The organism is Campylobacter sp. US50a (assembly GCF_004379015.1).
GTDB classification, from domain to species: domain Bacteria; phylum Campylobacterota; class Campylobacteria; order Campylobacterales; family Campylobacteraceae; genus Campylobacter_D; species Campylobacter_D jejuni.
The window spans coordinates 1-57,047 of sequence record NZ_RYYJ01000008.1 but is presented as its reverse complement, the minus strand read 5'-3'; the positions used below and the strand labels follow the sequence as shown (position 1 = coordinate 57,047).

Below are 57,047 nucleotides of genomic sequence, written 5' to 3'. Positions count from 1 at the left end.
TTTCATATTCGTATGATGTTTTTAAAAGCTCTTTGTAGAGATTTTCTTTGTTGTTGTTTAGTGTATCTTTTGAAAATTTTGTTTGTATGGCTGGTGTTGAAACGCTGATGAAATTATTTTTAGCTATGATAGAATTGATGTCATTTAAAAGCTTGTTAAAATCTGCAAGTTGGTTTTCTTTAAATTCACATTCTAAATTCGCATCAAATCTTTGACCTTTTGGAGTTTGTATACCATCTTTATAGGAAAAATTAGGTTCTAAAGAAAAACTTCCTCCGCTACAAAAATTTTCTTTTTTTGAGCGTTCTAAAATTTGATTGAAAGTATTTGTGATTTCGGCTTTTTCACTATTGTCTAATGTGATTTTTGAACTTAAATTTTCATTTGCCCAAAAATTAATATTTGCATATAAAATATCGGGTTTTAGTGTATTGCTTACTTCTATATTTCTTGAAAAATATAAATCATGATTAGAGTCTTTTTTGCCTAAAAATTCTACATTAAAAACTACTCCCGCAACAAAAAGTAATAAACATAAAAAACCTACGCCTAAACCTTTAAAAAAAGCTAACATTTAATATCCTTATATAATTTAATTTTTAAAATTAATATCCTTTTTTAAAAAATTTTATAGGATTTTTGCATTTTTTACACTTAAATTTGGCATTATCGCTCTGAATTTTTTTATGAATTCCAAAAGGTACATCATGCATTTGTCCTATACAATCACAAGTATAAAAATAAATAACTGCTTCATCTTCATCTCCATCTTTTATTTCTTCAAAGCTTATATCAGCTCCATCTTCAGAGCTTAAAGCTCCTATTCTCCATTGTTCTACTTTCATATCTTCATAAAGTATATGTTCTAAAAGCCATTTTTTTACCATGGTATAAAGTTTTTCTTTTAAATCATTTGTAGTTTTTATGTTTTGAATGATTTCTACCATAGATTGAATAATTTCTTTGTGAATTCTACGATGTCTTTCAAAATCAGGATATCTAATAAATATCATGTATTTTTCTTCATCGTTAAAATGGTATTTCATGTAGTTAAAAAAATCTGTAAGTAAAATTTTAATTTCATTTCTATTTACAGGTTTATCAAAGATATGCTCAACTTTGGCTGCTAATTCAAATAGTTTTTTATGTTGATCATCAATTTTTCCATTTCGGACACTATAGCTTTTATCCCATTTTGGAAGCAAATTTTATCCTTTGTAAGTTTTCTCTTCGCTTTTGACAAAAATCAAAAGTTTGTGACATTTTTTACATTTCATAACTTTACCATCATTCATTACACTTACATGGTCTTTAAAAGTTAATCTATGGTTTATTTGACATGGGCAAGAATAAATAAATTCAAAATTTTCTTCATACATCATAATTTGTTCTTGAATCTGTTCTCGGTTAATTGGAGCTCGTGTTTTTTCTTGATCTTTTATTAAATTCTCATTAATCCAAGTAACTATCATTACATCATGGCTTAGTATATGTTTAGATAGCCAGTTGACATAATTGAATATAATTTTTCTTTAAGGTCGTTTGTAGTTTTTATATTCTGTATTAGTTGAGACATTTCATAGATAATATTTTTATGCATTTGTTTGTGTTCATAAAGACGCGGATACTGAATGCTTTGCATAAATTCTTCTTCGTCATGAAAATGTTCCTTCATATAAGTAAAGAGTTCAATTAAAATTTCTTTTAATTCATCTCGTTTAACAAATTTAAAAACAGCATTTTCAACTTGTGCTGCCAGCTCAAAAAGTCTTTTATGCTGAGTATCGATTTTTTGATTATTGATGTTATAGCGCTCATCCCAAATAGGGATTAGTCTTTGACCATCCATTTTTCCAATCCTTGGAATTCATTTAAATCATATGGTAAAATTATATCAAAAATTTTGATTTTATAAAACATTTTTAATGGTAAAAAATATAATAAATTATATGCTTACAAAAGTTTTAAAATTTTTTGTTATACTCTCATTTATGCAAAAAAAAGAGCTTGAAAAACTACAAGAAAATTTACTTCTTTGGTATGAAAAAAATGGACGCAAAACTCTACCTTGGCGTAATTTACAAAGTCAAAATTGTGATGAAAGTTTAAAGCATATTGATAGAGCCTATGGGGTTTATATCAGCGAAATTATGCTTCAGCAAACTCAAGTTAAATCAGTTTTAGAAAGGTTTTATTTCCCCTTTTTGCAAAAATTTCCTACTTTAGAAAGTTTGGCTAATGCTAATGAAGATGAGCTTTTAAAGGCTTGGCAAGGGCTTGGCTACTACACTCGTGCTAGAAATTTAAAAAAGGCAGCCTTAGAATGCATGGATAAGTTTGAAGCTAAATTACCCAAAGAAGTTGAGGATCTAAAAAAATTAAGCGGTATAGGAGCTTATACAGCAGGCGCTATAGCTTGTTTTGGCTATGATCAAAAAGTTTCTTTTGTTGATGGTAATATACGCCGTGTGTTTTCTCGTCTTTTTGCTTTGGAAAATTCTAGTATGAAAGAACTTGAAAAAAGAGCTAAAGAGCTTTTAAATTTAAATCATGCCTTTGATCATAACCAAGCTTTGCTTGATATAGGGGCTTTGGTTTGTGTGAGTAAAAATGCAAAGTGTGGAATTTGTCCTTTGTATGATTTTTGTCAAGGTAAATTTAATACAGAGCTTTATCCAAGAGTTAAAAAAATACTTTATGAGAGTTTAAATTTAAATCTTTTTTTGTTTGAATTTAATAAAAAATTTGCGATACAGAAAAGCCAAGATAAGCTTTATAAGGGTATGTATAATTTTCCTTTTTTTAAAGAAGGAGAGTATAAACTTTCTAAAGATATGAGTTTTATAGGGGAGTTTAAGCACGGCTATACTAAGTATAAACTTCATATCAAGGTTTATCATCAAATTTTAAACAATGAAAATAAAAATTATGAATTTAAAACCTTAAAAGAGTTAGAAAGTACCGCGCTTTCGGCACTTTCTTTAAAAGCGTTAAAATTAATTAAGCTCTGATTTTTTAGGCAAGCATAAAGTAGCTATAAGCATGATGATTGTAAAAATAGCTATATATATAAAAAAGCCATTTTCTATACCTGCATTTTTAAATTGTAAAGCAACCCAAGGAGCAGATCCTCCAAAAACAGCATTTGAAATAGCATAACCTAAACCTGTCCCTAAAGCTCTTACATGTTCAGGAAAAAGTTTTGCTTTAAAAATCCCAGCAACTGAAGTATAAAAACTTAAAATAACAAACAATAATACCACCAACATAAATGTCAAAGAAGGATTATTTTGTGCGTTATTGGCTATAAGTGAAAAAATAGGATAAATTCCTACCAATGCCAAAATACAAAATACAATTAAAGATCGTTTGTGACCTATTTTATCTCCTATATATCCAAAAAGAGGTTGAATGATCATTAGTATAAATAAAGCACCTAAGAAAAGATTATTAACAAGCATTTTATCCATACCCGTATTTTCCATAAAAGTTTTAGTATAAGTTGTAATGGTGTAAAAAGCTAAAGAACCTCCAGAGGTAACCCCAAGTACCATTAAAAAAGGTTTCCAAGATTTGCATAATGCCTTTAAAGTACCACGATCTTCATGCTGGTGAAGTTTTGTAGCACTTTCATTCATCATTTTTCTTACAAAAAGCGAGCCTAGTGCTAAAATTCCGCCTATTACAAAAAGTATTCTCCAAGCATAATCTTTCATATCATCAATGCTAAAAAATAAAAACATTATACTAATGCTTGCAACGGCCAAAAGTTGACCACCTATTAGGGTTACATACTGAAAAGATGAGTAAAAACCGCGTTTTCCTTCCGTAGCAAGTTCTGAAAGATAAGTAGCTGCTATGCCATACTCCCCGCCTACACTAAGACCTTGAATAAGTCTTGCTATTAAAAGCAAGATAATAGCAAGATCGCCCACTGTATCTTTGCTTGGTAAGGCTGCTATCATAAAAGAGCCTAAAGCCATTAAAACCACTGATATAACCATAGATTTTTTACGACCTACTTTATCAGCTAAAGAGCCAAAAAGCCAAGAGCCTATAGGACGCATAAAAAACCCTGCTGCAAAAACCCCAAAGGCATTGATTTGCTGGATAACAGGATTATCTGAAGTTGAAAAAGTATGAGCAAAATAAGTTGCTGTAAAAGCATAGATATAAAAATCAAACCACTCTACTAAATTTCCGCTACTTGCAGCAATAATAGAGCGAATTTTTTTCGTGCGAGTAAGCTCTTGCATAAACCCTTCCTTAATTTTAGATTTTTATTTAAGTATAGTGTGATTTTTGTTTAATATATTTAAAAATAAAGAAGAGAAATAAAAAAGATAAAAATATCGATAAAAATGTTACATATTTTAATAAATTTCATAAATTTTGGTAAAATGTTTACTCTAGGAAATATAATGAAATTTAAAAAAATATATATAGAATTAAGCGATATTTGTGGTTTAAAATGTGATTTTTGTCCTTCTCAAAAAGGAATTCGCGGGGTAATGAGTGAAGAAAAATTTCAAAACTTAGCTTATGAAATTTCTAATAAAGCTGAGCTTTTTACCTTTCATCTTTTGGGCGATCCTTTGCTTTTACCTAATTTGGAAAATTATCTAAAAATCGCAAAAGATGAAGCTATGAAACTTGAAATCACTACAAGCGGCTTTTATTTAAATTCTAAAAATCAAGCTTTATTGTTAGGGTATGAGAATATCCATCAAATCAATATTTCTTTAATGTCTTTTTTAAGTCAAAGCAAAATTTCTTTAGAACAGTATTTTAAGCCTATTTTAGAATTTTGCAAAAAGCATTTAGAGCAAAAAAGCCTTTCTTTTATCAATCTAAGACTTTGGAATTTAGATGCTAATTTTAAAGCACCTAAGTCAAATTTAAAAATTTATGAGTTTTTAGCTAAAGAATTTGAAGTTAAGATCGATACAAACTTAAGTAAAAATCGCTTGCAAAGACATATTTTGCTTCATCAAAATAAACTTTTTAAATGGCCAAATTTAAAAGACAAACCCCTTTATAAAAAAGGAAAATGTCATGCTTTAAAAGAGCAAATTGGGATTTTAAGTGATGGAAGTTTAGTGCCTTGCTGTTTGGATGCTAAAGCAGATATTAACTTGGGAAATGTTTTTGAAAATAACTTTGATAAGCTTTTTAAATCACCGCGTATAAAGATGATGAAAAAAGCTTTTGAAGAAGATAAACGCATAGAAAAACTTTGTCAAACTTGTGAATTTTTTAAAGCAAGATTGGGTGATTAAAAATTGTTATTTTCTAGCTTTGTTTTAAATTCTTGAATTCTATCTATTATCTTAGGGCTAAGACGTAATAATATATGTGTATCTTTGTTAAAATAAATACTTCCTGTTTTAACTGCTTTGGTATTTTTCAATAAAGCATTTGTATCTAAAAGGTTGTTTTTAGCATTAATTCCAAGAATGAGTATGTCTGGATTTTGTTTCAGTATATATTCTGCTGATATAACAGGTCTTGAAATTTGACTTTGCGGGCTTAAATTTTTAATCCCTATAAGTCTTAAAATATCAGCTATTAAAGAATTATCATTAAAGGCCATTAAAGGGTTACTAGAATAAAGATAAATCGCACTTTTATTTAGGGGTTTATCGCTTAATTTTTTTAAATTTTGGGTAAATTCTTGTTTTAAAAGCTCTGCTTCTTTTTCTTTTTTGGTGATTTGGCCTAAGGTTGTGATATTTTTTGTTATATCTTCTAAACGCTCGGCTTTTAAATTGATACTTTTGATACCAAAATTTTTAAGTCCTTCTTCTAAATTTAAAGAATAAGAGCTTAAAATCACCAAACTCGGTTTTAATGCTACTATTTTTTCAAGTGAAGGATTTGAAAAAGTGCCTACACTTGTAAGTTTTGAGGTTTGATCTTTAGGATAGATATTTGAGTGTTGTAAAGTGGCAATGCCTACGATTTGATTCTCAGCTTTAAGCATAAAAAGGGTTTCTATGCTTGCAGGATCAAGCACTACAAGGCGTTCTTTTGCATTTAGTGTGATTAAAAACAAACTCATAATAATTAAAATTTTTTTCATTTTTTCTCCTTTAAAGCTAAAATATAAGGTTTAGAATTTTTATAAATAATCTCACAGTTTAAATCATAAATTTCTTTTAAAATTTCTTGAGTAAAAAGCTCTTTGCTCGTTCCAAAATACTTTATCTCCCCTTCTTTTAAAAAAAGGATTTTATCGCAGAACATAGAAGCTAAATTTAAATCATGCAAGATAGAAACAACGGCTATATTTTTTTCTTTAACTAGTTTTTCGCAAAGAGTTAAAAGCTCTATAGCATAGTTTAAATCAAGGGCTGAAGTAGGTTCATCTAAAAAAAGAATTTTTGGCTTTTTAAGCAAAGCTCTTGCTAAAAGCATTCTTTGAAATTCACCCCCACTTAAAGAAAGTATGCTTCTTTCTAGAAAATTTTCAAGTCTTAAATCCTTAGCAAATTCTTTAATTTCTAAAATATCTTCTTTAGAATAAGAACTAAAAGCGTGTTTTAAATTCGCATATTTGCTCATTAAAAGCACATCGATGACTTTTAAAGGAGTGTTTAATTCTGATTTTTGAGGCACAAAGCCACAAATTTTGGCAAATTCTTTAAGAGAAAAATCCTTGATATTTGTGTTAAAAAGACTTATCTCTCCTTTATTTGGACTTAAATTTTTAAGTATAAGTTTTAAAAGAGTGCTTTTGCCCGAGCCATTTGGCCCTAAAATTCCTATAAAAGCTTGGTTTTTAAGTTCTAAATGAATGTTTTTTAGTAAATCTTTTTGGTGATAAGCAAAGCTTAAATCTTGTATTTTTAGCATTATAAAAATCTCCTAGCGCTTAAAGCCAAATATAAAAAAATAGGAGCTCCAAAAAATGCAGTTAGGATTCCAATCGGAATTTGCACAGGGGCTAAAAGAGTTCTTGCTAAAGTATCACAAATAAGTAAAAATAATCCTCCAAATGCTGTACATAAAGGGATAACTAAGGCATTATCATAATTTTTAAGCAAAAGTCTTATAGTATGAGGAATGATGAGTCCAACAAAGCCTATAAGTCCGCTAAAAGCAACCGCAAAAGATACAGCCAAAGATGAGACGATGAGTAAATTTATCTTTAATTTTTGAGCATTTACCCCTAGATTTCTAGCTTCATCATCTCCGCTTAAAAGTATGTTTAATTCGTTTTTATGAGCGTAAAAATAAAACAAACAAAAAATTAAAGGCAAGATTAAAATTCCCACACGAAACCAAGAAGCATTGCCTATATTTCCCATAAGCCAAGCGACTATTTTAAAAGAATCCTCGCCTATAAGATAAGTGAAAAAAGAAGTAAAAGCTCCTAAAAAAGATGAAGCTGCTATGCCGATAATGAGTAAAGTTGCTATAGAAGCTTTAGAAGAAATTTTAAAAACTCCTAGGGCAAAAAAGGCAGAGCAAACAAAACCTAAAATTCCATAATAATAATCATTCAATTTTAACAAATACGCCAAAACCGCTCCAAAGGTTGCCGCAGAAGCTATACCTATGATATAAGGATCGGCTATAGGATTTGAAAATACATTTTGAGTGATAGCCCCACTACTAGCTAAAAGCATACCGATTAAAATCGCCATTATAATGCGTGGCAAGCGTCCATCTACGATGATTTGTCTTAAAATTTCATCTTGGCTAAAGATATATGAAAAAAGTTCTTTTGGGTTTAAATTCTCATCTCCTAAGCAAAGTGCTGTAAAAGAAGCGATTATATAAGCTACAAAAAGCCCTATAATCACTAAAATTTTAGAATGCGTATTTAAATTCAACATAGTAGTTTCTGCCATTCCCAACTAGGTATTGATCATTTATACTATCTTGATAGGTGTAGTATCTTTTATCGAAAAGATTGCGAATTCCTGCTAAAATTTGTAATTTTTTATAATTATATTTCATACCAATATCTGTTAAAAAATAATCCCTTATCCAAGAATTTTTAGACATTTTTCCTGTATTTTCATCTATAGTTCCACCATCTTTTGCTCTAGAAAAATAGGTTAAATCAATAAAATTTGAGAAATTTTTATTCCAAGCGTATTCGAGTCCAGCTGTGGCTTTGATTTTTGAAACATAAGGAATTCTCATGCCGTCATTAACACCTTTAGAAATTTTAGCATCAAGATAAGTTAGACTTTCTCTAAAGATTAAATCATCATCTAAGAAATTTTGACTCAGGCTTAATTCTACTCCTAAACGGCGAGTTTGATCTATATTATAATATTTCCACCAAGATCCACTAGTAGAATGAGGGTTTCCAAGATAAGAAATTTCATCTTTGCTTAGGGTGTAAAATAAAGTTAGATTAAAGCCGTAAAAATCCCACCAAAAATCATCAATTCCTAGTTCAAAGGTGTCAAAGATCTCAGCTTTTAGGTTCGACGAATAATAGGGTGGTATTCCACTACTAGTGTTGTTGTTGCGATTGACAAACTGAGCAGGTGTAGGAGAAACAAAACCTCTTTCGTATTTAAGATAAAGATTGCCTGTGTCAGAGTATTTAAAGTTAGGAGTGATTTCAAAAGCAAAATTATTGGTGTTTTTATTGGTATTAAAAAGAAACAATTCATCCTTTGGATATCCAGGTATAGGGAACGCAAAGCCCATTTCATTTCTATAAGATCTATCGGTATTATAAGTGCTAAATTCATATCTAGCTCCACCGGATAAAGTAAAAAATTCATTAAAATTATGAGAATCAAGAGCGAAAATAGAATGGCTTTGTTTAGTCATATCCATTAAAGTTGTCATCCTGTGATAATTTATGACACCTGGAACGCTATAATACACCAAACTCTTTCTTTTTGCATCATGGTTTGCAAATTCATAACCAAAAATAAAATAAGAATTATTTGCATAATTTAGTTTGTTTTTTAAACTTATCCCTGTAAGCGTGTCTTCAAAACCACTTCCATTTTGATAAGCCGTAGTTCCCATCATAGAAATTTCATCTTTTAGATAATTGATCTTTTGATTTTGCCAAAAAGCTTCTAGGTTAAATTCCCATATATCATCAAAATAGTAATGATAATCCAAAGAAATTTCAGGGCGATTGATTTGTGTGATATTGTCACTATTGCCTTTTTGGGTTGGATCGCTTTGAGCTTGTGCTTTTGTTAGATAGCCACTGCTGGTATTTTTGCTTTTAAAATAATTATAACCCAAAGTTAAATCGCTATTATCATTGATATCAATATAGGTTTTTGTGTTGATAAAATAACCTTTTTCATTATAACCTTCTTGATATCCATCAAGGTTAAAACTTTGTATATCAAAGCTAAAAGCTAAATTTTCATTTATTTGTTTGGCGCCATTGATACCTAAATTTCCACCTAGTCCACCATGATCATAAGCACTGCTTTTTAAATTTATAGCAAAAGCATCTGATTTTTGTTTTTTTGTAATGATATTAATCACGCCCCCTCTAGTACCACTTCCATAAAGCACAGAACCACCCCCAGGTATGATTTCTATGCGTTCTACATTATCTAAATTGATACTATCTAGTGGGGTCACACCATGGGAATTATCAAGAACATTAATAGCACGCCCATCGATCATAACTTTTACAGCTATATTGGATTTATCTCCTTGTCCACGCATATCTATATTGCGTCCAAGTCCAAAATTTACAAAACTAATGCCTGAAATTCTTTCTAAGGCTTGTTCTAAGGAAACATAACCTTTATTTTGCAGATCTTTACCTTCTATGCTGATTACATTGCGTAAATTTGAGTCCGCATCTTGCTCAAAACCTGTTGCACTAACAACAACTTTTTGTAGATTGATGGCTTCATTTGATTCTTGTGCATTTAAATTAGTTATTAGTAATAATGCAAATAAAGATAATTTAAAAGCTTTTTTATTTGGGTGCAAATTTTACTCCTTAAATAAAATAAATAATGATAATTTATATCATAATAATTTAGAACGAAATTTATCCTTTATTAACTTAATTTAGTATAAATTTTTGTTAAAATAGATAATTTTTATATTTTAAGTTATTTTTAATTTGATAATTGATACCATTTTTTTTAATATTTTATTTTAAAATCAAGAAAGGATAAAAATGAATTTTGAAAGCATTATTTCTCATATGAATGATCATCATAAATCAAATTTAGTTGATCTTTGTAAAAAATTTGGTGGTATTGAGCAAGTGCAAGATGTTTTTCTAAAAAGTGTTGATTTTAATGGCTTAGATCTTGTTTACAATGATAAAGAAAATTTACGAGTGGAATTTCCTAAAAAAGCCGATGAAAACACGATTAAAGATACTATAATATCCCTTTGCATGAGTGCAAAGAGCGAGCAAAATTTTAGTAGCGTAGAAAAAGAATTAAATGAATTTATGCTAAGTTTTAATTCTGTAGCTTTGGCAACTTTAAATGCAAATGGAGAAGTTGTTTGCTCGTATGCACCTTTTGTAAGCACACAATGGGGAAATTATATTTATATAAGTGAAGTAAGTGAACATTTTAACAACATCAAAGTAAATCCAAACAATATAGAAATAATGTTTTTAGAGGATGAGAGTAAAGCTGCTTCTGTTATACTTCGCAAAAGATTGCGCTATAGAGTAAATGCAAGCTTTTTAGAGAGAGGTGAAAGATTTGATCAAATTTATGATGAGTTTGAAAAACAAACCGGAGGAGAAGGAGGCATTAAAACTATACGCAAGATGCTTGATTTTCATCTAGTAAAGCTTGAATTTAAAAAAGGACGCTTTGTAAAAGGTTTTGGTCAAGCTTATGATATAGAAAATGGAAATGTTTCACATGTAGGTGCTAGTGGAAATCCACATAAATTCCCACATAAGCATTAATTTATATAAAATCTTATAAATTTTGTTCTTGTAAAGCTTGGGCTTGATGATGAGTGATTAAAGGTTCTATGATTTCATCAAAAAGCCCATCTTGCATAATGGCATCTAAGCGATATAAAGTAAGATTTATTCTATGATCGCTGATACGATTTTGTGGAAAATTGTAAGTGCGAATGCGTTCGCTTCTATCTCCGCTTCCTACTTGTGATTTTCTTGCTTCACTTTCTTTTGCTAGTCTTTCACTCTCTTGCATTTCATAAAGCCTTGCTTTTAGGACTTTCATCGCACTTTCTTTATTTTTGTGTTGGCTTTTTCCATCTTGATTGACTACAACTATACCTGTAGGGACATGAGTGATACGAACAGCCGAATCAGTAGTATTTACACTTTGTCCACCATGTCCTGAAGATCGCATAACATCAACTTTAAGATCGTTTGGATTGATTTCGATTTCTATATCATCAACTTCTGGCATTACTGCCACGGTGATAGCAGAAGTATGCACGCGTCCTTGGGATTCTGTTTGAGGAACTCTTTGAACACGGTGCGTTCCACCTTCATATTTAAGTCTTGAATAAGCTCCTGTTCCTTTAACAAGCATGATGATTTCTTTAAATCCACCTACACTTCCTTCGCTAGAGCTTACAATCTCAAGTTTATAGCCGCGATTTTCAGCATATCTTGCATAAGCTTTTACAAGATCTCCTACAAATAAAGATGCCTCATCTCCACCTGTGCCTGCACGAATTTCAAGAAAAATATTTCTTTCATCATTGGGATCCTTAGGAAGAAGTAAAATTTTAATCTCTTCTTCAAGTTTCGGTTTTAATTCTTCTAAAGTTTTTAGTTCTTCTTTTGCAAGTTCCCCAAGTTCTGGATCGTTTAGCAAAGCTTTATTTTCTTCTATATTGTCTAAAGTTTTTAAATACTCTTTAGCTTTTAAAACGATAGGTTCTAAATTTTTTTGTTCTTTAGAGAGTGTAGTCATTTTACTGATATCGTTGAGTATATCAGAACTGCTAAGAAGAGAATTTAACTCTTCAAAGCGTTTTAAAAAAGGATCTAGTTTACTAGCTAACATTAAAAACTATATAGAAAATTATGCGATTTTATTTACTAAAAGGGCTAAGCGGCTTACACGGCGAGAAGCAGTTTGTTTTTTAATGAAACCGCGACTTACCATAGCATGAATGCTTTTATTAGCTACTTTTAAAGCTTCATTAGCAGCATTTTTATCTCCATTTGCTGCAGCTTCTCTTACGGCTTTAGTTATATTTTTAAGTCTTGTTCTATAGAATCTATTTCTTTCTGTTTTTTTAATAGTTTGTCTTGCTCTTTTTTCAGCAGATTTATGGTTTGCCATTTATATTTTCCTTTTTTGAAATTAAAGACTAAATTATATAAGAATAAAATTTAAAATTTAATTAATTTAAGCAAAATTTCAAAATAAATCTTTTAAATTTATATCCCAAAAAACTAAATTAAATTTAAGTAAAAATCCATAAATTACCGCACTTAAAAGTCCAGCAAACAATCCTGCTAGCATATCATCAAGCATTACACCTAGTCCGCCTTTGACTTTTTTATCTATCTTGCCAATAATAGAAGGTTTTGTAATGTCAAAGAGTCTAAATAAAACAAAAGCCAAAACAAAATTGACTATCGAGTTTTCAACACTTGCTGCAATAGCACAAGCAAGAAAAACCCCAGCAACTTCATCGATAACTATGTGTTTGTCATCGTGAATTCCTGTTTTTTTTTCATAATCATCTATAACACGAATACTTGCAACAAAAATTAAAATGCTTAGTAAAAACAAAGTATTAATCCCAAGATATTTAAGTATAAAAAAAGCAGGTATTAAAGCAGCGATAGTACCAAAAGTCCCACTTGCCTTTTTTATAGAACCTGAATAAAAAAAAGTTAAAAATAATTTTTGCATTTTGTTACACCATATAAGACATTTGATGAATTTCTAAAAGTTTTTGATAAAATTCTTCATCATTTTTGTATTCTAAAATTCCATCAGTTGGAAAAAGCTCATTATAAATTTTTTGCATATTTTTTAATCTATTTGGAAAAAGAGAAGTTAAGATAACACTAGATACTTCCTTGCGCATGAAAATTGCTGGAGGAATGATACCCGCTCTTAACAAATCTTTTAAAGACTGAGAATTATAGTGCAAATGGTGATGACAACCATGAGGGCAAGATCTTGTGCTAACAATCATGCGACATTGATCGCAAAATACAAATTCAGGTAAAACAATCACTTCTATGCCATAATCCTTGGAAAAATCATCAAGTATGGTTTTTGGTTGATTATCATCATAAAACATTCCAAGTCCTGTATGATTTTGTCCTACTACTAGTTTGGTACAACCTAGACTTTTTGCGATAATGCTTTCTAAGCCAGGATTTAAATGGGCGTGAAAAATATTAATATTTTTTAATGGAAAAATGAAAATTCTATCCGGTGGAAGATAGTTTTGAATAAATTTTTTCAAATAAGCTTCTTTAAGTTCGAATTCAAACCCATTTGCATCAAAAGATTCTACAAGAAAAACTACAACTAAATCTGCTTTATCAATAGTCCAACGAAACATTCTTTCATGGGCACGATGCAAAGGATCAAAACTTGAAACTATAGCGGTAATTTTTTGTGCATTAAGATTGTTTTTGATTTGTTGAAAATTTTCTTTTATTTTTTTAATTTGAGAATTATAAATTTCTATTTTTCCACTTATGCAAGTTGTTCCCATGTCTTCTAAAGAGCAAGTGTTAGGACTGAAAATATCAGAAAAATTTTTATTATTTTTAAATTGACTTTTAAAATCTATATGTCCTACTACTTTTTCATCTAGTATTAGATCGATTCTATCGCCAGATTTTATATCATTTAGTGCTTCTTCGGCATTTTTTGGTGCAAAGCTTAAGGGATAGGGAAAGCTTTCTCCTTTAAATTTTCTTGATTTAATGATTTCATTGACTTCTTTTTCATTCATTAAATGAGTGCAAGTGCCTAGCAAACCTTCTTTAATAAGTGATAAGATGCCAAATTCATTTTGATCTATGATAATGTTTTTATTTTTTCTTGCTGATTTCATATTTCTTCCTTTTTTCCCATAAAGATTTACGTGAAATGCCTAATTTTTTTGAAAGATCAGTATCAGGAAATATATTTTGGTAATTTATAATAACATATTTTACATACTCATCTATGGTTAAAATTTCATTGCTATCGATATTTTTTTCATTATCATTTAAATTAATGCAGTTTATTTTTAAATCATCTGTATTTGAATTGGTATGCAAAATAACATTTTTGTTTTGTATAAAATCTAGGAGTTTTTCCTTTTCTGTTGCTTTTAATGCTTGAAAATTACTCAAAAATAAGAGATTGTTTTCTGTGGGAAGTTTCATAACTTTTTCAACTGAATTTGTAGATGTTAAATCAATAAAAGAAAGAGTAATGTCACATTCATTTGCATAATTAAAAACAAAAGCATCAGCACTGCTTTGCTTGTTGGATTTTAATATCAATGGAAGTTTTAATTTTTTATAATTATACTCTGGAATTTTGATTGTTTCTAATCTTGATTTGATGTAGCTTTGATAAGCTTTATTAAGGATTGAAAGTTTTCTAAAATCTTGATAATGCTTTATTTTTCTAATCAGCTCTTCTATCATAAAGGGTTTTTGAATGTAATCACTAGCACCTAATTTCAAAGGATTTGAAACTGTATCTGTACTTATATAAGAAATAAGCAAAATAATAATACTATGTTTAAACTGACCTACGGCTTTTAGAAAATTATTAGTATTTGTAGAAAGCAGTACAATATCATAGTATTTTTCACCATTGTATTCATCAAACGAGTTGATAATTTCACAGCTATATCCAGCATCACTTAGTTTAATGCTAATGCTTTGCGCTAGATAAATTTCATTTTCAATAATTAAAACTTTCATAATCTTGTCCAATCAAAATATTTTAAATTTACACTACTAAGCACTGCCATACCTTCTTTTCTTCCAATAAAACCCAATTTTTCCGTTGTTGTGGCTTTAACATTGATTCTAAATTCATCCAAGTCTAAAGTATGAGCTATATTGCTTTGCATAGCTTGTTTAAAGTCTTTAAGTTTAGGGCTTTGTGCCATGATGCAAATGTCTATATTAATGAGTTCAAAACCTATTTCTCTGACTTTATCATAAGCCTGTTTTAAAAGCTCCATGGAGTTGGCATTTTTAAATTTCATATCAGTATCAGGATAAAGCTCTCCTATATCTCCAAGTCCTGCAGCACCTAAAATCGCATCGGTTAAAGAGTGAGCTAAAACATCTCCATCGCTGTGTGCTTTAAGCCCCATAGTAGGATGAATTTGCACTCCTGCTAAAAGCAAAGGGCGATTCTCTCCAAATTCATGCACATCAAAACCATTGCCAGTAAAAATTTCAAAGCTAGGTGTAGGCAAATCAAGCTTTTTAAGATCTTCTTTAAAGGTTAGTTTTCTTGCATTTTCTTCACCTTCAACAAACCAAATTTTTCCACCCATTGCAGCTATAGCTGTGCTATCATCTGTAAATTCTAGGTTTTGATCCAAGGCTTTTTTAAGCAATTTGGTTTTAGAAATTTGCGGGGTTTGAATGAGTTTGATTTTTTCTCTTTGCAAGGCTTCATTGTCAAAAAGTGTTGTATCTGCAACTTTTAAAGCAGGGGTAATACAATCTGCTTTATCTAAATTTTCAATCAAACGATCAAACAAATTTTTACTCACCAATACCCTTGCTACATCACTTACCATAACAAATTCGCTATCTATGAGCTCTAAGGCTTTTTTTAAGGATTCTGCTCTGGTATCACCACCTTCTATGAATTCATAGTTTTTAGTAAATTTTTTCATATAAGCGATATTACTAGAAGTAACAACTATTTTTTTAAAAGGATAAAAAGAGCTTAAATTTTTTGTTGCATAAAGCCAAAGAGGGTCATTTCCAAGTCGTAAAAATTGTTTTTTTACCTTTGTGTCAAAACGAGTAGAATTTCCAGCTGCTAACATAATGAGGCTCATTTCACTCATTTTTTCATTCCTCTTTTTAATATTGTTGGTTTTTATAATGTTACCATATTATACACTTATAAAAAGCTAAATTTTATCATTTTATTAGTAAAATTGATTTTTTTAAAAGACAAGGAAAAAATATGAAAGAACAAATTTTAGAGAAATTAAAAACTGTAAAATATCCTGGCTTTGAAAAGGATATAGTGAGTTTTAATTTTGTAAAAGATATTAAAATTCAAGATGATGGTGTATTTATTGATATAGAAATCGTTTCAGCAAATCCTGAAGTAGCTAATGAAATTCGTAAAAATGTTACTGAAGCTTTATCGAGTTTGGCTTTAAAAAATATCGAACTTAATATCATCACTCCAAAAATTCCTGAAGAAAAAAGTAATTCAAGAAGTGGAAAAAATATCGCTCCACAAGTAAAAAATTTCATCATGGTTTCAAGTGGAAAAGGTGGTGTGGGTAAATCTACAACTACAGTAAATTTAGCAATTTCCATGGCTAAAATGGGAAAAAGAGTGGGGATTTTAGATGCAGATATTTATGGGCCAAATATTCCAAGAATGCTAGGTGAAACCAAAACTCAGCCTGAAGTAGTAGGGCAGAGATTAAAGCCTATTTTAACTCATGGTGTTTATATGATGAGTATGGGGGTTTTGATCGAAGAGGGTCAAGGGCTTATGTGGCGTGGAGCTATGATTATGAAAGCAATTGAGCAACTTTTAGCTGATGTAATTTGGCCTGAGCTTGATGTATTGTTTTTGGATATGCCTCCAGGAACAGGCGATGCGCAAATTACTTCTGCACAAAGTATTCCTATTACTGCAGGAGTTTGTGTAAGTACGCCTCAAACCGTATCTTTAGACGATAGTAAAAGAGCTTTAGATATGTTTAATAAACTTCACATTCCTATAGCGGGTGTGATTGAAAATATGAGTGGATTTTTATGTCCTGATAATGGTAAAGAGTATGATATTTTTGGCAAAGGAACAGCTGAGGATATGGCAAAAGCTTATAAAAGTGAAGTTTTAGCACAAATTCCTATAGAAATGATAGTAAGAGAAGGTGGAGATGAAGGCAAGCCTGTGAGTTTTTATCACCCTGAAAGTGTGAGTTCAAAGCGTTATTTAATGGCGGCTGAAAAAATTTGGAGCTTTATAGAAAAGATTAACAATGAAGGTGGTGCGGATAATTCTGCTATACAACCTGTGATGAATGGAAAAAGTGCGTGTTCGCATTAAAAATTAAGTGGATAAGGAAAAGAAAATGATTAATACTAAAGAAGATTTTTTACTTTTAATCAAACAAATCGAGCAAAAAAGTGGCTATAAAAAACCTAAAGCTTTTGGTATAGCAAGGCTTGATAGAGGACAGCTAAATAAAAATAAAATCTTGCAAGCAAGTTTTGCTTTGATTAATTACGAGCAAAATTTTGGCTCAGCGGCAATCATGCTTGAAGCTTTTATGCAAAGGGGTGTGGAGATTGATTTTAATGCGAGTGAGTTTGTACAAACTTTGAAATTAGAAGATATTGATTTTGCACTTTCTTGTTTTAAACCTTTTTTAGAAGAAGAGGGGCATCAAAATATCGATTTATTAAAGATTATCAAAGATAAATTTAAAGACGATGAATTTGCTTTTGTTTGTCTTTTTGAGGATAAAGAACCTTTAAGTGTAGAAAGTGTTTATCTAAAACTTTATTTGCTTTCTACTAAAAAAGTGCCTTTAAGAAGTATTAATCTAAATGGAGCTTTTGGACTTTTAAGCAATGTAGCTTGGAGCGATGATAAACCTATCGAGCTTGAGTATTTAAGAGCAAATGAAATGCGTTTAAAAATGAGCAATCAATATCCAAAAATCGATTTTGTTGATAAATTTCCAAGATTTTTAGCGCATATTATCCCTGAAGATAATACAAGAATTTTAGAAAGTTCCAAAGTAAGAATGGGTGCATCTTTAGCAGCAGGAACAACCATCATGCCAGGGGCAAGTTATGTGAATTTTAATGCAGGTACAACAGGAGCTTGTATGGTTGAAGGGCGTATTAGCTCAAGTGCTATAGTAGGAGAAGGTTCTGATGTGGGTGGTGGAGCTTCGATTTTAGGTGTTTTAAGTGGAACAAGTGGCAATGCTATAAGCGTAGGTAAGGCTTGTCTTTTAGGGGCTAATTCAGTGACAGGAATTCCTTTAGGGGATAATTGTATAGTTGATGCAGGTATTGCGGTGCTAGAAGGAACGAAATTTTTACTCAAAGATGCTGAGGAACTTGCTAAACTTAATCCTTATTTTAATTTTGATAAAGAAATTTACAAAGGCTTAGAGCTTAAAGGTTTAAATGGGCTACATTTCCGTCAAGATTCTATAAGTGGTGCTATGATAGTAGCTTTAAATAAAAAAGCAGTCAAACTTAATGAAGCCTTGCATTGATACAAATTTATTTACATAAAGCTTTAAGCTTTATGTCTTTCTTTCAACTTTGAAATCACATCTGAGAAACTAAGATTTGCATCTGCAAGTAAAACACTTAAATGATACATTAAATCCGCTGCTTCACAAATAAGCTCTTCTTTATCTTTTACTGTCGCTGCTAAAGCTGTTTCTACGCCTTCTTCACCAACTTTTTGTGCGATGCGTTTTGTACCACTTTTGAAAAGTTTTGCTGTATAAGAAGTATTTTCATCGGCATTTTTTCGTGCATTAATAAGCTTTTGAAGTCTGGCTAGAAAAACAAAATCTGCATTTTTAGAAATTTTTTCAAAACAAGAAATATTGCCCGTATGACAAGTAGGCCCTACAGGATTTGCTAAAATTAAAAGCGTGTCATTATCACAATCTAAGCTTAAATCTATGATATTTAAGAAATTTCCACTTTCTTCACCCTTCATCCAAAGACGCTGTTTTTTGCGTGAAAAAAAGACTACTTTGCCACTTTCTAAGCTTTTTTCTAAGGCTTCATTATTCATAAAGCCTAGCATTAAAACTTCGCAAGTTTTTGCATCTTGGACGATGACAGGTAAAAGATGATCCACTTTTTGCCAAGCGATTTTTTCATTAAGTTCTTTGAAATTTTGCATATTATATCCTTATACTTAAGCCTTGATTTTTAAGATAAATTTTTAATTCTTTAATGTCTATAAGTTTTTGATGAAAAACAGAAGCAGCTAAAGCCCCATCTATACCTAGTTTAAAAGCTTCTAAAAAATGCTCCATTTTTCCCGCTCCCCCGCTTGCGATCAAAGGTACTTTACAAATTTTATATACAGCTTCTAATTGTTCTAAATCATAGCCATTTTTAACACCATCTTGATTCATCATATTTAAAACAATTTCGCCTGCACCTAGATCTTGCACTTCTTTAACCCATTCTAAAGTGCTTTTTCCACTATGCTTGCTTATTTTTTCATCGCCTGTGTATTGAAATACTTTTAAATTTCCATTTTTATCTTTGAAGCTATCAATCCCTACTACTACGCATTGCACGCCAAAGCTTTTAGCAAGGCGTGTGATTAGGCTTGGATCATTTAAAGCAGGAGAATTGATAGAAATTTTATCTGCCCCATTAGCTAAAAGTTCAGCTGCATCTTCTTCGCTTTTAATACCCCCTGCAACACAAAAAGGAATGTTGATATTTTTTGCTACTTCACTTACCCATTCTCTTGATATGCGTTCTTTTCTAGCACTTGCAGCAATATCATAAAAAACAAGCTCATCAATACCATTTTGAGAATAATACCTAGCAAGCTCTATGATATCTCCCATATCTTTATGGTTTTTAAATTGTGTTCCTTTTACTACTCTGCCATCTTTGACATCTAAACATGCAATTATGCGTTTTGTAAGCATCTTATCCCTTCTTCTACGCTAAAAACTCCGTCTAATAAAGCTTTTCCTACGATAACCCCACTACAAATTCCTTTTAAGTTTTCAAGGTCTTTTAAGCTCGCTACTCCACCACTTGCCTGAATGCAAATATGAGGAAAAATTTCATGGATAAGTTTGTAAAGTCTTACATTTACTCCTTGCATGGTGCCATCTTTTGAAATATCTGTGCAAAGTATGTGTTTTAAGCCTTTATTGCTATAAAAATCTAAAACTTCCATAAGCTTTTTATCGCTTGCTTCTTGCCAAGCATTTACAGCCACAACATAATCCTCTTTCAAAATCGTATCTAAGGCTAAAACTATAGCTTCGCTACCAAATTCTTTTAAAATTTCAAGACATAAAGTCGCATCTTTAATCGCCATAGATCCTATAACTACTCTTTTTACTCCACAATCAAGCAAAGCTTTAACTTCTTCTTTAGAGCGTATGCCTCCGCCTACTTGTAAATTGACACTGACTTCTTTAGCTAATTTTTCTATCAAAGCAAGTTGTCTTTTGCTAGGATCTTTTGCACCTGTAAGATCTACAAGATGAAGTTCTTTCGCTCCTGCTTTTTCGTATTCTTTGAATTTCTTTAAGGGATTGTATTTATATACTTTTTTTTGTTCGTAATCCCCTTTTACAAGACGCACCACTTCGCCATCTATAAGATCGAGTGCGGGTATGATTTGAGTCATCCTATATCCTTAATAAAATTTGAAATTAAAATTTCTCCCGCTTCACTGCTTCTTTCAGGGTGAAATTGCACCCCGTAAAAATTATCTTTCATTACGCTTGCGCTAAATTTTTGCGAATACTCGCAATCTGCTATAGTGTATTCCCCAAGTCCTACACAATAACTATGCACAAAATAAAAATAAGCCCCTTCTAAACCTTTAAACAAAGCATGAGAGCTACGAACTTGATTCCATCCCATATGTGGAAAAGTCAAGCCTTCTTTAGCTTTAAATTTTTGAGTTGTAAAATCTATAAGTTTTAAGGTTTCTTGATTTAATTCTTCAGAAAAATTTCCTAAAATTTGCATACCTAAACAAATACCAAGCAAAGGTTTTTTGGTATTTTTAAGAAAATCAATAAGATTAAATTGTTCTAAATTTTTCATCGCTTCTTTTGCGGTACCCACTCCAGGTAAAAAAAGCTTATCCGCACTTTCAAGCTCTTTTAAATCCCTACTGATAGTTGCATTAAAACCTAATCTATCCAGACAAAATTTCAAAGATGCTAAATTCGCACAGGCTGTATCAATGATGATGATTTTCATATCACTCCTTCAGGATTTATAAAATTTTTATACTCATATCTTAAAGAATCGATACTTATAAAATTTTCATTCTTAAAAATATAAAAATAACTCCAGCCATTATGATTTTCTTTGTTTAAATATTTTGCTGCCATTTTATGTATGCTTAAAATTTCGTTCTCATCGCTTACTTTATTACCATTGACTAAATAACAAATATAATTTTTATTTTTATCATAGAATTTTTCATTTTCACTTAAAAATCCAGCATTCAAAAGCTCTTCTAAACTTACTTTTGGGGGTTTTGTTTCGAGTTCGTTTCTAGTAATTTCATTGTCAATTATATTTATTTGTTTAATTCGAGATTCTGCTATTTTAACATAAAATTTCTCTTGCTCTATACCTATATAATATCTCCCTAATTTTTTAGCAATAGCTCCTGTAGTTCCAGTGCCAAAAAAAGGATCTAAAATTAAATCCCCTTTTTTTGTACTCGATAAGATTATTTTTTCAAGCAAAATTTCAGGTTTTTGAGTAGAGTGAATTTTTTTACCATCTATTCCTTTTAATCTTTCATTCCCTATACAGATTCCTATATTCCAAACTGACTTTTCTTGTTTATTGTTATTTAAAAATTTCATAGTTTTATAATTAAAAGTATATTTTGAATTTTTATGTTTAGAACACCAAATAAGAGTTTCATGGGAATTGCAAAATCTTGTCCCTTTAAAATTTGGAACAGGATTTGGTTTGTTCCAAATAATATCATTTAGAATCCAAAAGCCCAAATCTTGCATTATATATCCTAGTCTAAAAATATTTTGAAAAGATCCTATAACCCAAATACTTGCATCGTCTTTTAAAATTCGTCTACATTCGCTAAGCCAAATTTTACAAAAATCATCATAGGCTTTTAAAGATTCAAATTTATCCCAATCATCATTTACACCACTAAAAACTTTACCATTGGTTCTTAAAAGTTCACCTTGTGTTTGCATAAAATAAGGTGGATCTGCAAAAATCAAATCAATGCTTTTATCCGGAATGGTTTTTAAAATTTCTAAACAATTACCTTGAAAAATAATATCCTTTTGCATTATTATAAACCTTTTAAGTTTTTACCTGTTGGAAAAAGTTCTTTTCTAAGTTCTACAAATTCTTCTTTGTTGGAAAGTAGCTTTTGTATTAATTTTGGATAATTTTTCTTAGTTTTTAAAAGTGCATTTTTTATTTCTTCACTTATATCAAAATCTGGAACATTTAAAATATCCTTACTTCTTTCTTGTTTGTTTTTCTTAAGATGTGAAATAAGTTCATTGTAAATATCTATTCTTTGAAAAAGATTTTCAAACAATTCTTTTCCATAGAAAATAAAAATGTCAACTTTTTCATCTGTATTGTTGTTAATTTGTTCTTCATAAAATTTTTTATTTTTCTTCAAACTATCATCACTAAACCACATACAAGCAATAATGCGATAATTTGAGAATTTTTGTTTTAAAGCTTTGATTTTTTTAATTAAATTTGCATATTGTCCTCGTTTTTTTGTACTATCATGATCATCTCTAATTTTTTGTTCAATAAGGTAAATATTATATTCATCATTGAAAACTTGATCGGCATTAAGTTTATTATTTTCTTCATCAAATCCTATATTTTTATCTAATGCTTTATATCCCATTTCAATAATATATTCACTTAAAATCTCTTCAATAAAATCACCAAATTTAATTTCACAACTTTGAGTTATATTTTGTATCAGTTTTGTTTTAGCATTTGTAATCCTAAATAATCCTATATAGCGTTTAGGGTTATTTAGTACTGTAAGTAGAATTTCATAATTTAAATCTTCACCAAAAATTTTTGCATCAAGTTTATTTTTAAAATTTTGATAAGTCATATCACTCCTTTAGAGCTGGCTAAATTTTCACTTTCTATTTTTACTGCCATTTTCAAAGCTTTTGCAAAGGCTTTAAAAAGCCCTTCGGCTTTATGGTGATCGTTTTTACCTTTAACTTTTAAATGCAAACTCACACCCATAGCATAGCTTAAAGAATAAAAAAAGTGTTCGATCATTTCTGTGCTTAAAGCTCCTAAATGAGATTTTTTAAATTTGGCTTTATAGACTAAATGAGGACGATTGCAAAAATCCATCGCACAACTTGCCAAACACTCATCCATAGGTAAAGCAAAACCATATCTTGCAATGCCGATTTTATCCCCTAAAGCTTTTTTGATACAAGCTCCAAGTGCTAAGGCTACATCTTCAACGCTATGATGCTCATCGATTTCTAAATCCCCTTTGCAAGAAATTTCAAGCCCTATACCTCCATGTACAGCGATTTGCTCTAACATGTGATCAAAAAAATCAATACCTGTTTTAATGCTAACCTTGCCCCCATTTAAGCACACTTTTACTTTTATATCTGTTTCTTTAGTAGTTCTTTGATAACTCGCACTTCTAAAAGAACTTAAAATTTCATTTTCTATTTCTTTCCAAGAAAGTTCGCCGTATCTTAAACCACGCACACTTAAATTTGAAGCTAAGATCATATCACTCTCACGATCTCCTATAACAAAACTTTGCTCCTTGTTATAAAGTTCGTGTTTGATATATTCTTCTAACATAGCGGTTTTAGGTTTTCTACAAGCACAATTTTCATTTTCAAAATGCGGACAAATAAAAATATCTTGAAATTCTATACCACAACTTTTTAAAATATCAAGCATTTTTTCATGAGCGATTTCAAAATTTTCCTTTGGAAAACTTGGCGTTCCAAGACCATCTTGATTGCTTACCATGACAAATTTAAATCCAAAATTTTTTAGTTTTAAAAGAGTAGGAATAGCATCTTTTTCAAAACGCAATTTTTCAAGAGTATCGATTTGAAAATCGCTTTTTGGCTCCTCTATTAAAGTGCCATCTCTATCTATAAAAAGGATTTTTTGACTCATTTTAAGCTCTCTAAACGAAAAGTTACTGCATTTTTGTGTGCATCTAAATGCTCATTTTGTGCTAAAATTTCAACACTTTTACCTAAAGCTAGAAAGCCTTCTTTGCTTAGCTCTTGAACGGTCATTCTTTTACTAAAATCTGCCAAACCTAAACTAGAATGCGTTTTAGTAAGTCCATAAGTAGGTAAAACATGATTAGTCCCACTTGCATAATCACCCATAGACTCTGGAGAATAAGCTCCTAAAAATACCGATCCTGCGTGTTTCACACCTTTTAAAAGTTCTCGTGGATTTTGAGTTTGTATGATCAAATGTTCAGGAGCGTAAAGATTTGAAATTTCTAAGGCTTGATTTAAATCTTTAGCTATGATAATGCGTGAATTAGCAATGCTTTTGCTTGCAAGCTCTTTGCGAGGCAAAAGTTCTAATTGACTTTGGACTTCATCGCTTGTTTTTTTAGCAAAATTTTGACTTAAACACACCAAAATCACTTGAGAATCTGCACCATGTTCAGCTTGTGAAAGCAAATCACTAGCTACAAATTTTTCATTAGCCAAATCATCAGCTATTACTAAAACTTCACTAGGTCCTGCTTGCATATCAATAGTCGCTCCGTTTATATCGCTACTTACTTGGCGTTTTGCTTCGGTTACAAAGGCATTTCCTGGGCCAAAAATTTTATCCACCTTTAAAACACTTTGCGTACCGTAGGCCAAAGCTGCTATAGCTCCTGCACCGCCCATTTGATAAATTTCATCCACGCCACAAAGCTTGGCACAAAAAAGCACGGCATCATTGATTTTTGCAGGACTTGCTAAAACGATTTTTTCACAACTTGCAATTTTTGCAGGGATAGCTAACATTAAAACCGTTGAAAACAAAGGTGCTAAACCCCCTGGTATGTAAAGTCCTACTTTTTCTATAGGGCGTGTTAAAACCTCACATTTAACGCCTTTTGTAGTTTCAAGAGCGATTTCATGTGGGATTTGGGCTTCGTGGAATTTTTTGATATTTTCATAAGCTACTAAAATAGCGTCTTGTAAATCTTTATCCAAACGATTACTTGCTTGAGTAATTTCTTCTTGAGTGATTTTAATATTAGAAATTTCAGCCTTATCAAATTTTAAAGCTTGTTCTATCAAAGCTTCATCGCCTTTTTCTTGCACTTCTTTAATGATAGAACTTACTATTTTTGAAATTTCATCTTTCGCACTTATAGCAGGGCGTTTTAATGCTTCTTCTTTTTGTTTTTCATCTAAATTATCATATACTAAAATTTGCATTTTTTACTCACTTTAACATTTTTTCTATAGGCAGAACCAAAATCGAACTCGCACCTTCTTCTTTTAAAGCCTCCATGGTTTCCCAAAAAAGATTTTCTTTACTTACCATATGTAAAGCTACATTTTTTTCATCGTGTGCTAAAGGTAAGATGGTTGGTCTTTCAACTCCTGGAAGTAGGGCTTGAATTTTATCAAGCTTTTGTTTTGGAGCATGAAGCATAATGTATTTAGATTCTCTTGCTTGCATTACTCCTGCTACACGCAACATAATTTTATCCACTAAGGCTTGTTTTTCTTTACTTAAAGCATTTTCTTTTTGAATCAAACAAGCACGAGATTCATAAATGACTTTAACTTCTTTAAGATTGTTTGCTTGTAAAGTTGCCCCGCTTGAAACAAGATCGCAAATCGCATCGGCTAAATTTGCCCTAGGGGCTACTTCAACAGAACCTGTAAGCATACAATTTTTATAATTAATTCCATTTTCTTTCATAAAACGCTTTAAAAGTTGTGGATAAGAAGTAGCTATCCTTAAGCCTTCAAAATCTTTCAAATTTTGAAATTTATTTTCTTGAGGCAAGGCAAGAGAAAGACGGCAATATCCAAAATCCAGCTTTTTTAAAAGCTTATAGCTTGGATTTTCTCCTAAAGACTGGCGTTCAAGTTCATTTTCTTCTAAAACATTTTCCCCTATAATGCCTAAATCTACAACACCATCAAAAATAAGCCCAGGGATATCATCATCTCTAACGCGTAAAATATCTATGGGTAAATTTGTAGAAAAAGCGATCAAACTTTGTTCATGGATATGTATTTTAACACCACATTCTGAAAGAAGTTCTATAGATTCTTTTGAAAGTCTGCCTGATTTTTGTATCGCAATGCGTAAACGAGTGTTTTCTTGCATAACATATCCTTGAAATTAAAAATTAAAAACTTATATTAGCATAAGTAGTTGAATTTTTAGCAAGGGTTTTAGAAAATAAATAAATTTAATTTTATTTAAAATAATTATTTAAAACTTTTTATTTTTAGGATATTTAATTGAAGTATTAATCCTAGCAAAAGCTAGGATTTGATTAAGCTACAAATTCGATGAAAGCCATTTCAGCAGCATCACCACGGCGAATTCTTGTTTTGATGATTCTTGTATATCCACCATTGCGATCTTTGAATTTTGGAGCAATTTCAGTTACTAATTTATTAGTAGCGTTTTTATCTTGTAATGAAGCAAAAACTGCTCTATGAGCGTTAAAATCTCCAAGTCTTGCTCTAGTAATCAATCTTTCTACATAGCCTCTTAATTCTTTAGCTTTTGGTAGAGTAGTTTCGATTTTTCCGCTATTTACTAAAGCTATAGTTAAATTTTTTAATAAGGCAGCACGATGAGATGAAGTTCTGCCAAGTTTTCTATATCCATGTTTATGTCTCATTCTTTATCCTTCGTTTTGTGCTTTTAATTCTGCGATTTTATTTTTAAGTATTTCTTTATTATCGCTAAGCTTAGAAGTTCCCACAGGAAAACCTATGCTTTCCATGATGTTTTTAATTTCATCAAGAGATTTTTTACCTAAATTCTTAAGCCCTGCAAGTTCACTTACACTCATCAAAGCAAGCTCGCCTATGTAAACTACTCCTGCTTTTTCAAGACAATTATAACTTCTAGCACTTAAATTTAAATCTGTAATGTTTTGCAATAATTTAGTATTTTCTAGTTCATTGCTTGTTGCTTGATTTTTAATTACACTTCTAACATTGGTAATTTTATCAAATACTGATAATTGTTTATACATAGCTTCTAGAGCATTTTGAAAAGCTTCATTTGGAGTGATTTGTCCATCAGTTGTTACGGTTAAAACCACTTTTTCATAATCAGGATTATCTTCAAATAAAACTTTTTCAATATCATAGGTTGCTTCTCTTACAGGTGTAAAGAAAGCATCTAAAGCTATAAATTTAGGATCATTTATAAGCTCTTTAATTTCTTCGCTTGGTACATAGCCAATACCTTTTTCAACGATCAATGTGAATTTGAGTTCAGCATCTTCGTTGATTGTTGCTAGATAGGCGTCTTTATTTACTACTTCTACTTGATCATTATTTAGATCTTTGCCGTAAATTTCTTTTGAGCCTTTAAAGCTAAATTCTACTATTTCTTTATTTGATTCGCCTTTAATTTTAAAGCGTAGTTTTTTTAGATTAATGATAAAAAGTGCTACATCTTCAAGCATACCACGCATGCTATCAAATTCATGAGCTACGCCATCAATATGGATCGCAGTTGGAGCATATCCTATGGTGCTAGTGTAAAGCAAACGGCGTAAAGGATGGGCTAGGGTGATTCCATAGCCGATCTCAAAAGGCCAAGCACTGATTTTAGCCACAGTATCACTAATGTTTTCTATTGTAAATTCTGTTGGCGTATAAGCAGATGTTGTAATATTTCTCATATTTAGCCCCTATTACTTAGAGTAAAGCTCAACGATAAATCTTTCCTCAACCGGAATGACAACTTCTTCTCTTTCAGGTTTTCTTGTGAAAATTCCAAATCTCTTATCTTTTTCAACATCAACCCAAGCAACGATTCCAGTTTGTGCTGTAAGTTCGATAGCTCTTGTTATTTGAGGATTGTTTTTGCTTTTTTCGATGATTTCGATTTTAGCACCTGCTTCTACTCTAAAGCTAGGAATATCCACTCTTTTACCATTTACTAAAACATGTCCATGTGTTACAAGTTGTCTTGCAAAACGACGTGTTGTAGCAAAACCCATTCTATATACCACATTATCTAATCTTTGTTCTAAAAGCTGGATAAGTAATACCCCTGTATTTCCTTCTCTTCTTGCTGCTTCAGCAAATAAACGACGGAATTGCTTTTCGCTTACTCCATACATAAATTTAGCTTTTTGTTTTTCTCTTAATTGAAGTCCATACTCACTAATTTTACCTTTTCTTGCTCCGTGTTGTCCTGGTGCATAAGGGCGTTTATCTAGTGCACTTTTGCCAGCTAGTCTTCTTTCTCCTTTTAATGCTAAGCTAACACCAAAGCGTCTTTCTAATTTTTCTACTGGTCCTCTATATCTTGCCATAATATTCTCCTAAATTTTTCTTATATCTTAGACACGACGACGCTTAGGCGGTCTGCAACCATTGTGAGCTAATGGAGTGATATCTTTTAAGAAAGTTACTTTGATTCCTTCCATAGCACCTACACTCTTAACAGCAGTTTCTCTACCGCTTCCTGGTCCTTGTACTTTAATGCCTACTTCTTTAATTCCGTGTTCTTTTGCTTTATTTAAAGCGTCTTCTACTGCTTGTTGTGCTGCATAAGGAGTTGATTTTTTAGAACCTTTAAATCCTAAACCACCTGCACTACTCCAAGCGATAGCATTTCCCATTTCATCAGTTACTGTAACCATAGTATTGTTAAAAGTCGCACTGATATAAACAATACCTTTTGCTATATTTTTTTTAACTACTTTTTTCTTTACGATTTTTCTTTTTGCCATGATTTATCCTTATGATTTTGCACCAACAGTTTTTCTCTTACCTTTTCTAGTTCTTGCGTTTGTTTTTGTTTTTTGTCCGCGAACTGGTAAGCCTTTTCTGTGTCTTAAGCCCCTAAAGCTTCCTAGATCCATAAGTGCTTTAATATCCATAGCAACTTGTTTTCTCAAATCCCCTTCAACCATATAGTTTTCTTGAATTTCTTTACGGATAGCTGCTGCTTCATCTTCACTTAACTCATGAACTCTTTTATCATAAGAAATTCCTACTTTATCTAGAATTTTTCTTGAAGTGAAAAGTCCTATACCATAAATATAGGTTAGTCCATACTCAATTCTTTTTTTCTTTGGTAAATCCACACCTGCAATACGAGCCATGTTTATCCTTGTCTTTGTTTATGTTTTGGATTTTCGCAAATAATGCGAACCACGCCTTTACGGCGAACTACTTTGCACTTGTCGCACATCTTTTTAACCGATGGTCTCACTTTCATGAGCGTCTCCTTGAATGAATTCCACTTGATTTACGACTACATCAGGTTTTATGAATAACCAACTATTTTCAAAATAAGTGGTGGATTTTAAAAATACTTCTTCATATAGTTCGATGTAATTTGTCGCAAAAACTCTAATTTTATCTAAAATTAGCTTTTAAATAACTTAGATTATTTATATCTAAAAGTTATACGCCCTTTATCAAGGCTATAAGGTGTAAGTTCTACTTTTACTTTATCACCTGGCATTATTCTTATATAATGCATACGCATTTTTCCTGCAATATGACATAAAATTACATGTTTGTTGTCAAGTTCAACCTTGAAATTTGCATTAGGCAATGCTTCAAGTACGGTGCCATCAATTTCGATTACATCATCTTTTGCCAAAATTTTCTCCTTTCATGAAATAAAAAGGCTATAATTTTAGCAAAAATTATTAAAATTTTTACTTAATTTTTAGTAATTTTTAAGTAATTAATCTAAAAATTTAGGTTCGATAAAAGGCACATGAGTCCCTATAACTTTGAGTTTTCTTTCTTTAAATTCCTTAAGTAGTTTTTCCCTTGTTTGTATAGCCTCATTTTGATCTATATCAAATTTTATAGCGATTTTAGGTTTTGGGATTTGTATATCATAAAGATGAAGTAAATCTCCCCAAAAGACTATTTTATCATCAATTATTATAGCATTTTGTCCTGGGGTATGTCCATAAGCAGGTATGGCTTTAATGCCTGAATTTTGAAAAATCAAATCTTTAGAGTGGTTAATAAATTCTATATTTTTAAGTTTAAGCAAGGTGTTTTTAATTTCTTGTCTATCGCTTTTGATCCAAAAATCATATTCTTTTTTATCGATTAAAATTTGAGCTTTTGGAAAAAGATTTTCTTCGCTCATTAAAGCTCCTATATGATCAGGATGCGCATGTGTTAAGATAATATGAGTGATATCTTTAAAATCGGTTTTGTGGATATGCAATTTTTCTTTTAATGTGTCAATAGTATCTAAAAACCCTGTGTCTATTAAAGCATTAAAATTTGGATTTTTTATCAGAGCAATATTATGCTCATTTCTTTTGATTTTTGTGCGAGTTTTTTCTATAAAATTTTTATCTTCATCGTTTTGCGGCACTAAAAAAGAAAATAATAAATTTAAAAATTCATCATCAGATTGTTTAAGTGAGATTATATGGATTTGATTTGAATTTTTACTTGTGGTTTTTTCTTCTAAAAAATAAAGATTGGTTTTTAAAAGGGTGGTTATAAAATTAAACATATTTATCCTTAAATTTTTTAGATAATATTTTGGAAATGATTATAGTATAATAAAAACAATGTTTTTAAAATTTAAGGTAATTAATCAATGAGAAAATCAAAATTTGGAATAAAGGAAATTAAGATCTTAGGACTTTCTTCACTAGGAGGAACTTTAGAATTTTATGATTTTATTATTTTTGTCTTTTTTGTTGAATATATAGCCAATGTATTTTTTCCTAAAGATATGAGTGAATTTTGGGCTTTATTAAATACTTATGGAGCATTTGCAGCTGGATATTTAGCACGTCCTTTAGCGGTATAGTTATGGCACATTTTGGAGATAAATTTGGGCGTAAAAATATGTTTATGCTAAGTATTTTATTAATGGTTCTTCCTACCTTTGTCTTAGCTTTTATTCCAGGTTATGAAACTCTTGGGTTTTTAGCTCCTGTTTTATTGATACTTGTAAGAATTTTTCAAGGTATAGCTATAGGTGGAGAATTGCCTGGAGCTTGGGTTTTTGTAAGAGAACATTGTCAAGAAAAACAAAAAGCTTTCTTTTTAAGCTGTTTAAATTCAGCTATGGCTTTAGGAATTTTGTTAGGAAGTATAGTATTTTTAATCATTAATGCTTTTTTAGTATAGAAGAAATTGCTGCTTATGCATGGCGTATTGCTTTTTTTGTAGGTGGAATTTTTTGGGATTATTTCTATTTATTTGCGTAGATTTTTGCAAGAAACTCCTGTTTTTAAACAAATGAAAAAAGAATCATCGCTTAGTTCTTTTCCACTTAAAGATTTATTTAAAGAAAAGGATATTGTAAAAAATTTATTTTCATCAATGATGATGACTTGGGTTTTAACAGGTTGTGTTATTGTGCTTGTTTTATTGATGCCTAAATTTATGCCTAGTATTTTAAATTTAAGTGGGGTTGAAGGAAGTTATTTACAGATATTAGGAATTTTGGGAATAGCTTTAGGCGGGGCTTTTATGGGTTATCTTGTAGATAAATTTGGTTTATTTAAAATTTGCATTTTCTTTTCTTTAACTTTTGTATTTTTTTCTTTTTTATATTTTTATGCTTTATACGAGCTTAAAAATTTGGTTTTGGTGTGTATTTTGTATTCGATTGTTTGTTTTTTAGGTGGGATTAATGTGTTTGCGCCTATTTTAATGAGTGAAGTTTTTAGAGCTAAAATAAGATTTTCAGGAATTTCTTTTTCTTATAATATTGCTTATGCAATTTCAGGCGGTATTACTCCGCAACTCGTTTTTTGGCTTAATACACTCGCGAGTAAAAATGAAAATCCATTTTTATACGGTATGAGTATATATATGATTTTTTAGCGTTATTGGCTATTTGTGCTGTTTTTATAGTAAAAGATAAAATAAAATTTTGATAATCACTCTTAAAATGTTATAATTAAAATTATATTTTGGAGTTTATAAATGCCTTTTATTATCGAATTACTTAAGCAAAATAAATTAAAGTTGATTTCTTTTTTGCTTTTTTCTTTTATTACAAGTGCTGTTGGAGTTTTAACTCTTGTTTTTATCAATGATTATTTGCTTAAAAATGCACAAAACATTCCTATTTTTTATTTTATTGTTTTGCTTTTGATATTTTTTATAAGTTCTACCATAGTTGAACTTGGACTTAGTATTTTTGGACAAAATTTTATTTTTAAAATGCAAAGGCGCGTAGTAAAGCAGATCTTAGACACCCCTTTGTTAAGAGTGGCTAAAGTAGGTAAGGCTAGAATTTTAGCTTCTTTGGGAAGTGATGTGAGAAATATATCTTTTGGGCTTTTAAGATTGCCTGATTTTTTACAATCAAGTATATTGATTTTATGCACTAGTGTTTATTTATGTTATCTTTCACCACAAATTTTTGCTTTGTGTGTGGTATGGATTATGGTTATTTTTATTACTAATAATTTTTTGATGATGAAAGTATATCAGTATTTTCGAAAGGCAAGGGAAAATGACGATGCTTTGCAAAATAATTACCAAAATATACTAGATGGACATAAAGAACTTTTGATCAATCGTGATAGAGCCAAGCTTTACTATGAAGATGAATTTGAAAATAATGCAAGATTGAAAAAGAAAAATAGTACTTTAGGTAATCTTTTTAACAATCTCTCAAACAACTGGACAAATGTAACTCTTTTGGCTTTAGTGGGTGTAGAGTTTTACTTAGCTTTAAAATTTGAATGGGCAAGTGTTGCAGATGCTACAACTATAGCTCTTTCTATTTTGTTTTTACGAACCCCTTTAGTATCTATAATAGGATCTTTTCCTACTTTACTTTTGGCAAAAATCGCTTTGGATAAGATCACAAAATTGGAATTAGATGATTATATAGAAGGTTTTAAAAAAACACATTATATTAGTGAATGGAAAAAAATTTCTTTTAGAAATGCTCAATTTGCTTATGAAGAAAATTTTCACTTAAATCCTGTAAATATAGAACTTAAAAAAGGTGAATTGGTATTTTTAATAGGTAAAAATGGAAGTGGTAAATCTACCTTTTGTATGCTTTTGACAGGACTTTTTAAGCCAAGCAAAGGCGGAATTTATGTTGATGATACGCTTATAGATGATAAAAATTTAGATGAGTATAGATCTCTTATTTCTGCTGTTTTTAGCGATTTTCATCTTTTTACTAAAACCCTAAATAAAGAAAATTTTGCAAGCGAAGAAAAAATTGCTTTTTGGTTGGAGTTTTTAGAACTTAAAGATAAAACAAGTGTCAAAGATAATGAACTGACCTTAACCAAACTTTCTACAGGGCAAAAAAAGCGTTTAGCTATGCTTATAGCCTTGCTTGAAGAAAGGGATATTTTAGTGCTTGATGAATGGGCGGCTGATCAAGATCCTGTTTTTAGAAGATTTTTTTATAAAAAACTTTTACCTTTGTTAAAAGAGCAAGGTAAAACAATCTTTGCTATCACACATGATGATGCATATTTTGATAGTGCTGATAGAATTTTCTTGGCTCAAAATGGTGAAATCAGCGAATTAAAGGGTGAGAATATAAAGGAATTAGCTAAAAATTTAGTAGAAAAATTTGATTAAAGCCCAAAATGGGCTTATATTATTTATCATAGAGCTTTTTTTCTATATCGATATAAAATTCAGCAATTTTTCCATAAGCAACTTCCCAAGCTTTAAGAGTGGCTTCATCAGGATTTAAAAGATTTTTAATAGCCTTTAAAAGGCAAGCTCCAACTATAGGATAATGCTCTTCTTTAACCCCTAAATTAACGTGAGTTATGGCAACTTTATCAACAAAGCTTCTCATATTTTCTAAATTTTCTATATTTTTAGCTGCCATTAAAATCGCCATCGCTAAAGCTTTTGGCTGTTCTCCTGAAATTTGTTTTTCCATATTAAACATAGGCTTTACCTCAGGATAATCATTAAACATTATTTTATAAAACTCCTTGGTTAAATCCTCTCCATTTTTTTGCAAAATAGGTACACAATCTTTGATGATTTGAATTTGTTCTTTTGTCATAATTTCTCCTTTTTAATGTAAAAGAGATATTTTATATTTTAAAAAGGAGAAAAAAATTAATTTAAGTTAATTTCACACTAAAAGTATGAAATTAGAATTGTTTTTTATATACATCTTCAAGTATGTTTGAAGAAATACCACTTATTTTTTTAGCTATACTATCAGTATTATTGGCTATTTTAAGATTATCATCCGTAACATCTCCTATTTTTTCTACTGCTATATTGATTTGAGAAATATTTTCTGATTGTTCTTTTATATTTGTAGCTACATCAGTTATGGTTTGAACGAGTAAATTAATATTAGTTTCTATTTCAGATAAAGATATTTTAGTCCTTTCAGCTAGTTTTCTAACTTCATCAGCCACAACCGCAAAACCTCTACCATGTTCTCCAGCACGTGCTGCTTCAATAGCAGCATTTAAAGCTAGAAGATTAGTTTGTTCTGCTATATCTGATATAATACCTATAATATTTTTTATATCTTGAGTTTGAGAAATCATTGTTTCAGTTTTATTTGTGACATTACCCATAGATTTAGTGATTTGTTCTATAGCACTAGAAGATTTTTGTAAGGAACAAGCTTGTTCGTTTACTCCTTTTTGAAGTTTGCTAATCGTATCTTCTAATAAAATGCTTTGATTTGAAAGTTCATTAGCAAATTCTTTTGAAGTTGTAAGCATAGATTTAATTTCAGCTCCTAAAGCATTAGTAACAATTTCAATTTTCCCATAAGCGTGTTTAATTTTGCTTCTAAAATCAAGATTGGTATAATCATCAAAAACTTTTATAATTTCATTAATATCTCCGCCTATATTTTTCTTTAAAGTATTAAGCATTTGATTTAAAACTATTTTTAATTCCTTAAGTTGTGGACTAGCAGGATCTATATCAAGTTTAACATTTAAATTTCCATTTTCGATTTGTTTGGCAATTTTAGTGGAACTATCTATAGCTTGAAAATCCAAACTTAAACTTTTTTGAGCTTTAATTATAGCTTGATTGATGGCTGTTGATAATTTTCCTATTTCATCGTTATTTTTTTCTTTTTTAAGCAAAGGAATATAATCTATCTCGTGGCTAATATAAGCTAAAAAATTAAAAATAGTTTGGGATACATTATGTAATCTTTCTAGTACAAGTTTTTTTAATATAATAAGAGTAGATATCATAATAACTATAAATAAAATGATTATACTTGCAATAATAATTTTAGTTAAGATTGAATCATTTTTGGTGAAATCTTTGGTAAAAGCTTCGCTAATGATATATAAATCTAAAGCATTATTATAGCTAGAATAAGATTCAAAATTTTCACTATTTTTTTCAAATTTTATAACACTGTTGTTTTTCTGAAGTTGTTTATAATATTCAACTTGACTTGGTTTTCGATCTTTATAACCTGTTATAAAAATATCTGTTTTAGGATCTATAATTACATTGCTTCCATTTTTTCCTATTTTAATATCCTTTAAACTATTTTGTATAAGTTTATAAACTTGATCCATTGCACTAGCTACGAAAATTACACCTATAATTTCATTTTTGGAATTTTTTATAGGTTTATAAATTGAGTTGTAGTCTTTTCCAAATAAAGAAGTTCTACCATAAAAATCATTTCCTTTTGAAACAGACACATAAGCAGGAGAATTATGATCCAAAGCTGTACCTATAACACTTTTTTCATCTTTGTTTTTTAATGATGAGGCAATTCTTATAAAATCGTTATTATATTTTACAAATAATGTCGCTTCAGCATTAGTTGAATGTTTAAAGGTCAAAATATAATCAAGTTCGTTGGTTAATTTACCTCCATTATAGGTTAAATTAGGAATATTTATGATTTTATTATTCGTAAAAAGTTGAGTTGTGCCATTTATAGCGAAAGTTTCTTCTGAAAATCCAAAATGTCTTGTTAGGGTATTGTTGAATAATTGTAATAAATTTTCTCCATCTTTTTGAACAATTTGATTTAAGAAATTATTTATAATTTCATTTTCTTGTTTTAATCTATCGTGTAAAGTTTTTTCTGTAAAATTTGACATAATAATTGTAAAACCTAATAAAAATATAATAGTTAATATAAAAATTAGAATAATATTCAAGATAAAAAATTTTTTACCTAATGAAGCATTTTTTAAATTAAACATGAATTATCCTTTCAATTATAAATTCTATTAAATTATTAATAATTAAGATATATTTAATCCTATTAAAGCTTAATTTTTTATTAATTATTATATTTTTTAATTATAAATCCCCCACAGGGGCTTGTTATTAAAACATTTTTTAACATATAATTCTCTAATTATTTTAAAAAGGTTTTTTATGTTGAGATTTTTAATTTTTGTATTGTTACTTTTTGTAAATTTAGAAGCAAAAATCCCAAAAGATACACTTATTGTAGCGGTTGAAAATGAAATCACAAGGATAAATCCTGCTTATAGTGAGGATCATGATGCAGTGATTAATCTTGTATTTTCAGGGCTTACGCGTTTTGATGAATATATGAGTTTAAAACCTGATTTGGCTAAGTCTTGGGATGTTAGTAAAGATGGGCTTGTTTATGATATTTTTTTAAGAGATGATGTTTTATGGCATGATGGAGTCAAATTTAGTGCTGATGATGTGAAATTTAGTATAGAAGCCTTTAAAAATCCTAAAAACAATTCTTCTGTTTATGTCAATTTTGAAGACATTAAAAGTGTAGAAATTTTAAATCCTTCTCATGTAAAAATCACACTTTTTAAACCTTATCCTGCATTTTTAGATGCTTTAAGCATAGGAATGCTTCCTAAGCATTTGCTTGAAAATGAGAATTTAAACATAAGCTCTTTTAATCAAAATCCTATAGGTACAGGTCCTTATAAATTTGTAAAATGGAAAAAAGGTGAATATGTTGAATTTAAAGCTAATGAACATTTTTATCTTGATAAGGTAAAAACTCCAAGACTTATTATAAAACACATTTTTGATCCTTCTATAGCTAGTGCTGAGCTTAAAAATGGCAAGATAGACGCAGCTTTAATCGATGTTTCTTTGCTAAATATTTTTAAAAATGATGAAAATTTTGGAATTTTACGTGAAAAATCGGCTGATTATCGGGCTTTAATGTTTAATTTTGATAATGAATTTTTAAAAGATTTAAAAGTAAGACAAGCTTTAAATTACGCAGTTGATAAAGAAAGTATAGTAAAAAATCTTTTGCATGATTATGCTTTTGTAGCCAATCACCCTTTAGAGCGTTCTTGGGCAAATCCTAAGAATTTTAAAATTTACAAATATGATCCTAAAAAAGCCGAGAATTTACTTGTAAGTGCAGGTTTTAAGAAAAATAAAGATGGAAATTTTGAAAAAGATGGGAAAATTTTAGAATTTGAAATTTGGGCGATGAGTAATGATCCTTTAAGGGTAAGTTTAGCTGGAATTTTGCAAAGCGAATTTAGAAAAATAGGAGTTGTAAGCAAGGTGGTGGCTAAACCTGCTGGAAGTTTTGATTATTCTAAAGTAGATAGTTTTTTAATAGGCTGGGGAAGTCCTTTAGATCCTGATTTTCACACTTTTAGGGTATTTGAAAGTTCGCAAGATAGTGCTTTAAATGATGAGGGTTGGAATTTTGGACATTATCATGATAAAAAAGTGGATATAGCCTTGCAAAAAGCAAGAAATACTTCAAATTTAGAAGAGAGAAAAAAATATTATAAAGATTTTATAGATGCTTTGTATGAAAATCCTCCTTTTATTTTTTTAGCCTATCTTGATTTTGCTTTAGTTTATAATAAAGATTTAAAAGGTATCAAAGCAAGGACTTTAGGTCATCACGGAGTGGGTTTTACTTGGAATGTTTATGAGTGGAGTAAATAGTGCTAAAGCGCTTAGTTTTTAGTATTGTCGTAGCATTTTTTAGCACTTTTTTATGTTTTGTTTTGCTTTATTTTAGTAAAGGCAGTATAGCTTATGCTAATGGAGTTAATTCACAAAGTAAAGAATTTGTTCAAAGAATAGAACAAAATTTAGGGCTTGATAAGCCTTTGCTAGAGCAGTATAAAATTTGGCTTTTTAAGGCTTTAAAAGGAGATTTAGGGGTTTCTTTTTTAAGTGGAGAAAGTGTTTTAAAGCTTATAAAAGAAAGAATTTTTAATACTTTTATTTTGGGTTTTAGTGCCTTAATGCTTTTATTTTTACTCAGTGTTTTTTTGGCACTTTTAGGATATTATTATAAAGAAAGTTTTATAGATAAAATCATCACTTTTTTAGCTTTTAATTTTTTTGCTTTACCTCCTTTTGTTTTAGCTTTATTGTTTGTTTTAATTTTTGGAATTTTTTGGAAAATTTTGCCTGTTATGGGAAGTAGTGATATAGGCTTTGAAGATGATTTTTTAAATCGTTTAGAGCATTTGATTTTACCTGTTTTGGTACTTGTTTTATCACATTTGGCGTTATTTTTAAGGATTGCTAGAAATTTTATCAATGAAAGTTTTTCTCAAATTTTTATTCAAAATTTATACGCTAGGGCTTTAAGGGAGAAAGATATTTATTTTTTAGTTTTGAAATATTCTTTAAGCCCTATTGTGGCTTATTTTGGAGGAAGTGCTTTAAGTTTTATGATGGGAACTTATGTGGTAGAAAGTGTCTTTGCTTACGAGGGACTTGGGTCTTTACTTTTTAAAAGTATTATTTTTAAAGATTATCCTGTTGTGCTTGCGCTTATATTTTTTAGTGTTTTGCTTGCAGCATTTTTTACATTTTTAAGTGATATTGTAGCTAGGATTTTAAATCCTAGATTAAGAAGGCTTGATTTTGTTTAAATTTCTTATCATACTTGCGCCTTTAATTTTTTTGTTTTTATGCGCCTTGTTCGCACCTTTTTTGACTCCTTTTGATATTTTAAGCACTCATTTAGAAAATTTGCATCAAGCTCCTAATTTTACTTATATTTTAGGGACTGATTTTTTAGGCAGGGATTTGTTTTCTCGTTTGCTTTTTGCTTTGAGAAATTCTTTGATTATAGGTGTTGGTGGATCTTTATTGTCTATTATTTTTGCTTTGTGTTATTTGTTTTTAGCACGATGTTTTTTTTATATTTTTTGGATGCGTATTTTAGAGTTTTTTTTAGCCTTGCCTGCTTTTTTACTTATGATGTTTTTTCAAAGCATGATAACTTCTGATGTGTTTTTGATGATTTTTTTAATCGCTTTAATTCATTGGTGTTTCATAGCAAGAATTATAGAAAGTGAATTAAAAAGACTTGAAAATTTAGATTTTTACAAAGCAAATATAGTGCTTGGAAGAACTAAATTTAGAGCTTTTTTTAAAGATTTAATACCCGCTTTAAAAACACTGATTTTTACACTTTTTATATTTAATATTGTTCATGCTATAGCCACAGAAGCTACTTTGAGTTTTTTTGGACTGGGCTTAGGATTTGAAATTCCAACTTTAGGTACTCTTTTGAGTGAGTCTTCAAAAGCAGTTTTTATAGGTGCTTGGTGGATGATACTTTTTCCACTTTTAAGCTTGCTTTTGTTGTTTTTACCTCTTTTATGGTTGGGTAATTTTTTACAAAAAATTTGGGGTATAAGATCTTGAAGGTAAGAAATTTAAATATCAGTTTGAAGAATAATTTATTGCTTAAGGATATTAATTTAGATATAAAAACAGGCAAAACTTTAATGATACTAGGACAAAGTGGAGTGGGTAAAAGCTTGTTAGGAAAAGCTTTGGTAAGACTTTTAGATTCTAACTTCACAATAAGTTTTGATGAATTAAGTTTTCATAATTCTTGTATTTTTAATTTTAACAAAGAAGAACTTAGAGATTTTCGTTCTAAGGTGGCACTTGTTTTGCAAGATGCAGAGCTTAGTCTTTATCCTTATTTGGATATTGGAAATTTATGTCATCTTGTTTTAAAAACTCATACAAAATTAAAACAAAAAGAAAGAAAAGATTATGCTTTTTCTTATTTTAAAAAATTAGGATTTGAAAATCTTGATCGTTTGTGGCATTCTTATGCTAATGAATTAAGTTTGGGTATGGCAAGAAGGGTGAGCCTAGCTTTAGCATTATTAAATCAACCCCAAATTTTAATTTGTGATGAAATCACAGCTTCTTTGGATAAAGAAAACGCTTCTAAGATTATATCGATTTTAGAAGAATTAAAAAATAACACAGCCTTAGTTTGCATCACTCATGATTTAAATTTGGTAAATTCTTTAGCAGATGAAATTCTTATGCTAGAAAAAAATAGTTCAAATTTATATAGTTTAGATGAGTTTTTAAGGTATTATAATGCTTAAAGTTTGTAATTTAAGTAAGTTTTATGAGCTTAAAAAGCATTGGTATTTAAAAAAAGAAAGACATATTATTTTTGATAATATCAATTTTTCTTTAAATGAAAATGACAATTTAATAATTTTAGGTAAAAGTGGTGCAGGTAAAAGTACATTAGCTAGAATTCTTTGTTTTTTAGAAGATCCAAGCGAGGGTGAGATATGGTATGAAAATCTTAACTTACACAAGCTTGATAAAAACAAACAAAGACTTTTAAGAAAGCAAATTCAGTATTGCTTTCAAGATCAAAAAATGGCTTTAAACCCTTATAAAAAAATCAAAAATCTTATACAAGATGCTTTGGAAAATTTTAATTTACAAAAGAATGATGACTTGATTTTAGAATTTTTTGATTTTTTTAGTCTAAAAAAACAAATTTTAGAACAAAAATCCTATGAGTTAAGCGGGGGAGAAGCCACGCGTGTAGGTCTTATCCGTGCTTTGGTTTTAAATCCTAAATTGTTGATTTTAGATGAAATTACTTCAGCACTCGATATTAAAACTTCTAAAGAAATTTTAACTTTTTTATATGACTATCAGCAAAAAAATAATATTTCTTATATATTTATAACCCATCAAAGTGATCTTTTTTATAAATTTAATCATAAAAAATTAAAACTTTAAAAAAATATTTTTTAATATAAGTTTCAATATAGAAAGTTTAGAGTAAAATAAAGAAAAGTGTAAATTTAATTTTTGTTGTGGAGTGATTAAAGTGCTTTAAAAAAGGAGAATAAATGTCTCATATAGATGCTTCGCATCCTTATTTTGGTATTTTTTTAATGCTAGTACTTGCTAGTGTTATTTTTTTTGGACTGGTTTTTTTAGCTTCAAAAATTGGTAATAATTTTGCCGCAAAAAATCGCAAAAAATTAGGACTTGGAATTTATGAATGTGGTCCTATTCCTGTTAAACAAGCTAACAAGATTAACTCTCAATTTTTCATCATCGCCTTAATCTTCATACTTTTGGATATAGAAGTTGTGTTTTTATTTCCTTGGGCTTTGATTTTTAAAGATTTAGGTTGGTTTGGGCTTTTAGAAGTTTTTGTTTTTATCGTACTTTTAGGAGTTGGATTTTTATATGCTTATAAAAAAGGAGCGTTTGCATGGCAGAGCATCAAGTAAATTATGCAAGTGGTTTGCCCGTCGTTTTAACTAGCGTTGATAAACTAGTTCAATGGGGTAGGAGTAATTCTTTATGGGCTTTATCTTATGGACTTGCCTGTTGTGCGATTGAGATGATGGCGGCTGGGGGTTCAAGATATGATTTTGATAGATTTGGAACGATTTTTAGAGCTTCGCCACGTCATAGTGAGGTGATGATTATCGCAGGAACTTTATGTAAAAAGCATGCTGAATTTACAAGAAGACTTTATGATCAAATGCCTGATCCTAAATGGGTGATTTCTATGGGAAGTTGTGCCAATACAGGCGGTATGTTTAATACTTATTCTACGGTTCAAGGAGTGGATAGAATTATACCTGTAGATATTTATGTACCAGGCTGTGCTCCACGCCCCGAAAGTTTTCAGTTTGCTTTGATGATTTTGCAAAAAAAGATTCGCAAAGAAAAAGCAAGTCGCAAGATCGCACCTAAAAGGTTGGTATGATGAGAAAGTATAGCGATAAAAAAAATGCTCAAACTCAAAATTATTATAAAGATAGATTTTATCACGCACCACACACTGTAAAATCTGATGTTAATGAAAGTGTTTTTAAAGATGATTTTGAAGTTTTAAAAACTCAAGTAGAAATTTTAAATTCCTTTGTAGAGCTTGATTTTTGGGTAATAGAAATTAAAAAAGAAGACAATGTTAAAACCTTGCAAATGCTTAAAACTTTAGGGTATTTAAGTTTTACAGAGGCAAGTGCTATTGATTTTATAGCAGATAGAAATGGTTTTGAAGTGTTTTATCAGCTTTTAAATTTAGAAAAAAAATTAAGAGTGAGAATAAAAACTTTTGTAGGTGTAAAAGAGCGTTTGCAAAGCGTGACTCATGTTTTTAAAGGGGCAAATTGGAGTGAGAGAGAAATTTATGACATGTTTGGAATTTTCATCATAAATCATCCCAATTTAAAACGCATTTTAATGCCTGATGATTGGTTTGGACATCCGCTTTTAAAAACTTATCCTTTAAAGGGTGATGAGTTTGCAAGATGGTATGAGATTGATAAAATTTTTGGTAAAGAATATCGTGAAGTAGTGGGTGAAGAACAAAGAGATTCTGGTTTTGTTGATGATAAAGATACGCTAAATTTTGCAAGACTTTATCATGAAGTGCCAAAAGGTGGTCAAAAGAAGGAAATTTCCTTTAAACAAGAATATCAAGAAGATGAAGGCGTAGCTTTTGTAAAAAAAGTAAAACGTGATGAAGCAAAAATTTTAGAGAAAAGGCGTTAAAATGCAAATTCCTAGCAAGTTAAAACCTTATTATGAAAATATAGCTTTTGAGCAAGAAGACTCAAAAATGATTATCAATTTAGGCCCTCAACACCCTTCAGCACATGGAAATTTACGTCTTATTTTAGAACTTGATGGAGAGCAAGTTGTAAAAGCACGTCCTTGTATAGGTTATATGCATCGTGGTATGGAAAAAATGGCTGAAAATATGATTTATCAAGAATTTATTCCTACTACTGATAGAATGGATTATATCGCCGCTTCAGCGAATAATTATGCTTATTGTGCAGCGGTTGAAAAGCTTTGTGGTTTAGAGATTCCACGCCGTGCAGCAGTCATACGCATGATACTTTTAGAATTAAACCGTATTGCATCACATTTGCTTTGGCTTGCCACTCATGCGCTTGATATTGGTGCGATGAGTGTGTTTTTATACTGCTTTAGAGAACGTGAATATGTTTTGGATTTGATAGAAAAGTATTGCGGTGCAAGGCTTACGCATTCTTCTATGAGAATAGGTGGGGTTATGCTTGATTTACCTGAGAATTATTTAGAAGAAATGCTTGCATTTTGCGATAAATTTCCAAATGATTTAAAAGATTATGAAGATCTTTTAGATGATAATAGAATTTGGCGTTTAAGAACTGAAAATGTAGGTGTGGTTACCAAAGAACAAGCCTTAAATTGGGGTTGTACGGGTGTGATGTTAAGAGGAAGCGGTATAAAATACGATATACGCAAAGAAGAGCCTTATTTGCTTTATAATGAAGTTGAATTTGGTGTGCCTTATGCTACACAAGGGGATTCTTATGCAAGATATAAAGTTTATATGCAAGAATTTCGTGAAAGTTTGAAAATCCTTAGACAATGTGCCACGCTTTATAAAGATACTCCGCCTGAAATTTTAGCTACACATCCTGAGTATGTAAGTGCTTCAAAGGAACAAATTTTAACGCAGAATTATTCTTTAATGCAGCATTTTGTTTTAATCACTCAAGGTTTAAAACCCCCTAAAGGCGAAGTTTATGTGCCTACTGAAAGTCCAAAAGGTGAGCTTGGCTTTTTTATCCATAGTGATGGTACAGGAAGACCTTATCGTTTAAAGGCTAGAACGCCTAGTTATTGGCATTGTGCGTTTTTTGAAGAAATGCTTGTAGGTACTTATTTAGCTGATGTTGTAGCCATTATGGGTAATGTAAATATAGTTTTAGGTGAGATAGATCGATGAGAAGAGTAGATTTAAGAAAAAGCAAAGAGCTTTTTGAAGATTTAGCACAAATCATAAAAGAAGCAAAACAAGGCGAGGTTTTAGTGGTGCTTTTTGAAATCGGCGATTTTTCTCCTGTTGAAAAAAGTTTTTCTTTTGTAAAAGAACAAGGCTGTGAGCTTTTAAATTCTTTGAAATTTAATCAAGTGGATTGGACTATTGTTATAAAAAAGGAGAGGGTATGATTTATGGTAATGCTCTTTGTTTTTTAGATATGCCAAGCCTTAAAAACAAAAATTTATGTGAAAAAATAGGCATAAATAGCATTAATATTTCTTGTTTGGAAGATAAAAATTTAAAAGCTAAATTTTACAAATGCGAAATTGCAAGTTTGAGTTTTGTTTTGGCCTTGCTTTGTAAATTAAGCGATGAAGGGCATTTTTGCGATTTAGATGAGGGATATTTAAGTGCTGAATCTTGTTTTGGAGAGGAAGAAGCAGGTGAAGTGCTTGCTTTTTTAAAAGAGGCTAAGTATTTAATTATAGATAAAAATATCCATTTTTATAAAGATAGCGAAAATATCAAATATTTTTTGAATTTCTTAAGCGTAAAATATGAATTAAAGATTTTAGATAGCGATGAAGAAGAATGCGATTTTAAAAAGGCAAAATTAAACACCTTAAAAGAACTAGATAATTATGATGGTTTAGTGCTTTTTAGAGCAAATTTGCAAGATAAAAATTTACATTGTTCAAGGCAATTTTTACAAATTGCAAAATGTAAAGATCAAAGTGAAGTTGAAATTTTGGCTAAAGATTTTAGTCTTAAAGCCAAGCTTTGTTTAGATGAAAATTTACAAGGCACCATAGCTTTTTTAAATTATGAAAACAATGGTTTTGATTTTACTCCAATTCGCATAAAGGAAGCAAAATGACAGTTAAGATTAATGGTATCGATTGCGCCTTTGAAGAAGGCGAATATATTTTAAATATAGCAAGAAGAAATGATATTTTTATCCCAGCGATTTGCTATCTTTCGGGCTGTAGTCCTACTTTGGCTTGTCGTATGTGTATGGTTGAAGCTGATGGTAAAAAGGTATATTCTTGCAATACTAAAGCAAAAGAGGGTATGGTTGTAGAAAGTGATTTGCAAAATCTTTGGGATGAAAGAAATGAGATCATGCAAGCTTATTGTATCAATCATCCTTTAGAATGTGGGGTTTGCGATAAATCAGGCGAGTGTGAATTGCAAAATTTCACTCATAAAAGTCGTGTAAATGTTCAAAAACATTGGATTAAAGACACGCATAAACCACATAAACATTGGGGAATGATTAATTACGATCCCGCGCTTTGCATAGTATGTGAGCGTTGTATTACAGTTTGTAAGGATAAAATCGGCGAAAGTGCTTTAAAGACTGTTCCTCGTGGCGGAGATAGTGTGGATAATAGCTTTAAAGAGAGCATGGGAAAAGATGCTTATGCGATTTGGACTAAATTTCAAAAAAGTTTGATAGGCCCTGCAAATGGCGATACGCTTGATTGTTCATTTTGTGGAGAATGTACAAGCGTGTGTCCAACAGGAGCTTTGATAGGTTCGAAATTTCAATATACTTCAAATATTTGGGAACTTAAGAGAATTCCTGCTTCAAATCCGCATTCAAGCGATTGTGAGTTGATGTATTATGATATTAAGCAAAGTGGTATTAGCAATCAAAAAGAAAAAATTTATCGTGTGAGTAATGATTTTGCCTTTGCGAGTTTAAATAAGGCTGCAAGATTTGCTTTTGATACGCAAAATGAGGCGGATAAAGATGAAAAAGCCTTTAAAGAACTTGTGGAGCTTTTTGAGAAAAATGAAATTAAAAACATTAAATTTAATAGTTTTATTACCAATGAAGAAGCTTTGATTTTACAAAATTTAAAAAAGAAATTTAATCTTTCTTTGATCAATGAAGAAGCTTTGAAATTTAAAGAATTTTTACAAGAATTTATCGCTAATTCTGGCGAGTTTTATAGTGCTAATACTCAAGATATAACAAAAAGTGATTTTTTGGTTGTAGCTGGAATGCTTTTAAGATATGATGCTCCAACACTTAGCTATAAAATCAACAATGCTTTAGTGATGAATAAAGGCTCAGGGCTTTATTTTCATCCTATGGAAGATATGGGTATAGCAAAATATTCTAAAAATTTTATCCCGCACATTCATAAAAGTGGCGATGAAGAGCAAATTTTATATTTTTTACTTCAAAAATTTAGCCAAGATGAAGGTATTAAAACTCATTTAGCAGAGTTTTTTGTTAGCGAAAATAAAGAAATAGAAGAAAGTATCAACGAAGAAGTTGTAGAACAAGTCATAGAAAAAGATGAAGAAGGTAATGAAATCCAAAAAGAAGTAAAAAAAGTCGTACCTAAAAAAGTAAAAAAAATCATAGAAGTACAACGCTCTGTTTTTGCTAAAAATTTAGGCATAGATGAAGATAAATTAGAAGATTTATTGCTCAAAAAAGTAAATTTTACTCTTGTTATAGGGAGTGATTTTTATTTTCATAAAAATGCCAAAAAACTTGCTAAATTACTTGCTTTGATCCAAAATACCACTCCTTTTAAAGTCTTTTTAAATCCTACGCATACTAATACCTTAGGTGTGGCTATGATTTGTGATTTGGATAAAAACACACAAGAAGGCAAGACTTTAGGCTACAATGAAAAAGGTGATTTTAGTTTTTCTTATGAAGAGCATGCAAATTTAGCTAGTGCGAGTTTAAATCAGCAAGAAGGAACTTTTTTAAATTATGATAAAAGAGTGGTGCCAACTAACGCTGCTTTAGAATTTAAGGGATATTTTTTAAATGATTTAGCTAATGCTTTAGGTTTTGATGAGGAATATACTATAAATTATACTAAGAGACTCCCTATAAATAAAGGTTTTTCTCCGATTGATTTTGATCATTTAGACAATTTTTATACCAATGCAGGCGATTGTAAAAGGGGATATGAGCTTAATTTAGAATGTTTTAAACAAGTTGCTAAAAAAGAATTCGTCTCTCCAAATTTTGAAAATTTAAACCTAAAAGAAGATGAAATTTTGCTTTATAGCGCTAATCCTAGCTATCAATTTGGTAGATTTTCAAATCGTGCTAGTGCGATTAATGAGGTGATTTTTTTAGGCGTAAGTGAAAATTTAGCTAAAGAGAAAAATTTAAAAGATAAAGATCTTGTAAAACTTAAAATAAAAGATAAAGAATTAAGCCTTAGTGTGCGTGTGGATAAGGATATAAAAAATGGAGCTTTCTTGCCGTATTTTGATGAAAAACTTGACACGCTAAGCTTTTTTGATGAAAGATTTGTTGTGGCGAATTTAGAAAAATTAGGAGCAAACCATGAGTGATTTTGCTTTTTTTGCTTTAGAGGCTTTGATTAAATGTATTATTGTCATTGCAATATTTGCGAGTTTGGCAGGTCTTGCAACTTATGCTGAAAGAAAAGTTTTAGCTTATTTTCAAAGACGCATAGGGCCTGATATGGTAGGGCCTTTTGGGCTTATTCAACTTGTAGCTGATATGATAAAACTTTTTACTAAAGAAGATATAATCCCTTCAAATTCGCAAAAATTTATTTTTGCTATAGCACCTTTGATTTCTGCTATTTGTGCTTTTGTTTCTTTAGCAGCTATTCCTATGCTACCTGAATTTACTTTATTTGGAAGGGTGATTCAGCCTATAGTGGCAGATATCAATGTAGCTTTGCTTTTTGTCATCGGTACTTCAGGGCTTTGCTTTTATGCGGTGTTTTTGGGTGGACTTGCAAGTAATAATAAATGGTCGATTTTAGGGGCTGCAAGAGGGCTTGTAGCGATTATTTCCTATGAAAGCGTAGGGGCTTTAGCTTTGATTGCTATTGTAATGCTTGTAGGTTCTTTTTCTTTGGTGGATATTAACAATTATCAAAGTGATGGATTTTTTTCTTGGCTTATTTTTAAACAGCCCTTGGCTTTTGTGCTTTTTATAATTGCTTTATTTATAGAGACCAATAGAACTCCGCTTTGTTTGACGGAAAATGATGCTGAAATTGTAGCGGGTTATGGAACGGAGTATTCGGGTTTAAGATGGGGTATGTTTTTCATAGGTGAATATGCTTCTATGATAGCTGGAGCTATTTTGGTAACTCTTTTGTTTTTAGGGGGTTTTAATAGCTTTTGGATTATTCCTGGTTGGATTATGATGATAGTAAAATCAAGTTTTATTTTCTTTTGGTATTTTTGGGCAAGATCTGCTTTTCCGCAATTGCGCCCAGATCAAGTGATGAAAATGTGCTATTTGATCTTAATCCCTTTAGCGGTTTTAAACCTTTTAATCACTGCTTTGGCAGTTCTTTTATAGGAGTTTAATATGAAAAATTATTATTTAGTGGATGAGAAAAGAAAAACTCCTGTTAGCGCTTGGGAGAAAATTTCACAAGCTTTGCGTAGAAGCGTTAAACTAGAGCTTTTTATAGGGCTTTTTGTGATGATGAGAGAATTGCTTAAGAGAAATAATAGCGCTACGATTAAATATCCTTTTGAAAAGGTAAAACTTGACAATCGTTACCGTGCTGTCCATCGTTTGATGCGTTTTATAGAAAGCGAAAACGAAAGATGTATAGGTTGTGGGCTTTGCGAAAAAATTTGCATTAGCAATTGTATTAGAATGGAAACTTCTTTAGATGAAAATGGGCGTAAAAAAGTAGGAAATTATAGTATTAATTTAGGACGTTGTATTTATTGTGGTTTTTGTGCTGAAGTTTGCCCTGAGCTTGCTATAGTACATGGAACAGAGTATGAAAATGCAGCCGAGCAAAGGTCTTATTTTGGCTATAAGCAAGATTTTTTAACTCCTATTGATAAGCTTAAAAATCAAGTTGAATTTGAAGGAGCAGGAAGTCTTAGAAAGGATGCAAATTTGTGGGTTAAAAAAACGCCAAATTATTATGATGTAATGCAAGAAAGAGAGAAAAATTTATGCACAGATGAACAATGCGTTTTGCCAAATTTAGCTTCACAAGGAGAAAATAAATGATAGAAAATTTGGCTTTTGTATTTTTTAGTATAGTGGTTTTAGGCTTTTTTACTATTGCGGTTTTAAGTAAAAATATGCTTTATTCTCTTTCGGCTTTAGCAGGTGGAATGGTGTTTTTATCGGGATTTTATTTTTTACTTGATGCAGAGTTTTTAGGCGTGATACAAATTATTGTTTATAGTGGAGCTGTGCTTGGACTTTATAGTTTCGCGATGATGTTTTTTGATGCTTCTAAAGAATTTAAAGAACAACTTAAAGCTAAAAAAAGTTTTTTTACTTTGGTAGTTTTAAGTGCAATTTTACTTTTGGCCATGCTTATAGGTTTTAAATACCAAAATATCAGCACGGATTTGCCTTTAAATGATCCTGCTTTGTTTGATTTTAATAAACAACTGGCTTTAGCGATTTTTTCAAAATATCTTTTAGCTTTTGAATTTATAGCTATTTTGCTTTTGATTGCTTTAGTTTGTGCTATCACTCTTACTCATAAAGAGCTTACAAAGGAAAAACAATGATAGAAAAGTATTTTTTTGTCGCTATTTTAATGTTTGTTATAGGGCTTGTAGGGATTTTAAAAAGACAAAATCTCATTATGCTTTTTATTTCGAGTGAAATTTTATTAAATAGTGCTAATTTAGCCTTGGTAGCAGCTTCTAAAATGCACAATGATTTAAATGGACAGGTTTTTGCACTTTTTATCATGGGTGTAGCGGCTTGTGAAGTAGCTGTTGGTGTAGCTTTGTGTGTGCTTTGGTATAGAAGAAAAGGCACTTTAGAGTTAAAAAGTTTAAAAGAAGTGGAGGCTTAGTATGCAAAATTTGGCTTTGATTTCTCTTTTTAGTCCTTTTATAGCTTTTTTGTTTGCAAGTTGTTTTGCTTTGAGTGAGAAAAAACAATTTGTAGGGATAATTTGCTCACTTCTAATAGCTTTGAGTGCTTTTTGTTCTTTGTATTTGCTTTTTTGCAATGAAGCTTTTAATGTGAGTTTGTTTGAATGGTTTGCTGGAGTAAATTTTGGATTTGATATAGATGCTATTTCGCTTACTATGATGAGTGTTGTAGGTATTGTAGCTACTTGTGTGCATTTTTATAGTATTTTTTATATGGCTCATGATGAAGGTTTTAATAAATTTTTTGCTTATTTGGGGCTTTTTGTCTTTTCTATGTTTTTTTTAGTTATGAGTGATAATTTCTTAGGACTTTTTGTAGGTTGGGAAGGTGTTGGGCTTTGTTCTTGGTTGCTTATAGGTTTTTGGTATAAAAATAATACTTATTCTTTTGCGGCTAATGAAGCTTTTATTATGAATCGTATTGCGGATTTGGGTATGCTTTTAGGAATTTTTTGGCTTTATTTACAAGCAGGAACTTTAAAATATGATGAAGTTTTTTCCATGGCACAAAGCCTAGATCACAACGCTTTGATCTTAATCGCAACTTGTTTATTTATAGGGGCTATGGGAAAATCTGCACAATTTCCTTTTCACACTTGGCTTGCTGATGCTATGGCAGGGCCAACTCCTGTTTCTGCATTAATCCATGCAGCAACCATGGTAACAGCGGGGGTTTATTTGGTAATTCGTGCGAGTACGCTTTATGATTTAGTTCCTGAGGTTTCTTATATTATTGCCTTACTTGGAGCTTTTGTAGCGATTTTTGCAGCCTCTATGGCTTTGGTGGCTAGGGATTTAAAACGCATTATTGCTTACTCTACCTTATCGCAACTTGGATATATGTTTGTAGCTGCAGGACTTGGGGCTTATGGTATAGCTTTATTTCACTTAGCTACACATGCTTTTTTTAAATCTTTACTTTTTTTAGGTGCTGGAAATGTAATGCATGCTATGAATGATAAATTAGACATTAAAAAAATGGGTGGACTTTTTAAACCTTTAAAATTTACGGCTATTTTGATGTGTATAGGATCTTTAGCTTTAGCAGGAATTTATCCTTTTGCAGGATTTTTCTCTAAAGATTTGATTTTAGGATATTCTTTCATTTCTTTTCACCATGGTATTTTTTTAGTGCTTTTAATCGCAGCTTTTTTAACAGCATTTTATAGCTTTAGACTTTTAATGTTGGTATTTTTTACCCCTGCAAGGCATGATGAACATCCACATGAAGCAAGTAAAATCGCACTTTTGGCTATGAGTCCTTTGATGGTTTTAGCTATTGTTGCAGGATTTTTTGAACATAGTTTTTTTGAATATTTAAGCACAAAATTAGTTTTTATTGATGCACAAAATCAAATTGTAATGATTTGTGCGAGTGTAGCAGCTATTTTGGGTGTAATTTTGGCTATTTTTGCTTATAAAAATTCTTGGTTTAAAGAAAGTATTGAAGAAAATAAAATTCACAAACTTTTAAGTAATGATTATTTTATTCCTAAATTCTATCATCAATTTATTGTTTCAAAATATGAAAGTTTATGTGCGATTTTAAAGCATTGTGATCTTTATATTTTTGATAGAATAGTTGAAAAAATTGCTTTGTATTCTCAAATTATTTCACAAAAAATGATTATGCCAAACAGCTTAAACTTAATGCTTAGATTTTTGGTGGCAGCTTTTGTGATTTTGTTGATTTTGGTATGGATGGTGTAAAATGCTAAATTATTTGATATTTTTTCCTTTAATTTCTGCTTTTGTGGTTTTGCTTTTAAATCGTGGAGGCGTTAAGGTTTTTAGCGTTGTTGTAAGTTTTATGATTTTGGCTTTAAATTTGGATATTTTTGCGGATTTTTTACAAGGGGTAAGCTTTGATTATAATCTCTCTTTTAAAATTTTGAAATTTTTTAGCTTTCATGTAGGAGTAGACAGTATCGCACTTATATTGATGCTTTTAAGTTCTTTGATGATATTTTTAAGCTTTTTATTTTTGAAACTAGAACAAAAAGCACTTGTATCTTGTATATTCTTTTTAGAATTTGCTATTATGGGACTTTTTAGTGCAAAAGATGGTTTGTTATTTTATGTTTTTTGGGAATTTTCTCTTTTGCCTTTGCTTTATATTATGGGAGTTTATGGTAAAGATTTTAGAGCAGGGGTGAAATTTTTTATCTATGCTTTTGCGGGTTCAATTTTAATGCTTGTAGCATTGATTTATCAAGCTTATTTAAATTATCAACTTTTAAATATCTTCACTTTTGACTTGGAAATTTGGAAAAATAATGCCTCAGCAGTAAATTTCACAGAGCAACTTTTACTTTTTGGAGCATTTTTTATCGCTTTTGCTATCAAAGCTCCTTTATTTCCACTTCATACTTGGGCACCTAAGGTTTATGCAAATTCGCCCGTGCTTGTTTCTGTAATGCTTGTAGTTTTTAAAATGGCTCCTTTTGGATTTTTACTTTTTTGTTTACCACTTTTTCCAGATGCGAGTGTGTATTTTATGCCTTTAATTGTAGCTTTATGTATAGTGAGTATCGTTTATAATGCTTTAATTGCTTATAGAGCAGAAAATATTAAAGAATTGATCGCTTATAGTTCTATTTCACATCTTGGTGTGATGATTTTGGGAATTTTTTCTTTAAATGCTTTGGGTATTAGTGGTGCGGTTTTTTATATGTTTGCACACGGTATTGTAACGGGAGCTTTATTTTTAATGGTTGAACTTTTACACCAAAGATATCGTACTTATGATATTTCTTTTTACCATTCTTTGGCCAAAAAAGCACCTTTATTTTCAATTTTCTTTATGCTAATTTTACTTGCGAGTGTTTCTTTGCCTTTAACTGTTTCTTTTGTGGGAGAGTTTTTAATTCTTTTAGGTATAGCAAAGATTAATTTATTTTACGCTTTGTTGGCAGGTTTGGTGATTATTTTAGGAGCGATTTATATGTTTGCAGTATTTAGAAAAATATTTTTCATGCAAAAACAAAGCTTTATAGAGAGTTTTTCTTTACGCTTTAGAGAAATAGTAGTGCTTGTGTGTATTGTAGTAATGATTTTTGGACTAGGGCTTATGCCAAATATACTTTTAAAGCCGATACAAAAAGATGTGGATAATCTTATAAAAACAATGAATATTAGAGCTGTGGAGCAAAATACTTTAGATTTTTTATCTAAAATAGGAGAGGCAAATGTTAAATAATTTTTTAAATTTAGAACTTTTAAATATAAGCTTATCTTATCCATTTTTATTTTTAATTACAACTGCAATAGTTCTTTTGCTTTGCTCTGGTTTTTGGAAATTTCATCGATCGTTTTATATTGGCATAAGTTCTTTATCTTTAATTGTAAGTGCTTTTTTGATTTTAAATAATGCAAATGCTCAAGGTTTAGAAGCAAAAGCTTTTTTGGCTACTTTAAATAATGATATTGTTTCATTTTATGCTTCTTTGGTGATTTTGTGTTTTTCATTTTTATATCTTTTAATGCAAAAAGAAGAAAATCAAGGTGAATTTTATGCTTTATTTTTATTTATGATTGCATCTTTGCTTTTGATGGTTTCAAGCTCAAATTTAGTACTTATTTTTATAGGACTTGAAAGTTCTTCTTTAGCACTTTATACTTTAATAGCAATGCGTGGAAGTAATAATGCTATTTCAAGTGCAATAAAATACTTTAGTGTAGCGGCTGTAGGAGCTGGGTTTTTTGTTATGGCTGTAGCTTTTATTTATTTAAAAACAGGAACTTTAGATTTATCTGCTAATTTAGCGTTAAAAAATGAGTTTCAAAAAGATCCCATGCTTTTGGGTGCTGGAGTGATGATTTTCGTTCTTTGTGCAATCAAACTTTCTTTGGCGCCTTTTCATTTTTGGCTTAAAGACGTGTATTATGCAGCACATACAAATTTAGTTGCTTTTATTTCAGTTGTGCCAAAAGTTGCCATGTTGGTTGTGGTTATTCGTTTGTTTGATTTTTTAAATAATACAGGTTTTGAATATATCATAATAGTTCTAGCGATTTTTTCTATGCTTATAGGTGCTTTTGCAGCTCTAAGTCAAAACAATATCAAAAAAATGTTTGCTTATAGTTCTGTAGTGCATTCTTCTTTGGTTTTGGTAGCTTGTATTCCTTTATTAAAAGAACAAAATTTTGATGGAATTTTGCTTGCTATTTTTGGGTATTGGACTTTATTTGCTTTTGCAAATTATGCTGTATTTATGATTTTAAGCAATTATGAGAATAATTCTTATAAGAGTTTAAATGGGCTTTTGGTTAAAAAACCTTTAATTGCTTTTTGCTTAAGCATTAGTGTGCTTTCTTTAGCAGGTATCCCGCCTTTTGGAGTGTTTTGGGGTAAATTTATGATTTTAAATACAGCAATTTTAAATGGATATTGGTATTTGGCACTTTTTGTGGCTTTATCTTCTGTTATTATGCTTTATGCGTATTTAAAGATTTTAATTCATGCTTTATTTATGAAAAATGATAGGGTTTATAATATTAAGTTTAGTTTTATACAAAATTTTATTTTAGCTTTTTGTGTTTGTGTAAGCACTTTTGCTATATTGTTAATGTTATAAGAGTTTTGCTATAATTATTTTATGAGAATATTATTTTTAATTTTATTAAGTTTTTTAAATGCTTTTGCTTTTGAGCTTGTTTTAAACACGGGTCGCGAAAATAATCAAGCTTTTGCAGTTTTACATGCGAGTAATGATTTAGAATTTACATGTCAAAAATTTATTACCGAAGCAAAAGTTCATTTTGAATGTGATATTGCAGGTATGGTTGATAATAAATTAAAAGATCAGAGTTTTTCTGCTTTTGATTTAAAATTTATACAAGAAGCTCAAAAAATTAAAATGATCATTTTGCCAAAAATGCAAGCAAGAATGTTTGACACTTCTCAAAATATTTATATAGATAAAGAACTCAGTTCATCAAGTTCGCATAAAAGTAAGGCTTTTACTTTTATTTTTACACCAGAACTAGTGCGCGTTAAAGACTATGATGGACTTGATTTTAATATCAATTTTCCACATGAGAGTTTACCTTATGTTGGAGCTTTAGATTTAAATTCTGATCCTGTTGTTATTCCTCAAAGTGCAGATATCAATACTTATTTACGCATCAAAAAAGAATACGATAAGGCTAATTACAATCAAGTGGCGATTGATGCTCAAAATGCTATCAATAGATATCGTGGCAGTATTTTTACTAGTGAATTTATACTATATAAATTAAGAGCTCAAAATAAACTTTACACCCAAGATCCGAGCATGCGTGATCAACAAATTTTAGAAAAGATGATTGATGATGCTAAAAATTGGACGCGTACTTTTACAAGTGATAAAAATTTTTCAGAAGTTTTACATATAATGTTAAGAACTTATATCGCTTTAGCTCAGCGTGCTGATGTAGAATATACAATGTCGATTTTGGATAATGAACAACCTAATAATTATTTTACTCAGTTATCAAAACTTGATTATGCAGACTATATTTATAATTTAAATGAAAAAGAAAAAGCTGTAAATATTTATGAAAATACTTATTTTAATACAAAAAATTTAGATTTAGCTGCAAGAGCAGCTATGAGTTTGGCAAAGAATTTGCTTTCAAATGGGCAAGTAAATAAAGCTATAGAGTATATTAATACTATTTTAAAAGCCAATCCTGAATATTTTGGAAAAGATATTCCAAGATCTTTAGAACTTGCTAAATTATTTAATCAAAAAGGACAATTTGATATAAGTGCAAGTATTTATGAAGACGCCTTTGCTAAAATGTCCAAACTTGATCCAAGTTATGAAGAAACTTTAAAAGATTTAGCCTTAGTTTTATCACATACTAACAGATCTAGTGATGCTAAAAAATACCTTGATTTGTATATGGATGATTATATAGATGGCAGGTATTTAGATGAAATCAAAAAAGCAAGTGATGAGGTATTCTTTGCTTTAGGTGATAATAATGCAAGCTTTTTGCATCAGCGTTATGCAGATTTAATGAAGCAATATGCAAATAAAGATGAGAATATTGCAAATAAGGCTTTAGATGAAGATGTTGCACTTTATTATAAAGAGGGAAATTTTAGTGCGATTTTAGCTTATAAAGATCTTATAGAAAGTAAAAAAATTCCAAATGCTACTCAATTTTTAGAGAAAGCAGCTGTTAATGATTTAAAAAATGCGATAAAAGCTGATAATTGTATCAATGCTGCAAATATTTTTATGCGTTTTAGCGCTTATGATATAGGTCAGAAAATTGAGAATAAAAAACAAATGTTAGCTTGTCTTATCAGAACTTCTAATGTTGAACAAGCACTTGATTATATAGATAAAAATTATAATGAAGATTCTATATTTTATGGTCTTCAAAAAGCATCTATTCTTTTTGATAATAAACAATATTCTCAGGTGATCAAAATTTCTAAAGATATAGCTAATTCTAGAATTTTAAAAAGCGATGATGAGAATTTTAAGGCTTATTATTTGCAATTTTTGTCTTTGTTGCGTTTAAATGACTACAATCAAGCCATTAAAATTTTGCAAATTTTAGAAAGTTTTCCAATGAATTTTAGTATGGTAGAAGCTTATGATGCTTTACTTTCTTATGCTAATGATCATAATATGCAAACAACTATTTTAACTTACGCACCTAAGGCCATTGACTATCAAAATTTTAAAGGTATAAATCTTTTTAGTCCTAATTTAGAATTTATGTATCTTGATGCTTTGGCTAAAATCAATAAAAATGAAGAAAGTTTAGCTGTTTTAGCAGATTTGCTTAAATTAAAACTTTCAGATGAGGATAAGGCAAGAGCTTTATATATCCAAGCTTTAACTTATGAAAGAATGCAAAATATACAAGCTGAAAAAGAAAGTTTAAAACAATGTCTTGAAATCAAAAGCGTTTCAAATTGGCAGAATTTATGTAAGAGTAAAAATCAAATTTTAAATCAATAAGTAAATTTAGAGATAACTAGCTTTTTAGCTAGTCATCTAAGATTAAAACCTCTTCTTCTTAACATCTTCTAAGATATTATTAGCTATATCAC

The 57,047-nt window shown here is 30.2% G+C and carries 59 protein-coding genes and 2 pseudogenes (1 of these 61 running past the window's edge); 28 read left to right on the top strand and 33 right to left on the bottom strand.

Annotation, left to right across the window (positions count from 1 at the left end):
• The 3 genes and pseudogenes from ELQ11_RS06375 to ELQ11_RS06365 all read right to left on the bottom strand — a co-directional run.
• Positions 1-574, bottom strand: the 5' portion of a protein-coding gene (locus ELQ11_RS06375) for a hypothetical protein (protein WP_126264519.1). Its footprint begins 179 nt before the window's first position; 574 of the gene's 753 nt are visible here — the first part of the coding sequence; its start codon is at positions 572-574; its stop codon lies off the left edge, out of view.
• 31 nt (positions 575-605) lie between these two features.
• Positions 606-1,205, bottom strand: a complete 600-nt coding sequence (locus ELQ11_RS06370; protein WP_052949861.1) for a bacteriohemerythrin — start codon at positions 1,203-1,205, stop codon at positions 606-608.
• A gap of 3 nt (positions 1,206-1,208) precedes the next feature.
• Positions 1,209-1,849, bottom strand: a pseudogene (locus tag ELQ11_RS06365) (bacteriohemerythrin).
• A 142-nt stretch (positions 1,850-1,991) separates the two neighbouring features.
• Between ELQ11_RS06365 and mutY the strand changes: the two are divergent.
• Positions 1,992-3,011 carry an A/G-specific adenine glycosylase gene (mutY, locus tag ELQ11_RS06360; protein WP_126222720.1) on the top strand — a complete coding sequence of 340 codons (1,020 nt, stop codon included), beginning with the start codon at positions 1,992-1,994 and terminating at the stop codon, positions 3,009-3,011.
• On the opposite strand, the gene ELQ11_RS06355 is transcribed toward mutY, so the two are convergent.
• Positions 2,997-4,256, bottom strand: coding sequence for an MFS transporter (locus ELQ11_RS06355; protein WP_002851199.1), 1,260 nt, complete (start codon positions 4,254-4,256; stop codon positions 2,997-2,999). The genes mutY and ELQ11_RS06355 overlap by 15 nt on opposite strands.
• A 165-nt stretch (positions 4,257-4,421) precedes the next feature.
• Between ELQ11_RS06355 and ELQ11_RS06350 the strand changes: the two genes are divergently transcribed.
• Positions 4,422-5,279 (top strand): radical SAM/SPASM domain-containing protein, encoded by an 858-nt coding sequence (locus tag ELQ11_RS06350; RefSeq protein ID WP_053872423.1) that lies wholly within the window; start codon positions 4,422-4,424, stop codon positions 5,277-5,279.
• Here the strand turns inward: ELQ11_RS06350 and ELQ11_RS06345 are convergent.
• The 4 genes from ELQ11_RS06345 to ELQ11_RS06330 are packed head-to-tail and all read right to left on the bottom strand — an operon-like array spanning position 5,276 to position 9,942.
• Positions 5,276-6,082: an ABC transporter substrate-binding protein gene (locus ELQ11_RS06345; RefSeq protein ID WP_002871291.1), complete on the bottom strand. Its 807-nt coding sequence runs from the start codon at positions 6,080-6,082 to the stop codon at positions 5,276-5,278. The two genes, ELQ11_RS06350 and ELQ11_RS06345, sit on opposite strands and share 4 nt — an antisense overlap.
• Positions 6,079-6,855, bottom strand: a complete 777-nt coding sequence (locus tag ELQ11_RS06340; protein ID WP_002871290.1) for an ABC transporter ATP-binding protein — start codon at positions 6,853-6,855, stop codon at positions 6,079-6,081. The genes ELQ11_RS06345 and ELQ11_RS06340 overlap by 4 nt, the downstream gene beginning before the upstream one ends.
• Complete coding sequence (locus ELQ11_RS06335; RefSeq protein ID WP_134225212.1) at positions 6,855-7,841, bottom strand: iron ABC transporter permease; 987 nt, start codon at positions 7,839-7,841, stop codon at positions 6,855-6,857. Before ELQ11_RS06335 ends, ELQ11_RS06340 begins: the two co-directional genes overlap by 1 nt.
• Positions 7,816-9,942 (bottom strand): TonB-dependent receptor, encoded by a 2,127-nt coding sequence (locus ELQ11_RS06330; protein ID WP_126264520.1) that lies wholly within the window; start codon positions 9,940-9,942, stop codon positions 7,816-7,818. The genes ELQ11_RS06335 and ELQ11_RS06330 overlap by 26 nt, the downstream gene beginning before the upstream one ends.
• A gap of 193 nt (positions 9,943-10,135) precedes the next feature.
• Here ELQ11_RS06330 and ELQ11_RS06325 point away from each other — a divergent pair, with 193 nt between their 5' ends.
• A complete protein-coding gene (locus ELQ11_RS06325) occupies positions 10,136-10,891 on the top strand; it encodes a HugZ family heme oxygenase (protein WP_002871287.1) in 756 nt (251 codons plus the stop codon).
• A gap of 13 nt (positions 10,892-10,904) precedes the next feature.
• Here the strand turns inward: ELQ11_RS06325 and prfA are convergent, their stop codons facing one another.
• The 6 genes from prfA to ELQ11_RS06295 all read right to left on the bottom strand — a co-directional run bounded on the left by prfA (position 10,905) and on the right by ELQ11_RS06295 (position 15,975).
• A complete protein-coding gene (gene prfA / locus ELQ11_RS06320; protein WP_126231013.1) occupies positions 10,905-11,972 on the bottom strand; it encodes a peptide chain release factor 1 in 1,068 nt (355 codons plus the stop codon).
• An 18-nt stretch (positions 11,973-11,990) separates the two neighbouring features.
• A complete protein-coding gene (gene rpsT / locus ELQ11_RS06315; protein ID WP_002856547.1) occupies positions 11,991-12,254 on the bottom strand; it encodes a 30S ribosomal protein S20 in 264 nt (87 codons plus the stop codon).
• Between the two features lie 78 nt (positions 12,255-12,332).
• Positions 12,333-12,833: a phosphatidylglycerophosphatase A gene (locus tag ELQ11_RS06310; RefSeq protein ID WP_002862253.1), complete on the bottom strand. Its 501-nt coding sequence runs from the start codon at positions 12,831-12,833 to the stop codon at positions 12,333-12,335.
• A gap of 4 nt (positions 12,834-12,837) precedes the next feature.
• On the bottom strand, positions 12,838-13,998 hold the full coding sequence (locus tag ELQ11_RS06305; protein WP_134225207.1) for a sulfate adenylyltransferase: 1,161 nt from the start codon (positions 13,996-13,998) through the stop codon (positions 12,838-12,840).
• A complete protein-coding gene (locus tag ELQ11_RS06300) occupies positions 13,976-14,863 on the bottom strand; it encodes a response regulator (RefSeq protein ID WP_002866587.1) in 888 nt (295 codons plus the stop codon). Before ELQ11_RS06300 ends, ELQ11_RS06305 begins: the two co-directional genes overlap by 23 nt.
• Positions 14,860-15,975: a bifunctional 2-C-methyl-D-erythritol 4-phosphate cytidylyltransferase/2-C-methyl-D-erythritol 2,4-cyclodiphosphate synthase gene (locus tag ELQ11_RS06295; protein ID WP_134225206.1), complete on the bottom strand. Its 1,116-nt coding sequence runs from the start codon at positions 15,973-15,975 to the stop codon at positions 14,860-14,862. The genes ELQ11_RS06300 and ELQ11_RS06295 overlap by 4 nt, the downstream gene beginning before the upstream one ends.
• Before the next feature lie 122 nt (positions 15,976-16,097).
• Here ELQ11_RS06295 and ELQ11_RS06290 point away from each other — a divergent pair, with 122 nt between their 5' ends.
• A complete protein-coding gene (locus ELQ11_RS06290; RefSeq protein WP_002871282.1) occupies positions 16,098-17,204 on the top strand; it encodes an Mrp/NBP35 family ATP-binding protein in 1,107 nt (368 codons plus the stop codon).
• Between the two features lie 25 nt (positions 17,205-17,229).
• Positions 17,230-18,390 carry a 2,3,4,5-tetrahydropyridine-2,6-carboxylate N-succinyltransferase gene (locus tag ELQ11_RS06285; RefSeq protein WP_002866583.1) on the top strand — a complete coding sequence of 387 codons (1,161 nt, stop codon included), beginning with the start codon at positions 17,230-17,232 and terminating at the stop codon, positions 18,388-18,390.
• A 23-nt stretch (positions 18,391-18,413) separates the two neighbouring features.
• Here the strand turns inward: ELQ11_RS06285 and hisIE are convergent, their stop codons facing one another.
• The 17 genes from hisIE to ELQ11_RS06200 all read right to left on the bottom strand — a co-directional run bounded on the left by hisIE (position 18,414) and on the right by ELQ11_RS06200 (position 30,598).
• Complete coding sequence (gene hisIE / locus ELQ11_RS06280) at positions 18,414-19,037, bottom strand: bifunctional phosphoribosyl-AMP cyclohydrolase/phosphoribosyl-ATP diphosphatase HisIE (RefSeq protein ID WP_002871280.1); 624 nt, start codon at positions 19,035-19,037, stop codon at positions 18,414-18,416.
• Between the two features lies 1 nt (position 19,038).
• On the bottom strand, positions 19,039-19,806 hold the full coding sequence (hisF, locus tag ELQ11_RS06275; RefSeq protein ID WP_052858814.1) for an imidazole glycerol phosphate synthase subunit HisF: 768 nt from the start codon (positions 19,804-19,806) through the stop codon (positions 19,039-19,041).
• Complete coding sequence (gene hisA / locus ELQ11_RS06270) at positions 19,788-20,522, bottom strand: 1-(5-phosphoribosyl)-5-[(5-phosphoribosylamino)methylideneamino]imidazole-4-carboxamide isomerase (RefSeq protein ID WP_063674823.1); 735 nt, start codon at positions 20,520-20,522, stop codon at positions 19,788-19,790. Before hisA ends, hisF begins: the two co-directional genes overlap by 19 nt.
• On the bottom strand, positions 20,519-21,106 hold the full coding sequence (gene hisH, locus ELQ11_RS06265) for an imidazole glycerol phosphate synthase subunit HisH (protein WP_002871277.1): 588 nt from the start codon (positions 21,104-21,106) through the stop codon (positions 20,519-20,521). The genes hisA and hisH overlap by 4 nt, the downstream gene beginning before the upstream one ends.
• Positions 21,103-22,182 (bottom strand): site-specific DNA-methyltransferase, encoded by a 1,080-nt coding sequence (locus ELQ11_RS06260; protein ID WP_052949840.1) that lies wholly within the window; start codon positions 22,180-22,182, stop codon positions 21,103-21,105. The genes hisH and ELQ11_RS06260 overlap by 4 nt, the downstream gene beginning before the upstream one ends.
• Before the next feature lie 2 nt (positions 22,183-22,184).
• On the bottom strand, positions 22,185-22,985 hold the full coding sequence (locus ELQ11_RS06255) for an HpyAIV family type II restriction enzyme (RefSeq protein WP_002871275.1): 801 nt from the start codon (positions 22,983-22,985) through the stop codon (positions 22,185-22,187).
• Positions 22,982-24,040, bottom strand: coding sequence for a bifunctional histidinol-phosphatase/imidazoleglycerol-phosphate dehydratase HisB (hisB, locus tag ELQ11_RS06250; RefSeq protein WP_070283780.1), 1,059 nt, complete (start codon positions 24,038-24,040; stop codon positions 22,982-22,984). Before hisB ends, ELQ11_RS06255 begins: the two co-directional genes overlap by 4 nt.
• Positions 24,037-25,323 carry a histidinol dehydrogenase gene (gene hisD / locus ELQ11_RS06245; protein ID WP_002871273.1) on the bottom strand — a complete coding sequence of 429 codons (1,287 nt, stop codon included), beginning with the start codon at positions 25,321-25,323 and terminating at the stop codon, positions 24,037-24,039. The genes hisB and hisD overlap by 4 nt, the downstream gene beginning before the upstream one ends.
• A gap of 7 nt (positions 25,324-25,330) precedes the next feature.
• Positions 25,331-26,230 (bottom strand): ATP phosphoribosyltransferase, encoded by a 900-nt coding sequence (gene hisG, locus ELQ11_RS06240; RefSeq protein WP_052949833.1) that lies wholly within the window; start codon positions 26,228-26,230, stop codon positions 25,331-25,333.
• Positions 26,231-26,402: 172 nt separating this feature from the next.
• Positions 26,403-26,756 carry a 50S ribosomal protein L17 gene (rplQ, locus tag ELQ11_RS06235; RefSeq protein ID WP_002851332.1) on the bottom strand — a complete coding sequence of 118 codons (354 nt, stop codon included), beginning with the start codon at positions 26,754-26,756 and terminating at the stop codon, positions 26,403-26,405.
• A gap of 3 nt (positions 26,757-26,759) precedes the next feature.
• Positions 26,760-27,773, bottom strand: coding sequence for a DNA-directed RNA polymerase subunit alpha (locus ELQ11_RS06230; RefSeq protein WP_002855748.1), 1,014 nt, complete (start codon positions 27,771-27,773; stop codon positions 26,760-26,762).
• Positions 27,774-27,785: 12 nt separating this feature from the next.
• On the bottom strand, positions 27,786-28,412 hold the full coding sequence (rpsD, locus tag ELQ11_RS06225) for a 30S ribosomal protein S4 (RefSeq protein ID WP_002856574.1): 627 nt from the start codon (positions 28,410-28,412) through the stop codon (positions 27,786-27,788).
• Between the two features lie 27 nt (positions 28,413-28,439).
• Entirely contained in the window at positions 28,440-28,832 is a 393-nt protein-coding gene (gene rpsK / locus ELQ11_RS06220) for a 30S ribosomal protein S11 (protein ID WP_002779544.1), read from the bottom strand.
• 9 nt (positions 28,833-28,841) lie between these two features.
• The gene (gene rpsM / locus ELQ11_RS06215) at positions 28,842-29,207 is read right to left on the bottom strand and encodes a 30S ribosomal protein S13 (protein ID WP_002800121.1); all 366 of its coding nucleotides are present in this window, start codon (positions 29,205-29,207) and stop codon (positions 28,842-28,844) included.
• A 2-nt stretch (positions 29,208-29,209) separates the two neighbouring features.
• Entirely contained in the window at positions 29,210-29,323 is a 114-nt protein-coding gene (gene rpmJ / locus ELQ11_RS06210) for a 50S ribosomal protein L36 (protein WP_002781429.1), read from the bottom strand.
• Between the two features lie 171 nt (positions 29,324-29,494).
• Entirely contained in the window at positions 29,495-29,713 is a 219-nt protein-coding gene (gene infA, locus ELQ11_RS06205; RefSeq protein ID WP_002781436.1) for a translation initiation factor IF-1, read from the bottom strand.
• A gap of 87 nt (positions 29,714-29,800) precedes the next feature.
• A complete protein-coding gene (locus ELQ11_RS06200) occupies positions 29,801-30,598 on the bottom strand; it encodes an MBL fold metallo-hydrolase (RefSeq protein WP_002871271.1) in 798 nt (265 codons plus the stop codon).
• 87 nt (positions 30,599-30,685) lie between these two features.
• On the opposite strand from ELQ11_RS06200, the gene ELQ11_RS10480 reads away from it, so the two are divergent.
• The 3 genes and pseudogenes from ELQ11_RS10480 to ELQ11_RS06190 all read left to right on the top strand — a co-directional run bounded on the left by ELQ11_RS10480 (position 30,686) and on the right by ELQ11_RS06190 (position 33,660).
• Positions 30,686-30,901: a hypothetical protein gene (locus tag ELQ11_RS10480; RefSeq protein WP_347876376.1), complete on the top strand. Its 216-nt coding sequence runs from the start codon at positions 30,686-30,688 to the stop codon at positions 30,899-30,901.
• Between the two features lie 2 nt (positions 30,902-30,903).
• A pseudogene (locus tag ELQ11_RS06195) lies at positions 30,904-31,926 on the top strand (MFS transporter).
• Between the two features lie 102 nt (positions 31,927-32,028).
• A complete protein-coding gene (locus ELQ11_RS06190; RefSeq protein WP_134225205.1) occupies positions 32,029-33,660 on the top strand; it encodes a multidrug ABC transporter permease/ATP-binding protein in 1,632 nt (543 codons plus the stop codon).
• A gap of 19 nt (positions 33,661-33,679) precedes the next feature.
• Here the strand turns inward: ELQ11_RS06190 and cgb are convergent, their stop codons facing one another.
• Positions 33,680-34,102 carry a single-domain globin Cgb gene (cgb, locus tag ELQ11_RS06185; protein WP_002871269.1) on the bottom strand — a complete coding sequence of 141 codons (423 nt, stop codon included), beginning with the start codon at positions 34,100-34,102 and terminating at the stop codon, positions 33,680-33,682.
• 91 nt (positions 34,103-34,193) lie between these two features.
• Positions 34,194-36,146, bottom strand: a complete 1,953-nt coding sequence (locus ELQ11_RS06180; protein WP_070317463.1) for a Cache 3/Cache 2 fusion domain-containing protein — start codon at positions 36,144-36,146, stop codon at positions 34,194-34,196.
• A gap of 283 nt (positions 36,147-36,429) precedes the next feature.
• Here ELQ11_RS06180 and ELQ11_RS06175 point away from each other — a divergent pair, with 283 nt between their 5' ends.
• The 20 genes from ELQ11_RS06175 to ELQ11_RS06080 all read left to right on the top strand — a co-directional run bounded on the left by ELQ11_RS06175 (position 36,430) and on the right by ELQ11_RS06080 (position 56,955).
• Positions 36,430-37,965 carry an ABC transporter substrate-binding protein gene (locus ELQ11_RS06175; protein WP_126219343.1) on the top strand — a complete coding sequence of 512 codons (1,536 nt, stop codon included), beginning with the start codon at positions 36,430-36,432 and terminating at the stop codon, positions 37,963-37,965.
• Positions 37,965-38,909, top strand: coding sequence for an ABC transporter permease (locus ELQ11_RS06170; RefSeq protein WP_052949819.1), 945 nt, complete (start codon positions 37,965-37,967; stop codon positions 38,907-38,909). Before ELQ11_RS06175 ends, ELQ11_RS06170 begins: the two co-directional genes overlap by 1 nt.
• Positions 38,896-39,690 (top strand): ABC transporter permease, encoded by a 795-nt coding sequence (locus tag ELQ11_RS06165; RefSeq protein ID WP_074487149.1) that lies wholly within the window; start codon positions 38,896-38,898, stop codon positions 39,688-39,690. The genes ELQ11_RS06170 and ELQ11_RS06165 overlap by 14 nt, the downstream gene beginning before the upstream one ends.
• Positions 39,687-40,397: an ATP-binding cassette domain-containing protein gene (locus ELQ11_RS06160; protein WP_032599167.1), complete on the top strand. Its 711-nt coding sequence runs from the start codon at positions 39,687-39,689 to the stop codon at positions 40,395-40,397. Before ELQ11_RS06165 ends, ELQ11_RS06160 begins: the two co-directional genes overlap by 4 nt.
• Positions 40,390-41,055: an ATP-binding cassette domain-containing protein gene (locus tag ELQ11_RS06155; protein WP_134225204.1), complete on the top strand. Its 666-nt coding sequence runs from the start codon at positions 40,390-40,392 to the stop codon at positions 41,053-41,055. The genes ELQ11_RS06160 and ELQ11_RS06155 overlap by 8 nt, the downstream gene beginning before the upstream one ends.
• A gap of 113 nt (positions 41,056-41,168) precedes the next feature.
• The gene (locus ELQ11_RS06150; protein WP_002824972.1) at positions 41,169-41,558 is read left to right on the top strand and encodes an NAD(P)H-quinone oxidoreductase subunit 3; all 390 of its coding nucleotides are present in this window, start codon (positions 41,169-41,171) and stop codon (positions 41,556-41,558) included.
• Complete coding sequence (locus ELQ11_RS06145) at positions 41,540-42,043, top strand: NADH-quinone oxidoreductase subunit B (RefSeq protein ID WP_002777888.1); 504 nt, start codon at positions 41,540-41,542, stop codon at positions 42,041-42,043. The genes ELQ11_RS06150 and ELQ11_RS06145 overlap by 19 nt, the downstream gene beginning before the upstream one ends.
• Positions 42,040-42,834: an NADH-quinone oxidoreductase subunit C gene (locus ELQ11_RS06140; protein ID WP_134225203.1), complete on the top strand. Its 795-nt coding sequence runs from the start codon at positions 42,040-42,042 to the stop codon at positions 42,832-42,834. Before ELQ11_RS06145 ends, ELQ11_RS06140 begins: the two co-directional genes overlap by 4 nt.
• Before the next feature lies 1 nt (position 42,835).
• Entirely contained in the window at positions 42,836-44,062 is a 1,227-nt protein-coding gene (nuoD, locus tag ELQ11_RS06135; protein ID WP_002862216.1) for an NADH dehydrogenase (quinone) subunit D, read from the top strand.
• Positions 44,059-44,286: an NADH-ubiquinone oxidoreductase subunit E family protein gene (locus ELQ11_RS06130; protein ID WP_002824979.1), complete on the top strand. Its 228-nt coding sequence runs from the start codon at positions 44,059-44,061 to the stop codon at positions 44,284-44,286. The genes nuoD and ELQ11_RS06130 overlap by 4 nt, the downstream gene beginning before the upstream one ends.
• On the top strand, positions 44,283-44,975 hold the full coding sequence (locus tag ELQ11_RS06125; protein WP_126229579.1) for a hypothetical protein: 693 nt from the start codon (positions 44,283-44,285) through the stop codon (positions 44,973-44,975). The genes ELQ11_RS06130 and ELQ11_RS06125 overlap by 4 nt, the downstream gene beginning before the upstream one ends.
• Entirely contained in the window at positions 44,972-47,434 is a 2,463-nt protein-coding gene (locus ELQ11_RS06120; RefSeq protein ID WP_070233523.1) for an NADH-quinone oxidoreductase subunit G, read from the top strand. The genes ELQ11_RS06125 and ELQ11_RS06120 overlap by 4 nt, the downstream gene beginning before the upstream one ends.
• Positions 47,427-48,425, top strand: a complete 999-nt coding sequence (gene nuoH, locus ELQ11_RS06115) for an NADH-quinone oxidoreductase subunit NuoH (protein ID WP_126214403.1) — start codon at positions 47,427-47,429, stop codon at positions 48,423-48,425. Before ELQ11_RS06120 ends, nuoH begins: the two co-directional genes overlap by 8 nt.
• 9 nt (positions 48,426-48,434) lie before the next feature.
• The gene (gene nuoI / locus ELQ11_RS06110; RefSeq protein WP_126214401.1) at positions 48,435-49,100 is read left to right on the top strand and encodes an NADH-quinone oxidoreductase subunit NuoI; all 666 of its coding nucleotides are present in this window, start codon (positions 48,435-48,437) and stop codon (positions 49,098-49,100) included.
• Positions 49,097-49,615: an NADH-quinone oxidoreductase subunit J gene (locus ELQ11_RS06105; RefSeq protein ID WP_126214399.1), complete on the top strand. Its 519-nt coding sequence runs from the start codon at positions 49,097-49,099 to the stop codon at positions 49,613-49,615. The genes nuoI and ELQ11_RS06105 overlap by 4 nt, the downstream gene beginning before the upstream one ends.
• Positions 49,612-49,908 (top strand): NADH-quinone oxidoreductase subunit NuoK, encoded by a 297-nt coding sequence (nuoK, locus tag ELQ11_RS06100; RefSeq protein ID WP_002851490.1) that lies wholly within the window; start codon positions 49,612-49,614, stop codon positions 49,906-49,908. The genes ELQ11_RS06105 and nuoK overlap by 4 nt, the downstream gene beginning before the upstream one ends.
• A gap of 1 nt (position 49,909) precedes the next feature.
• Complete coding sequence (gene nuoL, locus ELQ11_RS06095; protein ID WP_070298996.1) at positions 49,910-51,700, top strand: NADH-quinone oxidoreductase subunit L; 1,791 nt, start codon at positions 49,910-49,912, stop codon at positions 51,698-51,700.
• A 1-nt stretch (position 51,701) separates the two neighbouring features.
• Positions 51,702-53,189 (top strand): NADH-quinone oxidoreductase subunit M, encoded by a 1,488-nt coding sequence (locus ELQ11_RS06090; RefSeq protein ID WP_134225202.1) that lies wholly within the window; start codon positions 51,702-51,704, stop codon positions 53,187-53,189.
• Entirely contained in the window at positions 53,179-54,567 is a 1,389-nt protein-coding gene (locus ELQ11_RS06085; protein WP_134225201.1) for an NADH-quinone oxidoreductase subunit N, read from the top strand. Before ELQ11_RS06090 ends, ELQ11_RS06085 begins: the two co-directional genes overlap by 11 nt.
• Positions 54,568-54,588: 21 nt before the next feature.
• Positions 54,589-56,955, top strand: coding sequence for a flagellar protein (locus ELQ11_RS06080; RefSeq protein ID WP_134225200.1), 2,367 nt, complete (start codon positions 54,589-54,591; stop codon positions 56,953-56,955).
• Positions 56,956-57,047: the final 92 nt, after the last annotated feature.

Bases quoted from the DNA above. Each gene is read 5' to 3' on its own strand.
- mutY (WP_126222720.1), top strand. From the start codon at position 1,992: ATGCAAAAAAAAGAGCTTGAAAAACTACAAGAAAATTTACTTCTTTGG.
- ELQ11_RS06355 (WP_002851199.1), bottom strand. From the start codon at position 4,256: ATGCAAGAGCTTACTCGCACGAAAAAAATTCGCTCTATTATTGCTGCA.
- ELQ11_RS06350 (WP_053872423.1), top strand. From the start codon at position 4,422: ATGAAATTTAAAAAAATATATATAGAATTAAGCGATATTTGTGGTTTA.
- ELQ11_RS06345 (WP_002871291.1), bottom strand. From the start codon at position 6,082: ATGAAAAAAATTTTAATTATTATGAGTTTGTTTTTAATCACACTAAAT.
- ELQ11_RS06340 (WP_002871290.1), bottom strand. From the start codon at position 6,855: ATGCTAAAAATACAAGATTTAAGCTTTGCTTATCACCAAAAAGATTTA.
- ELQ11_RS06335 (WP_134225212.1), bottom strand. From the start codon at position 7,841: ATGTTGAATTTAAATACGCATTCTAAAATTTTAGTGATTATAGGGCTT.
- ELQ11_RS06325 (WP_002871287.1), top strand. From the start codon at position 10,136: ATGAATTTTGAAAGCATTATTTCTCATATGAATGATCATCATAAATCA.
- prfA (WP_126231013.1), bottom strand. From the start codon at position 11,972: ATGTTAGCTAGTAAACTAGATCCTTTTTTAAAACGCTTTGAAGAGTTA.
- rpsT (WP_002856547.1), bottom strand. From the start codon at position 12,254: ATGGCAAACCATAAATCTGCTGAAAAAAGAGCAAGACAAACTATTAAA.
- ELQ11_RS06310 (WP_002862253.1), bottom strand. From the start codon at position 12,833: ATGCAAAAATTATTTTTAACTTTTTTTTATTCAGGTTCTATAAAAAAG.
- ELQ11_RS06305 (WP_134225207.1), bottom strand. From the start codon at position 13,998: ATGAAATCAGCAAGAAAAAATAAAAACATTATCATAGATCAAAATGAA.
- ELQ11_RS06300 (WP_002866587.1), bottom strand. From the start codon at position 14,863: ATGAAAGTTTTAATTATTGAAAATGAAATTTATCTAGCGCAAAGCATT.
- ELQ11_RS06295 (WP_134225206.1), bottom strand. From the start codon at position 15,975: ATGAGTGAAATGAGCCTCATTATGTTAGCAGCTGGAAATTCTACTCGT.
- ELQ11_RS06290 (WP_002871282.1), top strand. From the start codon at position 16,098: ATGAAAGAACAAATTTTAGAGAAATTAAAAACTGTAAAATATCCTGGC.
- ELQ11_RS06285 (WP_002866583.1), top strand. From the start codon at position 17,230: ATGATTAATACTAAAGAAGATTTTTTACTTTTAATCAAACAAATCGAG.
- hisIE (WP_002871280.1), bottom strand. From the start codon at position 19,037: ATGCAAAATTTCAAAGAACTTAATGAAAAAATCGCTTGGCAAAAAGTG.
- hisF (WP_052858814.1), bottom strand. From the start codon at position 19,806: ATGCTTACAAAACGCATAATTGCATGTTTAGATGTCAAAGATGGCAGA.
- hisA (WP_063674823.1), bottom strand. From the start codon at position 20,522: ATGACTCAAATCATACCCGCACTCGATCTTATAGATGGCGAAGTGGTG.
- hisH (WP_002871277.1), bottom strand. From the start codon at position 21,106: ATGAAAATCATCATCATTGATACAGCCTGTGCGAATTTAGCATCTTTG.
- ELQ11_RS06260 (WP_052949840.1), bottom strand. From the start codon at position 22,182: ATGCAAAAGGATATTATTTTTCAAGGTAATTGTTTAGAAATTTTAAAA.
- ELQ11_RS06255 (WP_002871275.1), bottom strand. From the start codon at position 22,985: ATGACTTATCAAAATTTTAAAAATAAACTTGATGCAAAAATTTTTGGT.
- hisB (WP_070283780.1), bottom strand. From the start codon at position 24,040: ATGAGTCAAAAAATCCTTTTTATAGATAGAGATGGCACTTTAATAGAG.
- hisD (WP_002871273.1), bottom strand. From the start codon at position 25,323: ATGCAAATTTTAGTATATGATAATTTAGATGAAAAACAAAAAGAAGAA.
- hisG (WP_052949833.1), bottom strand. From the start codon at position 26,230: ATGCAAGAAAACACTCGTTTACGCATTGCGATACAAAAATCAGGCAGA.
- rplQ (WP_002851332.1), bottom strand. From the start codon at position 26,756: ATGAGACATAAACATGGATATAGAAAACTTGGCAGAACTTCATCTCAT.
- ELQ11_RS06230 (WP_002855748.1), bottom strand. From the start codon at position 27,773: ATGAGAAATATTACAACATCTGCTTATACGCCAACAGAATTTACAATA.
- rpsD (WP_002856574.1), bottom strand. From the start codon at position 28,412: ATGGCAAGATATAGAGGACCAGTAGAAAAATTAGAAAGACGCTTTGGT.
- rpsK (WP_002779544.1), bottom strand. From the start codon at position 28,832: ATGGCAAAAAGAAAAATCGTAAAGAAAAAAGTAGTTAAAAAAAATATA.
- rpsM (WP_002800121.1), bottom strand. From the start codon at position 29,207: ATGGCTCGTATTGCAGGTGTGGATTTACCAAAGAAAAAAAGAATTGAG.
- rpmJ (WP_002781429.1), bottom strand. From the start codon at position 29,323: ATGAAAGTGAGACCATCGGTTAAAAAGATGTGCGACAAGTGCAAAGTA.
- ELQ11_RS06200 (WP_002871271.1), bottom strand. From the start codon at position 30,598: ATGTTTAATTTTATAACCACCCTTTTAAAAACCAATCTTTATTTTTTA.
- ELQ11_RS10480 (WP_347876376.1), top strand. From the start codon at position 30,686: ATGAGAAAATCAAAATTTGGAATAAAGGAAATTAAGATCTTAGGACTT.
- ELQ11_RS06190 (WP_134225205.1), top strand. From the start codon at position 32,029: ATGCCTTTTATTATCGAATTACTTAAGCAAAATAAATTAAAGTTGATT.
- cgb (WP_002871269.1), bottom strand. From the start codon at position 34,102: ATGACAAAAGAACAAATTCAAATCATCAAAGATTGTGTACCTATTTTG.
- ELQ11_RS06180 (WP_070317463.1), bottom strand. From the start codon at position 36,146: ATGTCAAATTTTACAGAAAAAACTTTACACGATAGATTAAAACAAGAA.
- ELQ11_RS06175 (WP_126219343.1), top strand. From the start codon at position 36,430: ATGTTGAGATTTTTAATTTTTGTATTGTTACTTTTTGTAAATTTAGAA.
- ELQ11_RS06155 (WP_134225204.1), top strand. From the start codon at position 40,390: ATGCTTAAAGTTTGTAATTTAAGTAAGTTTTATGAGCTTAAAAAGCAT.
- ELQ11_RS06150 (WP_002824972.1), top strand. From the start codon at position 41,169: ATGTCTCATATAGATGCTTCGCATCCTTATTTTGGTATTTTTTTAATG.
- ELQ11_RS06145 (WP_002777888.1), top strand. From the start codon at position 41,540: ATGGCAGAGCATCAAGTAAATTATGCAAGTGGTTTGCCCGTCGTTTTA.
- ELQ11_RS06140 (WP_134225203.1), top strand. From the start codon at position 42,040: ATGATGAGAAAGTATAGCGATAAAAAAAATGCTCAAACTCAAAATTAT.
- nuoD (WP_002862216.1), top strand. From the start codon at position 42,836: ATGCAAATTCCTAGCAAGTTAAAACCTTATTATGAAAATATAGCTTTT.
- ELQ11_RS06130 (WP_002824979.1), top strand. From the start codon at position 44,059: ATGAGAAGAGTAGATTTAAGAAAAAGCAAAGAGCTTTTTGAAGATTTA.
- ELQ11_RS06125 (WP_126229579.1), top strand. From the start codon at position 44,283: ATGATTTATGGTAATGCTCTTTGTTTTTTAGATATGCCAAGCCTTAAA.
- ELQ11_RS06120 (WP_070233523.1), top strand. From the start codon at position 44,972: ATGACAGTTAAGATTAATGGTATCGATTGCGCCTTTGAAGAAGGCGAA.
- nuoH (WP_126214403.1), top strand. From the start codon at position 47,427: ATGAGTGATTTTGCTTTTTTTGCTTTAGAGGCTTTGATTAAATGTATT.
- nuoI (WP_126214401.1), top strand. From the start codon at position 48,435: ATGAAAAATTATTATTTAGTGGATGAGAAAAGAAAAACTCCTGTTAGC.
- ELQ11_RS06105 (WP_126214399.1), top strand. From the start codon at position 49,097: ATGATAGAAAATTTGGCTTTTGTATTTTTTAGTATAGTGGTTTTAGGC.
- nuoK (WP_002851490.1), top strand. From the start codon at position 49,612: ATGATAGAAAAGTATTTTTTTGTCGCTATTTTAATGTTTGTTATAGGG.
- nuoL (WP_070298996.1), top strand. From the start codon at position 49,910: ATGCAAAATTTGGCTTTGATTTCTCTTTTTAGTCCTTTTATAGCTTTT.
- ELQ11_RS06090 (WP_134225202.1), top strand. From the start codon at position 51,702: ATGCTAAATTATTTGATATTTTTTCCTTTAATTTCTGCTTTTGTGGTT.
- ELQ11_RS06085 (WP_134225201.1), top strand. From the start codon at position 53,179: ATGTTAAATAATTTTTTAAATTTAGAACTTTTAAATATAAGCTTATCT.
- ELQ11_RS06080 (WP_134225200.1), top strand. From the start codon at position 54,589: ATGAGAATATTATTTTTAATTTTATTAAGTTTTTTAAATGCTTTTGCT.